The organism is Cohnella lupini, assembly GCF_003386205.1.
GTDB classification, from domain to species: Bacteria; Bacillota; Bacilli; order Paenibacillales; family Paenibacillaceae; genus Cohnella; species Cohnella lupini.
The window spans coordinates 115,343-173,013 of record NZ_QRDY01000010.1 but is presented as its reverse complement, the minus strand read 5'-3'; the positions used below and the strand labels follow the sequence as shown (position 1 = coordinate 173,013).

Annotated in this window: 44 protein-coding genes (2 of these 44 running past the window's edge); all 44 read left to right on the top strand. The window is 43.9% G+C overall.

Going from position 1 to position 57,671, the window contains the following annotated elements; genetic code table 11:
• Positions 1-168: the end of an NADH-quinone oxidoreductase subunit N gene (locus DFP95_RS17585; protein WP_115993955.1), read on the top strand. Its footprint begins 1,383 nt before the window's first position; only the last 168 of its 1,551 coding nucleotides appear in the window; its start codon lies off the left edge, out of view; its stop codon occupies positions 166-168.
• Positions 169-519: 351 nt separating this feature from the next.
• Entirely contained in the window at positions 520-2,607 is a 2,088-nt protein-coding gene (locus DFP95_RS17580; RefSeq protein ID WP_147304183.1) for a S8 family serine peptidase, read from the top strand.
• A gap of 37 nt (positions 2,608-2,644) precedes the next feature.
• Entirely contained in the window at positions 2,645-2,905 is a 261-nt protein-coding gene (locus DFP95_RS17575) for a DUF1146 family protein (protein ID WP_245987712.1), read from the top strand.
• A gap of 230 nt (positions 2,906-3,135) precedes the next feature.
• Positions 3,136-4,521: a UDP-N-acetylglucosamine 1-carboxyvinyltransferase gene (gene murA, locus DFP95_RS17570; RefSeq protein WP_115993953.1), complete on the top strand. Its 1,386-nt coding sequence runs from the start codon at positions 3,136-3,138 to the stop codon at positions 4,519-4,521.
• A 595-nt stretch (positions 4,522-5,116) separates the two neighbouring features.
• Positions 5,117-6,283: a stage II sporulation protein D gene (gene spoIID / locus DFP95_RS17565; RefSeq protein WP_181907489.1), complete on the top strand. Its 1,167-nt coding sequence runs from the start codon at positions 5,117-5,119 to the stop codon at positions 6,281-6,283.
• Between the two features lie 94 nt (positions 6,284-6,377).
• Positions 6,378-7,112 (top strand): M23 family metallopeptidase, encoded by a 735-nt coding sequence (locus DFP95_RS17560; RefSeq protein ID WP_115993951.1) that lies wholly within the window; start codon positions 6,378-6,380, stop codon positions 7,110-7,112.
• Between the two features lie 155 nt (positions 7,113-7,267).
• Positions 7,268-8,401, top strand: a complete 1,134-nt coding sequence (locus DFP95_RS17555) for an HD-GYP domain-containing protein (protein ID WP_115993950.1) — start codon at positions 7,268-7,270, stop codon at positions 8,399-8,401.
• 201 nt (positions 8,402-8,602) lie between these two features.
• A complete protein-coding gene (spoIIID, locus tag DFP95_RS17550; RefSeq protein ID WP_115993949.1) occupies positions 8,603-8,890 on the top strand; it encodes a sporulation transcriptional regulator SpoIIID in 288 nt (95 codons plus the stop codon).
• A 104-nt stretch (positions 8,891-8,994) separates the two neighbouring features.
• The gene (gene mreB, locus DFP95_RS17545; protein ID WP_115993948.1) at positions 8,995-9,993 is read left to right on the top strand and encodes a rod shape-determining protein MreB; all 999 of its coding nucleotides are present in this window, start codon (positions 8,995-8,997) and stop codon (positions 9,991-9,993) included.
• 36 nt (positions 9,994-10,029) lie between these two features.
• Positions 10,030-10,896 (top strand): flagellar hook-basal body protein, encoded by an 867-nt coding sequence (locus tag DFP95_RS17540; protein ID WP_115993947.1) that lies wholly within the window; start codon positions 10,030-10,032, stop codon positions 10,894-10,896.
• A gap of 121 nt (positions 10,897-11,017) precedes the next feature.
• Positions 11,018-11,860 carry a flagellar hook-basal body protein gene (locus tag DFP95_RS17535; protein WP_115993946.1) on the top strand — a complete coding sequence of 281 codons (843 nt, stop codon included), beginning with the start codon at positions 11,018-11,020 and terminating at the stop codon, positions 11,858-11,860.
• 65 nt (positions 11,861-11,925) lie between these two features.
• Complete coding sequence (locus DFP95_RS17530) at positions 11,926-12,162, top strand: DNA-directed RNA polymerase subunit beta (protein ID WP_181907487.1); 237 nt, start codon at positions 11,926-11,928, stop codon at positions 12,160-12,162.
• 123 nt (positions 12,163-12,285) lie between these two features.
• On the top strand, positions 12,286-12,795 hold the full coding sequence (locus DFP95_RS17525) for a CDP-alcohol phosphatidyltransferase family protein (RefSeq protein ID WP_115993945.1): 510 nt from the start codon (positions 12,286-12,288) through the stop codon (positions 12,793-12,795).
• A 207-nt stretch (positions 12,796-13,002) separates the two neighbouring features.
• A complete protein-coding gene (gene fabZ / locus DFP95_RS17520; protein ID WP_115993944.1) occupies positions 13,003-13,440 on the top strand; it encodes a 3-hydroxyacyl-ACP dehydratase FabZ in 438 nt (145 codons plus the stop codon).
• Positions 13,441-13,473: 33 nt separating this feature from the next.
• Entirely contained in the window at positions 13,474-15,177 is a 1,704-nt protein-coding gene (locus tag DFP95_RS17515) for a phospho-sugar mutase (protein ID WP_115993943.1), read from the top strand.
• Between the two features lie 22 nt (positions 15,178-15,199).
• Entirely contained in the window at positions 15,200-17,245 is a 2,046-nt protein-coding gene (locus tag DFP95_RS17510; RefSeq protein WP_115993942.1) for a DUF5693 family protein, read from the top strand.
• Positions 17,246-17,784: 539 nt separating this feature from the next.
• Positions 17,785-18,984, top strand: a complete 1,200-nt coding sequence (gene csaB / locus DFP95_RS17505; protein ID WP_115993991.1) for a polysaccharide pyruvyl transferase CsaB — start codon at positions 17,785-17,787, stop codon at positions 18,982-18,984.
• 181 nt (positions 18,985-19,165) lie between these two features.
• The gene (locus DFP95_RS17500) at positions 19,166-19,936 is read left to right on the top strand and encodes a WecB/TagA/CpsF family glycosyltransferase (RefSeq protein WP_245987711.1); all 771 of its coding nucleotides are present in this window, start codon (positions 19,166-19,168) and stop codon (positions 19,934-19,936) included.
• A 136-nt stretch (positions 19,937-20,072) separates the two neighbouring features.
• Positions 20,073-21,203: a glycosyltransferase family 4 protein gene (locus tag DFP95_RS17495; RefSeq protein ID WP_115993989.1), complete on the top strand. Its 1,131-nt coding sequence runs from the start codon at positions 20,073-20,075 to the stop codon at positions 21,201-21,203.
• A gap of 161 nt (positions 21,204-21,364) precedes the next feature.
• A complete protein-coding gene (locus DFP95_RS17490) occupies positions 21,365-25,576 on the top strand; it encodes an S-layer homology domain-containing protein (protein ID WP_115993941.1) in 4,212 nt (1,403 codons plus the stop codon).
• Between the two features lie 572 nt (positions 25,577-26,148).
• Positions 26,149-28,914, top strand: coding sequence for a hypothetical protein (locus DFP95_RS17485; RefSeq protein ID WP_115993940.1), 2,766 nt, complete (start codon positions 26,149-26,151; stop codon positions 28,912-28,914).
• 118 nt (positions 28,915-29,032) lie between these two features.
• Positions 29,033-31,093: a hypothetical protein gene (locus DFP95_RS17480; protein WP_115993939.1), complete on the top strand. Its 2,061-nt coding sequence runs from the start codon at positions 29,033-29,035 to the stop codon at positions 31,091-31,093.
• 140 nt (positions 31,094-31,233) lie between these two features.
• Positions 31,234-32,742: a sugar transferase gene (locus tag DFP95_RS17475; protein WP_181907486.1), complete on the top strand. Its 1,509-nt coding sequence runs from the start codon at positions 31,234-31,236 to the stop codon at positions 32,740-32,742.
• Positions 32,743-32,757: 15 nt separating this feature from the next.
• Entirely contained in the window at positions 32,758-35,181 is a 2,424-nt protein-coding gene (locus tag DFP95_RS17470) for an O-antigen ligase family protein (protein ID WP_115993937.1), read from the top strand.
• A gap of 117 nt (positions 35,182-35,298) precedes the next feature.
• A complete protein-coding gene (locus DFP95_RS17465; protein ID WP_115993936.1) occupies positions 35,299-36,603 on the top strand; it encodes a glycosyltransferase in 1,305 nt (434 codons plus the stop codon).
• The gene (locus DFP95_RS17460) at positions 36,593-37,669 is read left to right on the top strand and encodes a mannose-1-phosphate guanylyltransferase (protein WP_115993935.1); all 1,077 of its coding nucleotides are present in this window, start codon (positions 36,593-36,595) and stop codon (positions 37,667-37,669) included. The genes DFP95_RS17465 and DFP95_RS17460 overlap by 11 nt, the downstream gene beginning before the upstream one ends.
• Before the next feature lie 26 nt (positions 37,670-37,695).
• The gene (gmd, locus tag DFP95_RS17455; protein WP_115993934.1) at positions 37,696-38,679 is read left to right on the top strand and encodes a GDP-mannose 4,6-dehydratase; all 984 of its coding nucleotides are present in this window, start codon (positions 37,696-37,698) and stop codon (positions 38,677-38,679) included.
• A gap of 21 nt (positions 38,680-38,700) precedes the next feature.
• On the top strand, positions 38,701-39,456 hold the full coding sequence (locus tag DFP95_RS29820) for an ABC transporter permease (RefSeq protein ID WP_115993933.1): 756 nt from the start codon (positions 38,701-38,703) through the stop codon (positions 39,454-39,456).
• A 21-nt stretch (positions 39,457-39,477) separates the two neighbouring features.
• The gene (locus tag DFP95_RS17445) at positions 39,478-40,137 is read left to right on the top strand and encodes a hypothetical protein (protein WP_115993932.1); all 660 of its coding nucleotides are present in this window, start codon (positions 39,478-39,480) and stop codon (positions 40,135-40,137) included.
• A complete protein-coding gene (locus DFP95_RS17440) occupies positions 40,121-41,743 on the top strand; it encodes an ABC transporter ATP-binding protein (protein WP_115993931.1) in 1,623 nt (540 codons plus the stop codon). The genes DFP95_RS17445 and DFP95_RS17440 overlap by 17 nt, the downstream gene beginning before the upstream one ends.
• Positions 41,733-43,565, top strand: coding sequence for a methyltransferase domain-containing protein (locus DFP95_RS17435; RefSeq protein WP_115993930.1), 1,833 nt, complete (start codon positions 41,733-41,735; stop codon positions 43,563-43,565). Before DFP95_RS17440 ends, DFP95_RS17435 begins: the two co-directional genes overlap by 11 nt.
• A gap of 12 nt (positions 43,566-43,577) precedes the next feature.
• On the top strand, positions 43,578-44,621 hold the full coding sequence (locus DFP95_RS17430; RefSeq protein WP_115993929.1) for a glycosyltransferase family 4 protein: 1,044 nt from the start codon (positions 43,578-43,580) through the stop codon (positions 44,619-44,621).
• Positions 44,622-44,633: 12 nt separating this feature from the next.
• Complete coding sequence (locus DFP95_RS17425; RefSeq protein ID WP_115993928.1) at positions 44,634-46,034, top strand: glycosyltransferase family 4 protein; 1,401 nt, start codon at positions 44,634-44,636, stop codon at positions 46,032-46,034.
• A complete protein-coding gene (locus DFP95_RS17420; RefSeq protein ID WP_181907485.1) occupies positions 46,001-48,730 on the top strand; it encodes a YfhO family protein in 2,730 nt (909 codons plus the stop codon). The genes DFP95_RS17425 and DFP95_RS17420 overlap by 34 nt, the downstream gene beginning before the upstream one ends.
• A gap of 5 nt (positions 48,731-48,735) precedes the next feature.
• Complete coding sequence (gene rfbA, locus DFP95_RS17415; RefSeq protein ID WP_115993988.1) at positions 48,736-49,602, top strand: glucose-1-phosphate thymidylyltransferase RfbA; 867 nt, start codon at positions 48,736-48,738, stop codon at positions 49,600-49,602.
• A 13-nt stretch (positions 49,603-49,615) separates the two neighbouring features.
• Positions 49,616-50,026 carry a sugar 3,4-ketoisomerase gene (locus DFP95_RS17410; RefSeq protein WP_115993926.1) on the top strand — a complete coding sequence of 137 codons (411 nt, stop codon included), beginning with the start codon at positions 49,616-49,618 and terminating at the stop codon, positions 50,024-50,026.
• 1,370 nt (positions 50,027-51,396) lie between these two features.
• Positions 51,397-52,500, top strand: a complete 1,104-nt coding sequence (locus DFP95_RS17395; RefSeq protein WP_115993923.1) for a DegT/DnrJ/EryC1/StrS family aminotransferase — start codon at positions 51,397-51,399, stop codon at positions 52,498-52,500.
• Positions 52,478-53,410 carry a glycosyltransferase family 2 protein gene (locus tag DFP95_RS17390; RefSeq protein WP_115993922.1) on the top strand — a complete coding sequence of 311 codons (933 nt, stop codon included), beginning with the start codon at positions 52,478-52,480 and terminating at the stop codon, positions 53,408-53,410. Before DFP95_RS17395 ends, DFP95_RS17390 begins: the two co-directional genes overlap by 23 nt.
• 29 nt (positions 53,411-53,439) lie before the next feature.
• On the top strand, positions 53,440-53,997 hold the full coding sequence (locus DFP95_RS17385; protein WP_245987710.1) for an acyltransferase: 558 nt from the start codon (positions 53,440-53,442) through the stop codon (positions 53,995-53,997).
• A gap of 16 nt (positions 53,998-54,013) precedes the next feature.
• Positions 54,014-54,418, top strand: a complete 405-nt coding sequence (locus tag DFP95_RS17380) for a GtrA family protein (protein ID WP_115993920.1) — start codon at positions 54,014-54,016, stop codon at positions 54,416-54,418.
• A 57-nt stretch (positions 54,419-54,475) separates the two neighbouring features.
• Positions 54,476-55,489, top strand: a complete 1,014-nt coding sequence (gene rfbB, locus DFP95_RS17375; protein WP_115993919.1) for a dTDP-glucose 4,6-dehydratase — start codon at positions 54,476-54,478, stop codon at positions 55,487-55,489.
• A gap of 36 nt (positions 55,490-55,525) precedes the next feature.
• Positions 55,526-56,644 (top strand): glycosyltransferase family 4 protein, encoded by a 1,119-nt coding sequence (locus DFP95_RS17370; protein WP_115993987.1) that lies wholly within the window; start codon positions 55,526-55,528, stop codon positions 56,642-56,644.
• A 76-nt stretch (positions 56,645-56,720) separates the two neighbouring features.
• Positions 56,721-57,209 (top strand): hypothetical protein, encoded by a 489-nt coding sequence (locus DFP95_RS17365; protein WP_245987709.1) that lies wholly within the window; start codon positions 56,721-56,723, stop codon positions 57,207-57,209.
• A gap of 208 nt (positions 57,210-57,417) precedes the next feature.
• A protein-coding gene (rfbC, locus tag DFP95_RS17360) for a dTDP-4-dehydrorhamnose 3,5-epimerase (RefSeq protein WP_115993917.1) crosses the window boundary here: on the top strand, positions 57,418-57,671 show its 5' end (the start). Its footprint extends 304 nt past the window's final position; 254 of the gene's 558 nt are visible here — the first part of the coding sequence; the start codon lies at positions 57,418-57,420; its stop codon lies beyond the right edge, outside the window.

Sequence of the window (57,671 nt, the reverse complement as noted above, 5' to 3'; positions counted from 1 at the left end):
AGAAGCGGATCTACAGATTCAAGCTTGCGACTGACGTTACCGGCCGCGGTGACGATATGGGTATGCGCGATCGCAACGTTGGGGCTTGGCTTTTTCCCCGTCCCGATCTTGGAGGGAATTAAGGAAATTTTCGCGATTCCGACGGATTTGTTGTTCTTGCAAGGTTAAAGCCATTATTATTTAGAAAGGGCAGCCCTCAGATTAGCGGTTGAGGCTGCCCTTTCCGTATGTTTTGGAGTATGCCGAGTAAGAGTGACTAGTTTCGACGGATTGCGACCAAAGACCTGATTTTACCGATGAAAGAAGGGAAATGCTGTCGAAAACCGAAAGTATACATACATAAGTACCATGTAAAATAGCTTCGCCGTCCTTGTACGGAGGTAAATCGTATGTATAGAGCTATCAGATGAGTATAAAGAATTTAACTAGTCATACATCTGATATTGCGGAAAAAGGCGTGATTATGTGCTTAATTATTCAAAAGTAAGCCCAATCTCGCGCAAACCGGGTTTCCGAAGTTTGCGAGCATCTATTGTCATCCTAACGGCGTTTGCCTGTCTGACTACGGTGTCCGCACCTATAATCGCTCATCCGTCTAATCACTTCGGATCCTTTTATGCATCTAACGAAGTGAAGACCGCAGTGTATGCTCAAGCGATCGAGAGTCAGCCTACTGGCTTGGCACCCAGCTTAACGTCTCCCGTTCCTGCGTTCATGCGAATGATCGGAATACCGGATGCATGGGCATCCTTGGACGCCGATGTCACATCAACCATTGCAATCGTTGATACGGGGGTAGATATCAATCATCCCGAGTTAAAGCCTTATTTGCTCGAGGGAAAGAATTTGATCAACGAAAAGAAGCCGGCGCAGGACGACAACGGACATGGAACCGCGGTCGCGGGAATTATAGCCGCCGTCGCGAAGGCCGGAGAATCCTCGCCGGGGCTAGGGCGTTGGAAAGCGAAGCTGTTACCGGTGAAAGCGCTAGATCAATTCGGCTCCGGCAATGAGGAGAAGCTGACGCAAGGAATCCGATATGCCGTGGATCAGGGCGCGGATATCATCGTCTTATCGCTTGGTTTGAGGAGAGACGCTTCGGGGTTGCGGGAAGCCGTCGCATATGCCGAAGGCAAAGGAGTGCTCCTTATAGCCGCGAGCGGCAATGACGCGGCATTATTCGGAGAAAAGGCAGCCGTGCAATATCCGGCGGCTTATCCGACGGTCGTGGCGGTAGCGGGCTCCGACGGAGTTGATCCGATTTTCCAATCAACCACGGGACCGGAGAATGACGTCAGCGCTTCATGGAGTGTCCAGACGTTGGCTATTGGTGGCAGTGGAACGATCGAGATGGAGGGAACCTCCATGGGGGCTCCGCAGGTTGCGGCAATCGCAGCGATGCTCAAAGCCGTTCATCCCGACTGGAAGCCCGTGCGCCTTCGCGAAACTTTGAGACGTACCGCTCGGCTCGACGGAAATCAAAAGTGGAACGATCGAATGGGGTATGGGCTGGTATCGGCCGTGCAGGCGGTTGAAGCGGATTCGATTATCGATTGGCGCGAGCCCAATGATACGAGAACGAACGCGAGCGAATTTCCGTTGGGCAAGGAAGTGGCGGGAACCTGGCGGAGCGCATCCGATTCCGACTGGTTTACATTCGAAATACCCTATGACGGGGTATTTAGCGTTACGGGCGAAGAATCGAAGCTTTCCCTATATGGAGACTCCGGTATACTGAATCCGCTAGCGATTACCGAGCAGCCTTCTTCGGGAATGAATAAACAATGGCAGTTAAGCAAAGGTCGTTACTGGCTACAAGCGAATAAACCGACCAACTCCGGATCGACTTCGGACGGGTACAGGTTGGTTTCTCGGTTTACGATTAGTCCGGACGCTCGCGAGCCTAACAATAGTGCGGCTGCCGCTTATACGTTACCCGCTAGGGATCAGGAGTGGGTTGGAAATTTTCACGATCGGGGAGACTCGGATTGGACGGTGGTGACATTGCCTAAGCCGGGAATTCTGAGATTGTCGGTAACGACCGATACGACCAGAATCGATCCCGAAGTGCGAATTCAGCCTGCCGGAGGCGAGGAAATTATCGTGGACGAACGTGCCGACGGCGGCAACGAGCAGTGGAGCCTGAACAACGCCAAAGCCGGCAAATATTATTTTCGCATAGCCAATGCGGTATCGACCAATCCCGAACCGGTAATCGGGACGTATACCGCCTCTTTGGAATATATTACCCGGAAAGAAGATTTTTATGAGCCTAACGAAAACGCGCTAACGTCTACGCCGCTTTCGCCCGATAAAGTTTACAGTGGGTTAATGAATTCGAACAAAGATCAAGACTGGTACAGATTTACGATATCCGATAAACAACTCGTTAAATTGTCCGTAGGTCACATCCCGAATACGATGGCCATTCAAGTTGAATTGCGAAATAGGAAACTGCAAAGCCTAGGGAAATGGAGCAACGGCAACGGGCAGAGGACTTTGCTCGGGGAGAAATCATTGCCGCCAGGCACTTATTACCTGAAAATAACGTCGGACCGTTCCAATCAAAGCGAGACATACGGGCTGAGAGTTAAGTTTACCTCTTGAGCGAAAAGTTTCTTGAACGGGGAGGGGAGATAGGCAAGTGGGAGACGAGAACGAATTGTTCGCCATGGCTGGCTGGAATGGATTGTTCTCGCTATTCGTCACGTTGGGGTGCGTAGTCGTGGCATGGATCGTTCTGCAGGAATTGAATTTCGATAGGTTCGTGCGCAATCCGCGAAGTCCGCGGTCCAGAGTACTACAGTTGCTTGTGGCTGTTGCCCTGGGGTATTTAGTCGCCCGATTCGTGCTCGATTATTGGTCCTGGGTCGGGACGTTAAAATGGCTCTTCCGCACGGGATGATTTTTTTTCGAAAACGATGTGACGGAACGATCGGAATGGGTAATAATACTCCATACATCGATTGAGATCGTATAGAGGTCGAATAAAGTCGGAAAAAGGGGAATATCCCCAGAAAATGCCGCTTGTGCCAATCAAGAGCGAAGTGGTATGATAAAATTTGGGTTTTTCGGGGGGCGGGTAGTACACCTGCGACTCCGGAATGAATCTATAATGCGCGGAGGGAACCACCCATGAGCAAAATCATCGTCCGCGGCGGACGTACCCTATCGGGAACAGTCCGCGTGCACGGCGCTAAAAATTCCGTCCTTCCGATCCTGGCCGCCGCTTTATTAGCGGAAGAAGGATCCAGCGTCATTCATGACGTTCCCGCCCTGGACGATGTTAAGAACATCCTGCAAGTACTTGAGGCTTTGGGAGTAGACGCGCAGCAAGGCGACGGATTGGTCCGGTTACATGCCGAATCGCTGTCCTCATGCGAAGCGCCGTATGAGCTGGTAAGAAAAATGCGGGCTTCGTTCTTGGTTATGGGACCGTTATTGGCTCGTTTAGGCAAAGTCGTCATTTCGTTGCCTGGCGGTTGCGCCATTGGAACGCGTCCCATCGATCAGCATTTAAAAGGGTTCGAGGCAATGGGCGCGGAGATCGGATTCGGTCAAGGCTCCATTGAGGCCAGCGTAAACGGCAAATTGCGCGGCGCGAGAATTTATCTGGACATTGCCAGCGTAGGCGCTACCGAGAACATAATGATGGCGGCTACGACCGCAATCGGAACTACCGTTATCGAGAACGCGGCCAAAGAGCCTGAAATCGTCGATTTAGCTAATTTCTTGAACGCTATGGGTGCTAAAGTACGCGGTGCGGGTACTGGCGTTATTCGAATCGAAGGCGTAGAGAAGCTGCGCGGCACGGAACATCATGTCATTCCCGATCGTGTCGAAGCGGGTACTTATATGATTGCGGCTGCCATTACCGGCGGTGACGTATACGTCGAGGGAGCGATTCGAGACCATCTCGGTCCGATCGTCGCCAAGCTGGAGGAGATGGGCGTTGTCGTCGATTGCGACGAGAACGGCATTCGGGTCAAGGCTTTGAATCCGCTTCGCGCTGTAGACGTTAAGACATTGCCTTATCCGGGTTTCCCGACGGATATGCAAGCGCAGATGATGACCCTGCTGCTTGTCGCGGACGGAACCAGCATCGTGACGGAAACCGTATTCGAGAATCGGTTCATGCACGTGGATGAGTTGGTTAAGATGGGTGCGGAGATCAAGGTGGACGGTCGCACGGCGATCGTAACGGGCGGCACCAAGCTGTCGGGAGCCAGCGTATGCGCTACCGATCTAAGGGCTGGCGCGGCTCTTATATGCGCGGCTTTGATCGCGGACGGCAACACCGAGGTCGGCGGTATTCATCACATCGAACGCGGATACATGAATATCGTGGACAAATTGGCGGCGCTTGGCGCGGATATCTATCGCGCGCCGTCTCCGGAAGATATCCTCGAGGAGTCCGAGCAAGCTTCGCTTCAGCCGAAAGTCCTTCTTCAACAGATGGAACAGCGCGCGGCGGCAACCTCGGAAGTCATCATTCGCAATATTCAACCGACGCTTGCGTAATCGCGAAACAAGTTCTTATACTTAGACATTCATGAACGTTAACGTCCCTCGCCTTCGGGCTGGGGATTTTTTTTGCTGTCGGAAAGTAAAAAAATGAGGGGCTCCGTATACTTATCCGATAGAGTGAGACAAACATAAGAGAGGTATCCATTTCAATACGATGTATTTCAATCTATTTTTGAAACGAATTTAAGAATTAAGGTAGATAAAGATGTTTTTTATTCCTATAGGTCTCCGATTGTTCTATTTTTTTAATAAATACGATCAATAGCGATGTTCTTAATGCTACTTCGACTGCAAAAGCACTCAATAGCTCCAATAACGATGATTACCATTCTACTTGCCTTGAGTTCACCTTTGATAGCTAACTTTTGATCAAATCGTTCCGCAGAGCACACGCTTTATAACTCGAAGTGACGGGCGGCAAAGCCGTTTTTCTTGCATTTCTATTTTAAAGTCATTATAGCAAACATATGTTCTTATTGGAAGATGCGCGTTCTACCTTTTCCGACTCTCGCATATTTTGAAAGCATCGGTTTACCTCGCTCTATCGAGCATGATTCCGTGGCCGATATTCAACCGGAGGAGGTGGGCCGTGCGACGTCCATTTGGGATTCATATCGGGGCGGCTTTCGTCGTCGGCGTTCTATTATCGGCTGCGGCGTGGCTATCGTTACATCAAGCAGGCGCGGGAACTAGCATCGGTGAGGATTCCCTGAACTACGTATCTATTACTCAATCAGAGACGCGGGCAGAAGGCGAGCTGGATGGCCGACAGTCCGTGGAAGCCGATAAATCAAACGTTCATTCCGGAGAAAGAGAGAGTTCGGCGATAGGGAACAGATCAACGGGGAAATCGGAAACGAATGGCGAGCGATATAAGCAGCCCATGATAAAAGTGTTTTTAACGAAGAGCAATACCGTAGAGAGCGTACCTCTTGAAGCCTACGTCAAAGGGGTGATAGCCGCGGAAATGCCGCTAGATTTCGAAACGGAGGCTATGGAAGCCCAAGCGTTGGCCGCTCGTACCTATATCGTACGAAGGCTGTGGCTAAATGACCATTCCGGTATGACGGTTACAAACGCGGATGTAACGGATACGCAGGAGCATCAAGTATACCGATCGATTGCGGACATGCAAAAACTTCGACTAGAAGACGAAAGCGGCTGGAAGAAGATAGAGTCGGCCGTGAACGGGACGGTAGGAGAGATTATCGTCTACGGCGGAGAGCCGATCGAAGCTTTGTTTTTCTCCACGAGCAACGGCTATACCGAAAATTCCGAAAATGTGTTTCCGGCTAAAGTTCCCTACCTGCGCTCTGTGCCCAGTCCTTGGGACAAGGAATACTCTCCCAGGGCAAAGGAAACGATAGAAATGAGCTTAACCGATTTCTACGACAAGCTGGGAGTGGAGTTCCGGACTATCGGCAAGACTCTGACACCGAACAAGCAGTTGCGCGTCATAGAGTGGACGGACGGCCATCGGGTCGAGCGAATGATAGCCGGCGGTAAGACATTCACGGGTGAGCAGGTGCGAGATAAGCTGGGACTACGTTCCGCATCGTTCGATTGGAAGATTAGCGGCGATAAGATAAAGCTCGTCACCTATGGCAGCGGACACGGAGTAGGCATGAGCCAGTGGGGCGCGGAAGGAATGGCGAAGGCGGGCAAAACGGCCAGTCAAATCGTTGCATACTACTATTCGGGTACTCGCATCGAGGAAGTTTCAAAGCTTGCGGATCGCTCGGAAAATCGACTTTAAGTAGAGTGTCGCTATAAAAATTGTAATCTTTCAGACTAAACAGGTATAAAACCCCGTCACCTGGTAAGAATGGCTTACTGAGGTGATGATAATAATGAATGATGGAAACAACAAAACACCAAGAAAAATCGAAGAGTCTCACAAGACGGTTGCGGGAATGTCTCCCGCTGTCAGGCCTACCGGATGGAAAAAATTCCTTTCCAAGCGCTGGGTATTCCCTGCAGCTTACATGGCCGCGGCAGCAATTATCGTAACGATTCTCTGGCTTAATTCGGGGACGGATCCGAAAGATCCGCAAACAACCGTTACGACAGGAACAGAAAGCAAAGCCACGGAACAAGGGAATATGGACCCTGAAGCCGCGGCGGTTGGAGTTAACGGAGAAATCCTTCGTTGGCCGGTCGAGAAGATCGAAGACATGACGACGCTCGTTCCGTTCTATGACGCAACGGCGCCGGCTGAAGAACGCGAAGCTGCAATGGTCGAATTCAACGACACGTTCACGGCGCACATGGCAACGGACTTGGCGCGCAAAGACGCGGCATCGTTCGAAGTATTGGCGGCTCTAAGCGGTAAAGTAACGGTTGCGGGGCAAACTCCGACCAACGGTTACGAGGTTCAAATCGAGCATTCGAACGGTTTGGTCACCGTCTACCAAAGCTTGACGGATCTGAAGGTTCAAGTGGGAGACGAAGTAGAGCAAGGAGACTTGATCGCTTCGGCAGGCCAAAGCTCCGTAGAACCTCAAGAAGGCGTTCACGTGCACTTCGAAGTACGCAACAACGGGCTGTCCGTTAATCCGAGTACTTTGATTAAAACAGCTAAGTAAGAGACTTGAGAAAATATAGGGCGATTCTATTGCGGATACCGCGATAGAATCGCCCTATTTCTTTTGCCGCGCATTCTCGACAAGCACTATATTCATATGTCATAATTCTTACCATCGGTAGTAGCTCATCAGATTCCGTGGAAAGGTAGAGAACGATGAGGATTGTTGGAATATCGGAATTAGAGATCGGAGACGTGCTCGCCAGGCCGGTGCAAGGAAATAACGGCATCGTGATGCTAGAGGCAGGAACGAAACTAACAGAGCAATATATTCATAGATTGCGGGCGCTCAAGATCAAATTCGTCCATTTGACGGTTCCCTCTGCAACCGCAGGCTCAGAGCGAGTATTGAAGGGGCGGTCTTCGGAAGAGAACACTTGGATTCGCCCGGATATCGATAAATTGAAAAACGACGAGTATGCCCGTCGGGAAGCGGTTAAGCTCGTCGCCGAATTCGCGGACAGAAGCCTGATGCTGGAGAGAATCGCGCTTCCGTTCCCGGAAGGAAACTTTCGCGAACGGTTCCGCGATATTCTGCTGGAAATCACGTCGCAGCCGGCTTTGGCCGAAGAGCTCGGAGTTCTGATGCTCACGGATCGGATGTTGTTCGAACACGCGCTCAACGTTACCTTATGCTCGAGCGTAATCGGAACGGCGCAAAAGTTCGATAGCGCGAAGCTGTATGAGCTGTCGGTCGGGGCTATGTTCTGCGATATCGGAATGACCCGCTTGCCGACGGACTTCACCAAGGTTAACCGCGAGCTGAAAGAGAACGAGCTGACCGTCTTGCGCCAGCATACGAACGAAGGATATCGGGTACTGAAAGGGATGAAGGAGATCCCGCTCGCTTCCGCTCAATGCGCCTTGCTTCATCATGAGCGTTATAGCGGTTCGGGTTATCCGATGGGCGTGACGAACGCGAACATCCCGGAATTCGCGCAGATCGTCGGGCTTTCCGATGTGTACAACGCATTGGGATCCCCTCGCCACCATCGGAACGCGTACGGTCCGTCCGAAGCGATCGAATATTTATTCGCCTCGGGCAATTACGATTTCGAATGGGATCTTATCAAGTCTTTCTTGAATCTTGTCGTCATCTATCCGGTTTCGACGCTGGTTAAGTTAAGCAACGGACAGACGGCTTCCGTCATGGAAACGGCGAGCCGACCGCTTCAGCGCCCGATCGTGCAAGTACTGCGGGAAGCGGACGACAGCGTCGCGATCGTTCCGTATTTACTGGATTTGCAGCGGCATACGAATATCGTAATCGTCGGTAAAGCCGACAAATAGCAGGGCAGACATGTCCTAAAGACGGAAGGGAAATCCCCTTCCGTCTTTTTTATTAGGGCTAAAGATGCACCCGGAAGGCAGTTGGAACTATAAATTAGGTCATAAAAGGGACTTTCCTAGCTTGTCAGGCTTGGCAACCTAGAATAAGTGACCGCGCCCCTCATATACTGTACCAATCTATTTCAGCAGGGAGGCGGGAGCGTGCACGATTACATCAAGGAACGCACGATCAAGATTGGCCGAAGCATTGTGGAGACGCGCAATACGGTGCGTACGATAGCCAAAGAATTCGGCGTCTCCAAAAGTACGGTGCATAAAGACCTAACTGAACGGTTGCCGGAGATCAATCCGGATTTGGCCGACCAGGTAAAGCACATTCTTGAGTATCACAAGTCTATCCGGCACCTAAGAGGGGGGGAAGCGACCAAAATCAAGTATAAGAAGACGACAATCAAAAAACGGGAAGTTATGACAGTCGGAAAAGCATAATTTTGCGAATGATGTCGAAGGGAAAAGAAGGATTTCCCGCTTAAGCAGCGAATATTATACTATTACGATATCAGACATCATATTTGGTGAGGGATAATAGACGCATGTTTAGCAAAGACATCGGCATCGATTTGGGCACGGCTAACGTTTCCATTCACGTTAAAGGCAAGGGAGTCGTGCTCGACGAGCCCTCCGTTGTGGCTATTGAGAGCGATACCCGCAAGGTGCTTGCGGTCGGGGAAGAAGCCCATCGGATGGTGGGGCGGACGCCTGGCAATATTATTGCGATTCGTCCGCTCAGGGACGGCGTTATCGCCGACTTCGAAGTAACGGATATGATGCTTAAGGCATTCATTCAACGAGTAGGCGGCCGGAATTGGTACAGCCGTCCGCGCATTCTGATCTGCGCTCCGACGAACATAACGTCAGTGGAACAAAAAGCGATCCGCGAAGCGGCCGAGAGAAGCGGCGCCAAAGAAGTCTTCCTTGAGGAAGAAGCCAAGGCCGCGGCAATCGGCGCGGGAATGGATATATTCCAGCCGTACGGAAATATGGTAGTCGATATAGGCGGAGGTACGACGGATGTTGCCGTTCTATCCATGGGCGACGTCGTAACCGCCTCTTCTCTTAAAGTCGCGGGGGACAAGTTCGACGCCGCGATCATGAGATACATAAAGAATAAATATAAGCTGTTGATCGGCGAACGCACGAGCGAAGACATCAAGATCAAGATCGGAACCGTATACATGGGCGGCCGCCGCGAAGAGATGGATATTCGCGGACGCGACATGGTAACGGGATTGCCGCTCACGGTCACGATTCACTCCGACGAAGTTCGCGAAGCCCTATGGGAGCCGGTCATGTCAATCGTTGCATCCGCCAAATCGGTATTGGAACGCACGCCGCCGGAATTGTCCGCGGATATTATCGACCGCGGAGTTATTCTTACCGGCGGCGGCGCGTTGCTCGACGGGCTCGACGCGCTCTTGGCGGACGAGATCAAGGTACCCGTCCTCATCGCCGAAGATCCGATGCATTGCGTGGTTAAGGGAACGGGCATCATGCTCGACCATTTAGATAAAATGACTCGCAGATTAGGATAAATGTCACGGATTTAGCGTATATGAGGAGGCTGCACCATGTTAAGAGGTCTGTACACGGCCGCATCGGGGATGTTAGCTCAACAGCGACGTCACGATACGATTACGAATAATATCGCCAACCTCAATACACCGGGTTTTAAGAGCAGTAATGCGGTTACGCGTACTTTTCCCGAGATGCTGATCTCCGTCATGGGCGGAGCCAATCCGCCGCAAGGCAGCTTAGGCAAGCTAAGCTTAGGCGTATTCGCGGAAGAGAACCTGATGCAAATGAGCCAAGGCGATCTGCAGCAAACGTATCGCTCCCAAGATATGGCTCTTGTATCCGATATTCTGGTCGACGGAACTCCGTTCGACGCATCCGGCAAATATGTGAACGAGGACGGCGAAGTCAGCTACAAGCCTCAAGCCTTTTTCTCCGTATTGTCGGCCCAAGGAGAAGAAGAATACACGAGGGACGGAAGCTTCAAGACGGCGCCGGACGGGATGTTGCTCACTTCGGACGGGCTTCAGGTCGTCGGCACCGATGGACAACCTATCTTCGTGAACGTTTCGTGGGAACAAGTCGCCGTTTCGGGCGATGGCAGATTGTTGAGCGCAGTTGACGGATTACCGCTAGACGGTGCGCCTCAACTTCGTATCATGCGAGTGGACAATCCCAATCTCTTGATTCGTCAAGGCGACGGACGGTTCAGCTATGCGGGCGAACCTGCCGGGATCAGACAGATCGCAGCCGAAGAACGGGTTGATGTCCGGCAAGGATATCTGGAGCGTTCCAATGTGGATGCCGCCCAGGCATCGGTAGACTTGATGGCGGCGCTTCGCGCTTACGAGGCGAATCAGAAAGTGATTCAGGCTTACGACAGCAGTTTGCAGAAAACCGTTAACGATGTAGGTCGGGTATAATCGGACGAGAGAGCACCAGAAGGCCCGGCTGAATGCAAGATTCGATGTCGATTCAGCTTCCCGTATCACTCCGTGATCAAAAGTTGACTTATTGAACATCCTTATTAGGAGGAATGCCTAAGTGAATAACTCCATGATCACTGCGTCCGTCTCCATGGGCGCCCTTCAACAAAAGCTGGACATGCTTGCCGATAATGTCGCCAATTCCAATACCGTCGGTTATAAACGGAAAACCGCAGTGTTTGAAGATATCATGACTAGTCTTAACCCTCACGTGGAGGATTTTAATCAGCCCGGGAGACGGACTCCGCTCGGTTTCACGCAAGGATGGGGCGCGAGAATGACCTCCTTGCAAACGGACATGTCCCAAGGAGTTCTGCAACGGACGGACAATATGACGGACGTTGCGATTGAAGGCAACGCACTGTTCGAGGTACGCACCGACGGAGACATTAACGGAGCCAGGGCGTTTACCCGTCACGGCCCCTTTCAATTGATGCCCGACGCGAACGGAGACCGCATCTTGGTTACTAATTCGGGCCAGCAAGTCGTGGGAGATACGGGAGCGGGCGATGATTTCATCCGAGTTCCCGAAGGATATAACCTCACGATAGCTACGGATGGAACGATGACGGCCGTCGATAGCGCGGGAACCGACTCGATCAACCTGGGTAAACTGAAATTGGTGGAAGTAACCAATCCCGTGTTCTTACAAGCGTTGGCGGACAATTTGTTCGGAATTCCCGCGGACATTAACCCGGAGGACGTCGTTCGAGAGATTGCCCCTCTTCCTAACGGAGAGACCGGAATAGCCGTTCGGCAAGGTTACGTGGAGCAATCCAACGTGAATATGACCGACGAAATGACCGATTTGATGATCGTGCAACGCGCGTATCAACTAAGCTCAAGGGCTCTTTCCTCAAGCGAGCAAATGATGGGAATGGCGAATAACCTACGCGGTTGATAAGCGACGGCGGAGCGGTCAGTCCATGATTCTCCGCGCTGCGCGATGAAGGAGACGAATTCTTCATGACAGCTACCACCCGTTCGAACGAACCCGGCAAGCGTTCCTCCTCCGGAAGAATGATCGCGCGAGTCGTTTGGATGAGCATTAAATTGTTGATTATCCCTGTATTGTGCGTGGCGGCGCTAATCGTTGGTTTGGCGATCGGATATGTCGTACTCGGGGACAAGCCGCTGTCCGACGTGTTCGATTTCAACACATGGAAGCATATGTATGATCTCGTGTTCGCGGAGGGCGGCTGATGCCTGGCCTGCGCCTTGCAACCGGGACGGCAACTCCCCGGCTTCCGCGCTCGGGGAGTTTTCATTTGTAGGGGTGAGCGGTATAATAATGGGGAACTTTAGAGAAATGGGGGATGACCGGGAATGAACGTACCCAATATGTTGACCTCGTCCCGATTCGTGTTAATCCCCCTGTTTTTGGTTTTGTATTTAAACGATAAACCGATCGCCGCGTTGTGCACTTTGCTTGTTGCGGGAATTACGGATTTTCTGGACGGATTCATCGCCCGTCGGAGCGGACAGGTGACAGTCACCGGCAGTATGCTCGATCCCCTAGCGGACAAACTGATGATGTTATCCGTTATTTTGGCTTTGCTGATCAAGAGCGCCCTCCCGTTATTGGCATTCATCGTAATGGCTTTCAGGGAGACGGTCATGATTATAGCGTCGGCTATCTATCACTTCAGAGGTTTAAAAACCGTACCGGCCAACCTATTGGGAAAAGCGACTACGGTTATTTACTATGTTGCGATAACGTTGCTATTTCTCGATCAGCCGGGCGGAGTAACCGTGTTATGGATCGGGATTGCTTTATCTTTCGTTGCTTCGGTTATATATTTCATGAAATTCAAAAGTTTGAACCGGGCATCCTAAAGATATCGCGCAATTCAAGGCGTATCCACAAAAGAGCCCGCCGCCGGCTAGAGTCGGCGGGCGGCGGTTAGCTCTCTTATATCAACCTTAGCGACTGCAGCTCGCATCGGGGGTGATTGTATTATTTGCCGCCGGTTGAAGCCTTATGCACCTGCCGCGGTACCAAATCGCAACGACATGCGTTGCCTATCAATGGAGGAATTAATAATGTTGGACATCGTACAAATTCAGGAGCTGATTCCGCACCGCCCCCCTTTCTTGCTTATAGACCGAATACTTGAGCTTGAACCGGGAAAACGGGCGGTAGGGCTTAAGAACGTCACGATGAACGAACCCTTTTTCGTCGGACATTTTCCGGGATATCCCGTCATGCCCGGCGTACTGATCGTTGAAGCTCTCGCTCAAGTCGGAACGGTCGCCATGCTGGCACTGGAAGAAAACAGAGGCAAACTGGGCTTCTTCGCGGGCATCGACGAATTTAGGTTCCGCGGTCAAGTGAAGCCGGGAGATACGCTCATTCTGGAGCTCGAAGTGACGCGTTTGAAAGGGCCTATCGGCAAAGGGCGCGGAACGGCTCGAGTCGGCGACACGGTCGTTGCCGAAGGCGAGCTTATGTTTGCGTTGTCGGATCCGTCTAAAGCATAAAGCACAAAACATAGAGACAGGGAGAGATCAACCATGGCTATGAATCCGCAAAATCTATACGAGGCTTGGCTCAACGATCCCAGCATTGACGTACAAACGAAAGACGAATTACGGGGAATCGAGGGACAGCTAGGAGAAATCGAAGATCGATTCTATCGGGACCTGGAATTCGGAACAGGCGGTCTTCGCGGCGTCATGGGCGCGGGTACGAATCGAATGAACCGTTACGTCATCGGCAAGGCGACGCAAGGCTTCGCGAATTTCCTGCTCGGCGAGTCTTCTTCGCCTTCGGTCGTGATCGCTCATGATTCCCGTAGCAACTCCGACGTTTACTCTCTTGAAGCGGCATGCGTGCTTGCGGCGAACGGAATCCGTACTTACTTGTTCCGCTCGCTGCGTCCTACCCCGCAATTGTCTTTTGCCGTTCGGGATTTGAAGGCGACTGGCGGTATTGTCGTAACCGCAAGCCATAATCCTCCGGAATACAACGGTTATAAAGTCTATGGGGCGGACGGCGGACAATTGGTGCCTCATCAAGCCGAACAGGTCATCAATCAAATTCGTCTCGTAGAATCATTCGACCAGGTGAAAAGATTGACTCAAGCCGAAGCGGAAGCGCAAGGACTCCTTTGCTGGTTGAACGATGACGACGACGCTCGCTTCATCGATACTGTAGTTGCCCAGACCGTACAGCCCGAAATGCTGAAGAACGGAGCTGGCGCCGCTCTAGGCGTCGTATTCACGCCGCTTCACGGAGCAGGCAACATTCCGATTCAGCGGGTGCTCGAGCAAGCCGGATTCTCGAACGTGCGAGTCGTATGGGAGCAAGAGCAACCGAACGGAATGTTCCCGACTGTCAAATCGCCCAACCCGGAGGAGCAAGAAGCCTTCACTCTAGCCATTAAGCTGGCAAACGAAACCGATGCCGACATCATCGTCGGAACGGATCCGGATTGCGATCGGATGGGCGCTGTCGTGAAGAACGACAAAGGGGAATTCGTCGTCTTGACGGGCAATCAGTCCGGAGCGCTCATGGTCCATTATTTGCTATCGAATTTGCAAACTCAGGGTAAACTACCTTCTAACGGAGCCGTCATCAAGACGATCGTAACGAGCGAGATGGGGGCGGATATCGCTTCTTCGTTCGGTTGCGAGGTTTTCAGCACGCTGACGGGCTTCAAATATATCGGCGAGCTGATGACCAAATTCGAAGCCAGCGGCTCGCACGAGTTCTTGTTCGGATACGAGGAGAGCTACGGATATTTGACGGGTACATACGCCAGGGATAAGGACGCGGTCGTCGCTAGCCTCCTGATCTGCGAGGCGGCCGCCTACTACAAATCGCAAGGCAAAACTCTCTACGAAGTGCTGCTCGAATTGTATGCTAAACACGGTACTTATTTGGAAAAGCTGGAGTCTCGAACACTTAAAGGCAAGGACGGAGTCGAGCAAATCGGTTCGATCATGAACGATTGGCGGACAAACCCGCCTAAGGAAATCGCTAACGTCGCGGTATCCCGGTCGCTCGATTACGCGCAGGGGCTGGATGGATTGCCGGCGGAGAACGTCCTGAAGTTCATGCTTGCGGACGGTTCTTGGTTCTGCTTGCGGCCGTCGGGAACCGAGCCGAAGATCAAGGTTTATTTTGCGGTACGCGGCACGGGTTTGGATGAGGCAACGGCTTCCTTGAAGCAGCTCGTACAAGCCGTCATGGCACGTGTGGATTCGCTGGCATAGTAGAAATGAAGGAGTGACCGTTGTGCCCCAGTGGTTGAATACTTGGAACGCAAGACTGGCAAAATGGCTTTGGTGGGTCGTGCTTCTTGGCGTCGTGGCGGCTCTGCCCGTGATGTACGCAAGAGTGCAGACGGAATCCTCGGCGGACGAAGTCGCCATCGTGATGGATTACCGCGATTTGTTGCAGGTCGGGAATACGCAAGCGAATCCGGAGGCGTTCGTCCAGGAGAAGTTAAAGCAGCTTAAAGACGCGGGCGTTAACGGCATGGCCGTATTCGAGAGCACTCTCGAAGAATTGTCCTGGGCAGGCGAGATTAACGTTTACAACGCGTCTCAGGCTGCGCTGCTAGAAGGAAAAATATCCTCTCCGCAGGATAATGGCACGTACGTCATCTTCAATAAGCCGGAGCACGAGCAGACGCTTCGTCCGATTATTGAATGGGCTTTCCGCCATCATGGCGCCGAGGTAACGAATTGGTCGATTAATGACCGTTCAGGACTGAGGTTGAACATGGGTTATGACGATGCCTACATTCGTGCGATGCAACCGAATCCGATCGCGATGAAAGCGCTGAAGGATGCCGGGTTTATGATCGTTCCGCGCTTGTCGGACCGCTTCGAGCGGTTCGATCCCAAAGAAGTGGACAAGTGGCTGCAATCGTTCCAAGAGCTGGGCGTTACGCGCGTTCTCTTCGATGGAGAAGCCGTCACGGGCTTCGGCAAAGGGCTCAAGTTCGGCGGAGTGCGGACGTTCGCCAGCGAACTCGAGAAGTACGGGATCGGCGTCGGTATTTTCGAGAATTTGAAAATCCCCCAAAAAGGGATGGCCAGCTTAGCCAATATTCTCAAGTACGATGCCATTCGCGCGCATTCCGTAGGCGAAGCGGAAATGACCGTCATCAAGAAGCCGGTACTCGAGGATCGTCTCGTATTGGGCGTCAAAGACCGCAACATCCGCTTGCTCTATCTGAACGCGGCGGCGGTTAGGGATTCGACGAAAGGCCAAGTCACGTACCCGTTCGACAATATCATCGACGTGCTCCAAGGGGACGAAGATTCCGTAGGCGTCGTGAAGCAGCTGAAGGATTTCGGATTCGAGATCGGGGAACCGAAAGCGTTCGAGGTACACAAGGCTCCGCAGGAAATGTTATTGAGAGGGTTAGCGGCACTGGGGGCAATCGCGTTGATCGCGTTGACCTTCGGACTGTTCATCCCGTCGCTGCTGCTGCCAGCGCTTGTCATTGGAGGGATCGGCGGAGCGGGACTATACGTTCTTAGCTCTACTTTAATGGTACAAGCTTTGGTGCTGTTCGCGGCCGTCGCCGCTCCTACCGCGTCTGTCGTTCTGCTGATTAAACGAATCAGAGTACTGAGGGAAAGCTCGGAAGGACACCCGATCTCGGGTATACGGAGATTAGGTGGAGCAATCTTGCTCCTGGTCAGGACGACGATTTTGTCGCTTGCGGCTGTTCCTTTCATCGTGGCTCTTCTCAATCATGTTTCGTATAGCTTAGTGTTGCAACAATTCCGCGGCGTCAGCTTGCTTCACCTCTTGCCGATCGCTTTGGTGGCGCTCTACGTATTCTTATACGGATCCGGCGATACCGTGCTGGGCAACGCGCGCAGAATTCTATCCATGCCGCTGACGGTTCTCTGGATCGTAGGCATCGGAATTCTCGGTGCGGCCGGTATGTACTATTTAACGAGAACGGGAAATTCCGGCCAAGTGTCGGGAATTGAGATGCAATTCCGTTCGATTCTGGAAAATACGTTCGGCGTTCGTCCCCGCACGAAGGAATTTTTGTTGGGACATCCGCTGTTCTTCGCCGGAATTTTCTTGGCGCTTCGGTATCGTTGGGGGATGGTGCTCCTTATCGCGGGAACGATCGCGCAGCTCTCGATGGTCGACACGTTCGCTCACATCCATACGCCGCTTCTGTTGTCCATTATCCGTATTTTCCTCGGACTCGGCATCGGCGTCCTGATCGGACTCGTCATCATCGTCGCCTGGCAGATCGCCGAGAAAATCTGGACGAAATGGTTCCGGAGCTCGGGGCAGGCGGTCTAAAACAAACAAATCTATCCCCTTCGCTCAGGATTCCGGAAGCGGCGAGGGGGATTTGGTTTGGCGGTAGGCTTGGTTGAGGGAAGTTGCGGGCAGGTGTTGATGGGGACAGCAAGGTGGAATGAGTGACTGAGTGACTGAGTGAATAGTATCAATACTAAGTGATGGCGTAGCGTTATTTTATATAGTACGGAAATATTATTGCGAATAAGATGATGCGGTAACGTTAATACGATTGAATGGTTGTGCTCATGGAACTCGTATAGCGAATAGAGCGATGACGTAGCGTTATAGCGAAATATTTTGTGCGGAAACGTTAAATAAGATGTTGGGACAACTTTATTTTGATAGTGTTTGGGATTATTGCGCTTGTTATCGAATGATTTATAATGAAGCGAAACTTTTGCGAGATTGAATTTGAAGGTAATTTGTAGGAGACGCCGTGTTTGAGCATCCTACGATATACATATAGTCGATTGGGGCGGAGAGACATCGGACAGCGTGGAGAAGAATTAGCGACGAACGGGCGGAAAAGGTACCGATTGGTTCTATCGGGTTATTACGGCTTTCGCAATAGCGGTGATGAAGCGGTACTTAAAAGCATACTGACGGCATTGGCGGAAGCGGCGAACGATGCGGGAATCGTCGTCGAGCCGGTCGTGCTCTCCGGCGATCCGGAGTGGACGACAAAGCAATACGGCGTTGAAGCCGTAAATCGCACGAAGCTGGGAGAAGTACGCCGCGCGCTGAAAAATAGCGACGGATTGATCAGTGGCGGGGGGAGTTTGCTGCAGGATGCGACGGGACTGGGCTCCATTCCGTATTATCTAGGGATCATGGCAATCGCGCGCTGGTGCGGCAAACCGACCTTCGTATACGCCCAGGGAATCGGACCGGTTAACCGGAAGGTATTTCAGCCTTTCATCGCGCGCGCTTTTAAGCGATCCGCCTACGTGTCTGTGCGAGATGAGGAATCCGCAACGCTGTTGAGACGTTACGGGGTTCCGCCGGTCAAGATCGAAGTGGTTCCGGATCCCGTTATGGGGTTGCCGGCGGGATTGGATGTCGGTGAAGAGAGTGGGAAGCTTGAGGGAGTGCTTGGGGGAGCCCAATCAGGAGCGAGTATAAGCGAGACGAAGAGTGGGAGTGTAAATGAATCATCGGTAGAGAGTGTCGGCGATAGCGCCGCCGACGGGGAGGACACGCGCCCCTTGGTTGGCGTGTCCGTCAGGTTCTGGCGCAGCGACCGCGCGGATCTCGACCGCGCGGCTGCGGCGCTTGAAGCGCTGGCCGGACGCCATGCCGTCCGGCTGCGCTTCCTGCCGTTCCATCGCGGTGCGGACGAGGATGCGTCGCGCTACGTGATGGAACGGCTAGCGGGCTCCGGGGTCGCAGCGGAGCTGGCCCCGGCGCACGATGACCCGCAGCTGATGCTGCGGGAGGTCGGCCGATGCGCGCTGCTCATCGGGATGCGGTTGCATTCGCTGATCTATGCAGCGAATCGGAACGTGCCTCTGCTTGGGCTGTCGTACGACCCCAAGATCGATCAATTCGTGCAACGTCTCGGCCAGCGCGCCGTCGGCACGACGGAAGCCTTGGATCCCGATTTCGTCGCCGAGAGTGCCGCGGAAATTCTAAGGGATCCATCCGAGTGGCATCGGTCCTGCGACGAGGCGATTCGACGCCTGAAACAGGATGCCGCGCGTCCTTCGCAACAAATTATCGATTTCATACGTAATTAGTATTGGAAGCTGTCAACATTCGCCATAAACTCACTATTTTCACATTCGTACATTAAGAAAACCGCAGAAACGATGAAAAACGTCTCATTATAATAAACAGGCGGAGGCTATTGAGCTAAGCTATGAAGTAAGCCTTCCGCTGAATGTTCGCAATTAAACGACATCTGGAGAGTGACCGCGATTGAATCCCAAGCCGAAGCCGTATCCAACGGTTTCCCTTTACGGAATACCCTTTTCCAAAATGAATATGAAAGAAACCGTGAACTATCTCAAGCACGTCATTGAAACGCGCCGTCCGCATCGCGTCATTACCGGTAATCCCATCATGCTTATGGTCGGATTGGACAACCCTTCCTTCCATCATACGTTGTCGACGGCGGACCTCGTCGTTCCGGACGGAGCGGGCGTCGTATGGGCGGCGCGTCGGCTTAAGCAGCCGGTTCAGGAGCGGGTTGCGGGCTTCGATCTCATGCACGAGCTGCTGGAAGAGGGCGAACGGCATCAGTGGAGCGCGTATTTGCTTGGTGCGTCCGCGGATATCATACAAACAGCATATGAGAAATTGAGCAAACAATACCCTGGCGTGCGTTTCGTCGGGTACCGGGATGGTTATTTTACCGATAGGGACGATGGAGAGGTCGTTGCCGGCATCAGGGAGGCTAATCCGGATCTGTTGTTCGTGGCCCGTTCCACGATGAATCAGGAGCCTTGGATCGAGAAATACCAATCCGTGCTCGGAGTTCCGGTCGTCATGGGCGTCGGAGGCAGCTTCGACGTCATTTCCGGCAAGCTGAAGCGCGCCCCGGCATTGTTCCGGAAGATGGGGATGGAGTGGTTTTACCGATTGCTGCAAGAGCCTACCCGTTTCAAAAGAATGCTGGTATTGCCCCGATTTGCGCTCAAAGTGATTAAAGACGGAGATAAAGTCCTGAAACACAACAAACAAACGTGAAAACTTTCATGAAAATGATCTAAATCGTGAAAAACGGCGGAAAACGACTGAATGTTCACCTTGTTGAATTCCTTGTGACGGGAGTATAATTCATTCCGGTACAGAAAAAGGGGAGTTGTAAATGGTGTCGGGTTGGATGATCGGAATTTTAATCATATCCTTTATCGTGGCAACGGGTCTTGCGCTCGTACTTACGCCGCTAGTTAAGAAGCTCGCGATCCGCATCGGCGCGATCGACGTGCCTAACCAACGTAAAGTTCATACGAGAATTATGCCCCGTCTGGGCGGCGTAGCGATCTATGCGGCGTTCACTGCGGGATTATTGCTTATATTGCCTTTCGTGCCGGAAGGCACGCTTAGCGCGTACGACCGCAATCTTATCAGCGCGATGCTTGTAGGCGGTACTTTAATCGTATTGCTCGGAGCGCTTGACGATAAGTTCGATTTATCGGCGAAGCTGAAGTTGCTGGTACAGATCGGCGCGGCGTGTATCGTCGTTTTCGGCTTTGATATTAAGATCAACTTACTGAACATTCCATTCGGCTCCGCAATGCAACCGCTTGGCGAATGGCTAAGCATTCCGCTCACGATCTTCTGGATCGTCGGCGTGACCAACGCGATTAACTTAATCGATGGTTTGGATGGTTTAGCAGCCGGGGTTTCCGGTATCGCGGTCGCAACCATTCTCGTTATGGGTATTATTATGGGCAACACGACGGTTATTTTGCTATCGGCGGTATTGCTCGGCGGCATTATAGGATTCTTGTTCTTCAATTTCCATCCCGCGAAAATATTCATGGGGGACTCGGGCTCGCTATTCCTCGGTTTCGCCTTGGCTATGCTGTCCATGCTCGGGTTTAAGCAAATTACGATCGTTTCCTTCGTTACGCCGTTACTCATCATCGGCGTTCCACTGTCGGATACTTTCTTCGCCATCGTTCGCCGGTGGGTTCAGAAGAAACCGATCTTCGCTCCTGACAAAGGCCATCTGCATCACTGCTTGCAACAGCTGGGTTTCAGCCATCGCAAAACGGTGCTGATCATCTACGGAATCGCGACATTCTTCGGTACGTGCGCGATCGTTCAGTCTGCCGTATCTAGCTCCGGATTAGGGAATTGGATAACCTTTATCGTTATCTGCGCACTGGTGTTCTTGTTACAGATCGGCGCGGAATTGATCGGAATCGTCGACCAGACCCGTCGTCCGGTCCTCGACCTTCTGGCGAGAATTCGCATGAAGCCTCAGACTCAATCCCGGGGGAAATAACGGTACTTATTATTAATAAATTCTAATGACAATAATAAATCCCCGTTCTCATTTGAGAATCGGGGATTTTTTTATTGATTTCGCCTAAATAATCCTCCCTTCCCGTCCGATAACAGAGGTACACCCTTAATGCCGGGAAGACACGTAAGGAGGAAATTATTGTGTTTAGAAAACTCAGTGCCGTATTTCTCATGGTCGCGCTGTTGCTTCAACTGTTTCCAGCCCAACCACCAGTAGCGAACGCGGCCGTCGGTAATGGCAGCTTCATTTTCCCAAGCGAGAGCTCTGACCCCACCTCATACCGCATTACGACGGATGCGCGGGTGACTCTTCAAGGATCCATTAACAATGTCAATGCATCAACCATTTCTTACAGTATTCATCAGATCATCGATGATAAGGGAGATACCGATCCGACGAATGATATAATCGGAACGTCTAAGCTGGATCAAACCAGCAATGTCTATAATGAAGGCAATGCGATCACCATATTTAATATCGAGCTTTTCCCAGGTAAGAACAAGATTACGTTTAAAGGTCTCCAAGGGGGGGGCGAAGTCTCTGATTCCTTCTATATCGATTATAGGAACGGACCCGTGTTCTACAACTTGCTGGCTCAGATCGACGGACAGGCATTCCCTGTCAATGAAAGCAAAACGACTGTTGTTTACTCCAATGCCTCCAAGGGTCGGAGCACTTACGATATCAGCCTCACCGGTAACGCCCCGAATGCCCAGAACGTAACGATTATCGTAAATGGCAACAGTAAGACCTATAACGTTAATCCAAGTAACAATAACAGCTTCGTAGCATCCCCTGTGAACTTGAAGAAAGGGAAAAACCTCGTGACGATCCGAGTGAAGAATAATTCACAGACACTCGAAACCACGCGCGAGATTGCTTTCTATAATGGCAGCGTTACGTATTACGACGTTAACATTACAGAAGGCACGGCGGTCGGTTCTCCGTTGGAATATTACCCCAACTATAATTTCTCTACCATAGGTAATGTTAAGGTTACGGGAAGCGTTATTGTTCCGAATTCGGAGTACGCGGATGTAATCGCCGGACCGATCCTTCCCCATCCCGATCCCTCATGGCCCGCTGCGACACCCGACACGTTGGGCTCTAAGCGCGTTAAGGTAAATTATTCGATGGCTGGAACAAGCGTTTCAGGTTCCGTATATGCAACCGTTGATTCTACAACATCAAAGACGGATAAATTCTTTATCTATTCCTTTACTTTAGATAACACTGCTATAACTCCCACTGGAGGGTTTGAAGAGGATAAACTATACAATCTCCAATTGTTGTCGGACAATGAAGTGAATAAACACTTGAATGTTACGCCTGTTCAAGAAGGAACCAGCAGTCTTGGATTTACTTTGCAAAATGGAACAAAGCCTTTTATTTACGAGGTCAATTACCTCCAATCTTACAACGGCACGAACTATGAGAACATCACTGGCGGAGCCCTTGAAGGTTCCAATATTTTCTCTATGCCATTCGCGGTTGAAGTTTTGATTGGCAATCCGCTCGCTACGTATTCTAATACCGATAATCTCATATCCATCCCAAGCATTAAGGATATTGCAGGGAAAACATACTTGGAAGATGATACTTCTGTTCCATATGTGTACAAAAGAGTAAATAGTAAGCCAACTGATATAACTACCGTTACTAAGATGGTAAACGGAGTAACAAAATCCTTTTACCGCGTTGTATATGAACTTTCGAAGATGCCGGTAACGGGCACGCAGACTCTAAATTTTAAGATGAAGGCTGCTGCAGCTTCGAGCGCAATAAAACCTATAAAGGTAAACTTGTTGTATGGTCCATTCGTTAATTATGATAAAGCTGTAGATGGCATGGTCATCAATGTAGATACGACAATAGACCCGGGCCTTCAGGCAACAGAGGTTATGACGACAAAATTAGGCGATTTAGCGGGTTCATTCAAAAACATCGCAAATACGAGCAAAATTAGATATGCGCCTGTTCCAGCAGCCGGAGCTGTTCCTGCTCAGAATCAAACTGTGTTTATGTACATCAATAACTCGCTTGTTCCTTTAATTCAAGGAACGGCAGTCAGTGACTTTAAGTTAAATTTAAGTACAGGTGCAACAGGAACTCCTCCGGGAACTATGAGCTTGACGGATATTTACAACAAGTTCTATTCCGGAGAGAATCAGATCAGAATCGTATATCAGACGGAAACGGACTATTATGAGAAGGTAATCAAAGTAAGTTTGGTTCCTACGAATCTACCCGTCATTCCTGCGCCAGGTACATCCGGCGTTTTCCCTTACGGAACGCAATACAAGGATGTTCCTCTGGCGAATGATCCGAACTTCCCGATTCGAGGCAGCATCTACTCAACGACTCTTTCAGAGATGAACATTTTCGGGACTTTTGACTTCTTGGATCTCGGAACGGATATGGTAAATGTAACTCCCAAGGTAAATACCATGCGTGCAGGGACGGCGGCTAATTATATATTGAAAGTGACTACGCCTGGAGCCGCAGATCAGCGTTGGAGTCTAAATGATTCCTTTCAATTGATTAAAGAAGGAAAAGTTATTGCAACAATTCCTGCTTCATCCTCACCAACAACACCAGCCGCTACTAACTTAACGGTACAATATAACTTAGATTCGCAATCTTTCTCATTCATTATGCAAGGTGAGAAGCTAAATGCCGACGGTAGTTCCAAAATATATAATTTCTTCGTCTACAACAGCGGCGAGACAGGCCCTCGGGCAAGCTATAGGTTAGAAGTCGATCCGACGGCTATACCTTACAGCGTACTTCGCCCTATTCTGCCGGAGAAGAATACCGTAAATCAGAACTTTATCGAAGTCGTCATTGAAGCACCGGGCGCTGAGAAAGTCCTTATCAAAGGCGGGGACATCAAATCGACCGAAATGGAGAAAATCGATTTCGATAGCGATAATAATGGAACAATCGATTATCCGAATGCATACCGAACATTCGTCACCGGTCTTAAACCGGGTAAAGTCAATGAGATTGAATTAACAATCTCGAACGGTACAGATGTAACAAAAGACAGTATAGAGATTAAATATGTACCTGCGAATATTCCAGGCGCTGCTTTCTTGGAGACAATGAAATCTAGCCACAAGCAATTTGACAGCAGTTTAACTTTAACTTTCCCTAAAGGAACGACTTTATTAAGAACGGATTATAATGTACCGCAGAACCTGAAAAATCAGATTTTCGACGGGCATCAACTAATGTTCGCTATCGCGAATCCCGAAGATGGAGTCGTTGACCGTCATGAGTACGAAACTCTTCCGGCGAACTTCGATTTGATTTTACAGAGTTTCGGAACGAGATTTAACGTATCATATCCGACTCATTTCATTAAGTCTAGTCCGGTATTCTGGATTGATGCAGGACTTGCTGATGATCCGTCAACGACGGCCTATGATCCTTTGAAAATGGGAGTAGATCCATATCAATTCCCAGGCGCGAAGGGTCCGGATGGAACGGATATCCCTACCTATGACAATCGTCCGGACAACCGCGAACTTGTCGCATCAAAGATTGGTACTCTTGAATTGAAGTATGATCCCAATATGCGGGATACGGTCGGTACGATTATGACAGTGCTTCGTTACGACGTGAAGGGCAAGTACTGGGAGAACATAGGCGGAGTCGTAGATACGAAAAAGCACACAGTTAAAGTGCCTTTCTCGCAGTTCGGTTATTACGTCGTAAGTAAGATGGTGTACTCGTACTTCGATATCACGCAGCATCCATATGGGAAAAATTTTTTAGAAGCGATTTACGCAAAAGGAATAATGAATCCAGTAAGCTTTGATCAGTTCGGAGCAGATATCTTCACATCACGCGGTGAGTTTGCTCGAATGATGGTTAAAGCGATCAATCTTCCATTAAACTACGAATTGAGCAAATCGCATTTCGATGATGTTCCGTATACCATTAACCCGGATGGGTTATGGGATTTCCGGTATGTAGAGACTGCGGCTCGACAAGGGCTAATCAAGGGAACAACGCCTCGGTCGTTCGAACCGAATGCTTCTCTATCAAGAGAACAAGCGGCAGTCATCATCGCCCGTACATTAAACTTGAAGCTTGATACCGATGTCACCAAGATCGACAAGGATTTGCAAAAACAATTCAAAGATTACGCGCAAATCGATTATTATGCTCGGGCATCCGTGCTTGCGGTGGCTAAGAAAGGATTTATCTTAGGCTCGCCAGTAGATACTACGGATCCAAAGAAGGGTTCAGTTTTTGAACCTAAATCCAGCTTGCTTCGTTCCGATTCGGCTATTATCACGGCTAGGTTGCTTGCAGATCAGAAGCGCTTGCCCAAGATTAGCTAATTAAGTCCAAGAACAAGCATCTTCTCCCATATCTGCATGGGAAAGGTGCTTGTTCTATTTAATGCTTCAACTTGGTTCTATAGGAAATGTTTTACCAATGACGAACACTCAAGTCCAAGCTATACTAAAGTAGCGATATGCCCTTACATATGCCTTTACATCAAGGCAAAGGTTCAGTCGTGGAGTAAAAGGTTAAAAAAAGTTAGAGTAAAATGAGCAATAACCGCAACTTTTCATAACGCCGTGCGTTTAACATGTTGAGTCTTGCAAGAGGGACTCGGAAACAGAACTTCTAGTTTCTCTATCAAAATCTTCTTTACGCTATACAAGCGCCTCATGTATAATGGGGAAAGTGGCATATTTTACCCTGCCCAATTTGCGCTTGGATTCGATTCTATTCTACCGATTACAAGTTTCTGCGACATGATCTACCACAATAGACATGACGACAGACATCAATTATAGACAATGCTCTACTCAAGGAAGGGGGTGAAACACCGATGAGAGATTCGAGCTATAATTCTTACACACAAACAAAACAGATACATTCTCGAGGAGGAGAAAAAAAGGTTATGAAAAAAAGTTTATCCCTTTTACTCACATTTGCTCTAGTGTTCGGCCTGTTCGCCAACATGGCGGCTGCTGCTGAAACTCCAGCTAGCGCAGGCAAGTTGCTGCAAGACGCTGGTGTCATTAAAGGTAGCCCGTCCGGAGATCTTCTTCCAGACGCTACATGGAAACGTCAAGACCTTGCAGTTCTTCTTTCCCGCCTTCTTGGCGTAGAAAAAGAAGCTGCTGCTACTGTTAAGTCCCACACTTACAAAGACGTTCGCGGAACGTTCTACAACGGTTACCTTTCTTGGGCTTTGACTAACAAGTACCTTGAAGGTGCTTCCGCAACTAGCTTTGGTTTCGACCAATTGCTGAACAACCAATCGTTTGCTGCAGTAGTATTGCGCGCACTTGGCGTTGATACAACTGGCGCTAACTACGACAAAACTCCTGAACTTGCTGTAAAAGCTGGAATCCTTCCAGAAAGCACAGTATGGACAGCGCCTGCTAAACGCGGCGAAACTTATGTTGCTTTGGTAGCTGCTCTGAACGCAGAAGTTAGCCCTGGTGTAACACTGGGTAACAAACTTGGCCTTAAAGGCTGGGAAGTAACTGCTGCAACTGCAATTTCTTCCGTAACTGCAACTGGCGCTAAAAAATTGACAGTAGCTTTCAATGGTACTGTTGATACTGCAAAAGTAAAAATCTCGGTTTGGAATGGCGCTAACGAAGTTAACTCCAAATCCGTAACTTTCTCCGCTGACAAGAAATCCGCTGTAGTTGAGTTCGCAAACAACTTGCTTGCAGCTGAGTACACTGTCAAAGTTGAAGGCGTAGCTACTGCTGCTCTTGAAGCTAAAGTGAAAGTTGAAGCTTCCAAAGTAGTTAAAATCGAGTTCCCGTCCGACAAATTGGTTATTGACAGAAACAACCCGCTGAAAGGTTCTATCGCTTATAAAGTATTGAACCAATACGGTGAAGATGTATCTTCGAGTAATGCCGTTCAAGTTACCAGCAGCAAAACTACTGGTTCTGTAACTGAGAACGATGGCAAAATCGAAGTAACAAGCGCTAGCGCATTAGTTCTTGATGAAAAAGTACAAATAACTGCTCTTCATTCCGGAACTAGCACATTCGCTTCCGTTACTGCCGCTGTTGCTCTTCCAAGCCGTATCAGCAAAATCGATATCGTAAGCTTGGTAGGACCAGAAGGTAAAGTGCTTGAGCAAACTTCCTCTGTTACTGATTTCAAATTGCTTCTTGATCTGCAAGACCAATATGGTAACTCCGTAACTGATGTAACCTACTGGGCTACTGACGTTGCTACAAGCGTTCAAGGAACATCGGTAACTTTCGGTACTCCTGCTAAAGATTCTAATGACGGCAAAGTTTACTTGCCAATTACTGCAATCTCCAATGTAATTGCTGGTACAACTACTTTGAACATTCTTTCGATCACTTCCGGAAACAAAGACAGCTTTGATGTCGTTGTTAAAGAAGCGGTAAAAGTTGATTCCCTATCTTTGACTGCACCATCGGTTGCTCCTAAAGGCGAAACGGTTTCCATTCCGTTCACAGCTCTTGATCAATTCGGCAATGCGGTTAAACATCCATCCGGTCTTACATTGACTGCTAACGGCGCTGGCGCTGGCGGCGTTGGTGTACCAGTAACATGGGACAAAAACGTAGCAAAAGACACAACTGCTTTGAATGTTGCAATCAGCGAAACTGCTGGTAGCACGATCGTTATCACTGGCGTTACTTCTACTGGTAAATTCGTACAGCTTTCTTTCAACACTGTTGATAAAGCAGTACCAACAACTGTAGGTAGCGTTAAAGGAATTGATGCTCTTCTAGTTGGTGCTACTAAAAAAGTAACTGCTGCTGACAATGTAGTAGTTAAAGATCAATACGGTCGTGATGTTACTGACCTTACTGGTTACTCCATTAAAGTAGCTACATCCGGTAATGCTGTTACAACAACTGATGCTAGCTTGCCTGCTACTTTCACGGCTGGCACAAGCAAAGGCACTACTACTGTTACACTGTCCTTGGTTAAGCTGAACACGGCAGCAACAACAGACGATGTTGAAGTTGCTAATAGCGCACTTACTTTCAACTTGAAAGCTGTTGCTAAATCCGAGATCACTTCTTACGAAGCAACGATCGGCGGCACTCTTCTTGACAATGGCACTCCTGCTACCTACGGCAAAGAAGTGAAAGTTACAGGCGTTCTAGCTGATGGCACTAAAGTTACTATCCCTTATGCAGGCGGCGATAACTACAAAGTTAACCCATCTGTTAATACTGTAACTTATAATGTTGACGCTGATGGAGCTGTTAAAGCGTACGCTGTAGGATTCTTCCCTGCTGCTGACACGAACAAAGACGGCGATGCTGCGATTGTTGTCACTGCAATTGGTGATACCAATACTCAAATCATAACTGTCCCAGTTAAGGTTTCCAATAAAGCATCCGTACCAACAACTCTTGAAGTTGTTAATAACGGAATTGCTGAAAAAATCGATACTAACTATGTAGCAGTATCCGCAACGGCTATTCATGCTGCTGGCGGTCTTGCTAAACTAGTTGATGAAGCTGTTAAAGCTGTTGACCAATATGGTGTTGAGTTGAAAGATGGTACTGAGCCTGCGTATAGCAACTACGCGACTAACCTTCCTTCAAATCAAAACCTTGGCAACATCGAAATTGGAAAAACATTTACTGTAAGTGCAGTTACACCAAACGGTGTAGCAGTCAGCTTCAAAGTAATCGTTAAAGCTTAATAATTATCAGGCATTAATCGAAAGAAGCCGAACTTTGTTCGGCTTCTTTTGTTTTTATAGAAACTTTTATCCTCTAAAAAGCGTTATATATGTTATAGATCTTCAAGGAGGTAAAGGCATGTTGTTACTACGAAAGAGTAAGCTGCTGTTTATATGTTTAACGCTGGTCTTCATGTTAACTAGCATCATCTCAATAGGAAACAAAGTTGAGGCCGCGCCGGTTAACAAACCTACGATTGGTCAGGTGAAGATTGGAACGAAAAGCTCTATCGTCGTCAAGAACGTTCAATTGATTCCGAGCGATGATAAACAAACGTTAGCATTCACGATTCAGATCGTGAATAACGAAAATAAACCGATCATGTTCTACGATTATTGGACGAAGGTGAAGCTTTCCAACGGAGCCACTATCCCAGTTAAGCTAGCAACCAATAACGCAAATAAAAGCGAGATATCCCCTAAGACTTCTGCAGAGTATACGTATGTGGGTACAGTAAATAGGACGACTAAATACACGGATGTACTTATTCAACTAATTAAATGGGATTTTAGCGTAGCGAATTATACACGTGTTTTAGGTACTATTAAGATGCCGGCTACATATACGCCGTTAAATAACGCAAAAAATATATTCATCGAAGGAACGAAGTTATGGGTTGGTTATAAGAATTTTCAATCCTACCAGCTAGAAGACGAGAAGCGTACGGAATTCGATGTTGAATATACGAATTTAGGATATAGAACGGTAACAATTCCCAAGTATAAGTATTATTTCATCACTCCTGATAAATATGTGTATGAGGTTAATCCTGTTAAAACGGAAGACGTTAAAATTCAACCTAAAGCAAAGGTGAACATAAAGCTTAAGCTCGTAATTCCAACAAGCGTCAAAGTGACGACAGGCAGTGTAGCGATCGTGTATAATGATGAACAGTCCAAACTTGAGGTTCCTTTACTGGCATCGCAAGTCAAACTGGCTACGACGGTAACCACGGACAAAGCCGAGACGCTAGGAACCGAGAAGGGCTTTGTAATGGACAATAATAAGTATGCGATTCGATTAGATTCGGTACAACAATTGCCTCTCGAAGACGAGAATATTATAACTTCAAAAGTTACCGTACTAAACAAATCATCCGAGGTTCTAACGATACCTGATATTATTGGCGTTTATTATTTAGATGGAGTCGCGATTGCTGCGGACAAAGTGAAGAAAACCCAAATTACTTCAGGTGTGGGAATACCGGCTAATGGTTCCGTTGAATTAGCCATACACACGAAAGCAGCATATAATACAGTATATAATTCAATTAAATTAGAACTGAGCAATCAGTTAAAGACGGGTAGCGAAGAGGCATTCAAAGAAAAAATTACGACTTACGAAGTGCCAAAAACTTCGTTTGCGAATTTCTCGAATGTCGCCGTTAATGATAGTGCAGTATTTAATACTAACGGCAAATCTTCAGGGTACAAAATCAACAGCATTCAAACCTATGAAGGTATTAATTCATACCTTTACAATGTATTGCTGGAAGTAGAAAATAAGGATGGTAGAGCTGCGGACTTAAGTAAACTTGTCGCATATTTCAAAGGGCAAAATGAGAGCTATTATCCGATGAAAATATCCGAAGTTAAGGATAAAATCAATCCTAACGGGAAGATTCTTATATCGCTTTCCACAAAAATTCCGTCTTATTCAAATACCAATGCAATGAAATTGGTGCTTGGCGAGTTGATTGACGAGAATACTTACCTTTCAGCATCGGAGTTCGACTTGCCTTCCGAAATCCAACCTGATAATGATGGGAACTTGAAGAATCTTAGCGTCTACCCATACAAACTCAGCATTAATGCAATGACGGTGGATCTAGATAGGAATGCGACGCTCAACATTCAATATGACCTATCAAAATCAAATGAATACGATGTTGTTCCCGACGGGCATAGTATTGTAGTGGAGTTAGTCGATAAAGATGCAACCTACTCGAAAGAATATAAATTTGATTCGGATTTGATCTTAGGCACGCAAAAGCAAACGTTGGTAGCAGAAATGAATATTGATAATCCCAACACTAAGATGCTTGAAACGGATGGATTTAAGATTAACATCTATGATCAATACGAGGGGTATAAAAAACTATTAGGAACAAGAATGGTATATACAATTTACATCAAATAACGCCAAATGGGTTGGACAGAGTTATTTCTGTTCAACCCATTTCGACATTAAGTTATAAGATTATTCAGGATTAGACACGTGAGGCTTGAAATTATGTTAAACTATATCATATAGACAGTATAAAAATGGGGAAAACTGGTATGCATTATAGCGACTCATTAAAGCAACAAACCACATACAAAGAATCGGCATATCATGTGGGAACGATTGCGGAACACAGAGTAAAAGCGGACAGAATCAAACAGATGGTAAACAGAATAATCCTAGTAGGAAAATACTTAGGGTTTATTTTTACTTTCTATATATTGATGACAGTTAGAGTGCTCCCTACCTATGATCAAGTTACTCGATATAATCCAATCGCATGGTCAAAAGAAGTAACCGTCTTTAATGTGTATGTCGTTTTTTTGGTAATTCTACTCGCGATACACGGATTTACATTAATACAGAATCAATTATTTTCAGGAAAAGCCGATCGATCAATTTTGGAAGAGTATATGTTTGAATTCCGCGCAATCGTCTTTTCATTCCTCATTACCATTGGAATTACTTTTCTATTAAAAACGACATTCCTATATTCAAGGGTAACATTGGTGTTATTCGTTATTGCCATGTTGTCGGAAACTTTGATATGGCTAGGTGCAAAACGATTGATCATGAGCTCGTTATATCGCCGTGGATCCCTTCGGAGCAATATTCTTATTGTAGGCGCTGGGAGAGTCGGTATGGAAGTTCAGACTAAAATTAGCGAATTCAAGGGGAATAAAAATTGCATAGTAGGTTTTCTGGACGACAATAAAGTAGGAAACGAAGTTATCGGTAGAACAGAAGATTTAGAAAAAATACTTAAAAAAATAAGAGTAGATACGATTTATATTACAATTCCTTCTGAAAAACACGTGATCGAATCAATGATTCACACGATATATAAATACGATGTGGATATTAGAATCATTCCTGAAATGTTTGATAGGATGGCTACGGTATTTGCATTTCGTAACGATCTGGAGTATCCATGTTTGCAAATAGTCAAGACTCCACTAAGAGGGTTGAACGTGCTTCTCAAAAGAGTGGCAGATATCTGTGGAAGCAGTTTTCTATTGTTGCTTTTGTCGCCGCTCCTAATTGTAATTGCAATTGCAATAAAAATAGGCTCGAGAGGCCATGTATTCTTTAAGCAACAGCGTATCGGGAAAAATGGATTGCGATTTTACATGATTAAGTTCAGATCAATGCGTGAAGGATCTGAGTTTAATAAATCAGAGCTTATTAATGACAATGAAGCAACAGGGCCAGTATTTAAAATGCGTAATGATCCTAGAGTGACTCCTATTGGACGGATTCTAAGAAAATATTCTTTAGACGAGCTTCCGCAATTGTGGAATGTACTGAAAGGGGAAATGAGTCTTATTGGTCCAAGACCACCTTTACCTGAAGAAGTTCAAAGTTATACGGACTATCACTGGAGAAGAATGGATGTCTTGCCAGGTATGACAGGCCTTTGGCAAGTAAGCGGAAGAAGCGATCTGAATTTCGAGCAGTGGTTAGACCTTGATATTTATTACATTGAGCGCTGGAGCGTTTCATTAGAAATGAAAATATTGTTAAAAACAATACCCGCAGTGATTAAAGGTGACGGGGCATACTAATAAGGAGTGTCAAACTTGAAGAAAAAGACAGGAATTAGCGGGATGGATTGGTATGCGTGGACGTGGATGGGAATCCTTCTATTATTGGCGATAACAACTAATGGTATCTTTCAAGGGATTGGAGTGCATAAAGGTAGTCTGATCATCTATTATGAGAAGCCGGTTATGTATAGCGTAATGCTATCACTAATAGTCCTGGTATGGATAGTGGCTCACTTCTATCAGAAGAACTTTCAATTCGAACGACGAATGATTTATGCAGCGATTGCATCAGTCATATGCTTGGTATACATAGTGAGCAGTTTTAATGCAGAGTCTCCCTTTCTTTCCCATATAGGCGTTCTTATTAGTTTAGTTATTTATATTTTCTTCGTTGCAGGTACATTCTTGATCCAGTACGATAAAGTGATTAATCTATTCCCCAAAGTATACTTGATTTTTGGTTATATAATCGTTATTTATGGATTTCTTAATTTATTGGGGAACATCTATTTACTTGACTCACTAAGCTTCATTAACGGCGTAAGAATAACATCCATATTTCAGTATGCAAACTCATATGCAGTTTTATTATTAACATTATGGATTGGGATCTTAATCGAGCTGATCCGAACCACTAATAAATGGGCACGAATGCTTCACGGTATCATGTTGGTTCCTGTTTGTATTTCATTCCTGCTTACGCTGTCACGTGGCGCTTTGATTGTTTTACCTATTGTAGCTATTCTAATTCTATTGCTGTTCAAATTAAAACAGCAGGTTTTAATGCTGCTCTATTCCATACTGGCCTTGGGCTTGTCCCTAGTTCTCTATACACATTTAGAAAACGTAGGGACAGAGGTCTACCACAAGATTCAAGAGGCTAACGCCCAACAACTGCCTTTCGACACGAAGTCCGTTTTCTCTTCGCCGTCTATTGGATCCTGGGTACTGATAGCTGTTGTTTCTATAATAATGACCTTCATAGTAATAGTAATAACAAAATACGTAGATCCCTATCTGACAAAGAAAATAAACAAATTAACGATTTCTTGGTCAAATATCATTGTTCCGTGCATACTATTCGTAATTGTATTGATTGGCATAGTCGCAATAACAAGTGATTTTATGACCCAGTTACTACCAAGCGTTATAAGATCAAGGGTTGAAAACATTAATTTGCAGACACACTCGGTATATGAAAGATTAACGATGTACGGAGATGCGATAAGGATGTCGAAACAGAATCCGATAATAGGTGCTGGAGCAGGGGGCTGGGATGCCCTGTACGAACGGTACCAATCGTATTCCTATATTAGTGGTCAAACACACGGATACCTTACGCAATTGCTAGTAGAAGTAGGCATACTAGGTCTAATCGTGTACCTAAGCGTGATAGGTATCGTCCTCTACAGCTTTATTCATTTCTATCGCAAGTCGAACGAGTCGGAACGCATTAAGATGGTTTTTTACTTTATGGTACCCATTACAGTGTTAATTCATTCCTTGATTGATTTTGAAATGAGTTATATCTTATATTCCGTTCTCGTATTTCTATGTCTTGGAGTTCTTGCCGGAACACAGCGTCAAAGAATTGTGCTTAAATTAAACAAGGCGACGCATCTAAAGTTGAAATGGGCGGGTTTTGTTTTAACATCTATTTTGGTTATCGTAGTTGCCGTATCGTCCGGGAATCAGCTATACGCTGTGAATAAATTCGAAGAATCACAAAAGGCGATTATTAATAAGCAACCCTTCAATGAGATTGTTGAGCCGCTGGAGAATGGTTTGAACAAAGCACCTGGGCATCCAGCATTGCTATATCAATATTCATTTTTAAATTACAGCGCCTATGAGCAGACTCAGGATACTAACTATCTTCAAATTGCTCAAGATTATATGAAGCAACTTAACGATAAGGAACCTAATTATCGTCAATCCGTCGAACTGGGATATATGATTTCCGAGAGTTTGGGGAAAAAGAATGCCACAGAGATATTATTGGATGGTGTACGTAGATATCCATATGAACAAGCGCTTTATGACCAGGCTGCTGCAACACTGCTAAAAAAATGGGAGGATTTGCGTAAGGAAAATAATTCAGAGGCGGATATTGTTTCCGGGAGTATCGATAAATTATATAACGAAATGATCCGAAGAGAAAAGATAATTCAAGATCTGCCGGATACTATAGGATTGCTTAGAACCATTGTCTTAAGTAATACCGTTCGCTTAGCTGTCGGGAAAATAAGGTACGATGAACAAGATTATGAAAAGGTAGAACAATTGCTGAAAACTGGAATAAAGGATGATATTAGCAAAGAGGAAGATCGAATAGTGGCGAGGTATTATTTAGCCTCACTTCTGCAGCAAGGAAAAGACGATGAGGCATTGCATCAGAAGTTGAGTGCCACGGATCCAAATGAAGAAGGAGAAATCCAGACGCTACTTAGCAAGTAACACTCGAATGAAGCTAATATGTATATATTACTATTCGGTTAATTTACGATAATGGTGTGTTATAATTACAAGAATATTATAATATGTTTTTTCTGAACAGTTGGTGGTGTTAAGAAGATGAAAGCTTTGATATATAAAATGATATATAAAATGGCATTGCCAATGAAGAGGGTAATTGTTTTATTAATTCCACAATCCACTCGTCGAAAGCTAAAACATTCAATTGTAAATAAAGCATACAATGAGGATTTAACTAACTTGAATGTGAAAGCAGATGGTGGCATGGAAGTGAATCCAACGGGAATTAATCTAATCGGTTATTCCCGTGCGGAGATGGGAATTGGAGAATCTTGCAGAATTGCCGCCAAAAGTATAGCAACGACGATGATTCCGTTTAATATTATTAATTATTATGGAACAAATTCAGCTAGAATGTCTGATACGACTTGGAAGCATAAGGAAGTGAAGGAAGCCGAGTATAATGTGAATATATTTCATTTAAATGCAGAGCAAATGTTTGAAGCATATACTCAATTCGGTAATAAGTTGTTCGAAGAACGCTACAATATTGGGTTTTGGCATTGGGAACTTGAAGATTTTCCGGAGGAATGGTTGGAAGGGTTCAAGTTCGTGAACGAAGTGTGGGTCCCTTCGTCTTTTGTCGCAAATTCTGTCTCAATGAAAAGTCCGGTACCCGTTGTTAGGATACCGCACAGCATAGAAGTGAAGATCGACACTCCTAGAGAACGTTCATATTATAACCTGCCCGAGAGAAGCTTCTTGTTCTTAACAATGTACGATATGAACAGCTTTCAACAAAGAAAAAATCCAATTGCGTCGATAGATGCGTTTAAGTCGGCGTTTGATCCGAATGATCTCACGGTTGGTTTAGTTGTAAAAGTAAATAATGCCAACTCAAATAGGGAAGATATTAAAACTATTACCCAAATCGTCGAAGGCTATAACAATATCTATCTAATTAAGGAAATATTAAATAGGAACGACACTAACGCATTGATACAATGTACGGATAGTTATATTTCGTTACATCGCAGCGAAGGGTTCGGTTTAGGACTAGCGGAAGCTATGTACTTAAGCAAACCGGTAATCGGTACGAATTGGTCAGCCAATACGGATTTTATGAATATGCAGAATTCCTGTTTAGTGCATTATAACTTAATTAAGGTCGGTAACGATTACGGACCCTACCACGCATATCAAACTTGGGCTGATCCCGATTTGAATCATGCAAGTCAATATATGGTGAGACTAGTTAATGATAAAGTATATTATAAAGAAATAGCGTTAAATGGTGAACAAACAATAAAACGAGATTTTTCTCCAAGTGCAATAGGAAAGATGATCGAAAAGAGGTTGAGATACATACAAAAGCACTCCGGAGGTAGAGCGAATGATAACTAGTTTGATTATGGCTGGTGGAAAGGGTGAAAGATTCTGGCCAAAGAGTCGCACGAACTTACCCAAACAATTCTTGAACATATCCGGGAATAAATCGATGATCCAGCAGGCTGTTGCTCGGCTAGAGCGGTTAATGGATATACAGCAAATTTTTGTTGTTACTAATGAACTATATGCGGAATTAATTAGTGCACAGATCCCGCACCTTCCAAGTCACAATATCATCATCGAACCTATCGGGAGAAACACAGCTCCATGTATAGCACTTTCGTCTATATATATTCAAGAAAAATATCCGGATAGTACGATAATCGTCCTACCTTCGGATCATATTATTAAGGATGAAATCGAGTTCATAGAAATTCTGCGAACGGCTACGGAAGTCGCAAAGCAGGGAGAAAATATTGTTACTTTAGGAATATCTCCCACATATCCGGAGACGGGATACGGCTATATTGAAAGTACCGATCAGGTTGCAACTATTAATCAAATGGAGGTACATCGGGTACGATGCTTCATTGAAAAGCCAGATCAAGTTACGGCGGAAAATTACTTAGAAGCCGGAAACTATTATTGGAACAGCGGGATGTTTATCTGGAAGGCTTCGACTATCATGAATTGTTTTGCAAAGCACATGCCTGATTTATATGAAAATCTTTCAACGATGAAATTAGCATTGAATTCACCGGAGCGAGAACTAGTAATAAAGAATGAATTCATGAAAATGCCGGATCAATCAATTGATTATGGAATCATGGAAAAAGCGGAAAATATATTCGTCATTCCGTGTATGCTAGGATGGGATGACGTTGGCAGTTGGACGGCTCTTGATCGTATAGATGAGCGAGATGAGAACGGAAACGTAATTCGAGGGAATATTCTGAACATGGATACCAGAAGATGCATTATCGAAAGCAACAATGGTAAATTGATTGCGACATTAGGGATTGAAGATTTAATAGTAGTGGATACAGATGACGTGACATTAATTTGTTCCAAGGATAAAGCTCAAGAGGTAAAACAACTGTTAAAAGAATTACGTATGCAAAAGAGAGAACAGTATCTATAAACATAATAGAAATAAGGAGAATTAATATGACTAAGAATGCATTGATTACGGGGATTACAGGACAAGATGGGTCTTATTTAGCGGAGTTGCTACTTTCAAAAGGGTATAAAGTATATGGTTTACGTCGTCGTACTAGTACACCTATTATGGATAATATTCAACATATCCAGGACGAAATTGAATTCATCGAGGGTGATCTACTCGATCAAGGTTCGTTGCATCAGGCGGTTCAAGTATCAAATCCGGACGAAGTATATAATTTAGCCGCTCAATCTTTTGTCGGTACGTCTTGGGATCAACCTGCACTAACGGGTCAATTCACTGCCATTGGCGTTACACACATGTTAGAGGCTGTTCGGTATAATAAACCGGATGCTAAATTCTATCAGGCATCGAGCAGTGAAATGTTCGGCAAAGTACAGGAGACACCTCAGACGGAAACGACGCCATTCTATCCCAGAAGTCCTTATGGAGTCGCAAAAGTATATGGCCACTGGATTACAGTGAATTACCGTGAAAGCTATAACATGTTTGCATGTTCAGGTATCCTATTCAATCACGAATCTCCGCGTAGAGGTGTAGAATTCGTTACTAGGAAAGTTACCGATGCGGCAGCTAGAATTAAACTTGGATTGCAAAAAGAGCTGAGAATGGGCAATTTAGACGCTAGGAGAGATTGGGGGTTCGCAGGAGATTACGTTGAGGCCATGTGGCTTATGCTTCAGCAAGATCAACCGGAGGACTTTGTTATCTCAACTGGCGAAACTCATACGGTACAAGAACTTGTGGAAGTAGCTTTTGGTCGCTTAGGTTTGAGATGGCAAGACCATGTCGTAATCGATCCGAAATTCGTTCGTCCAGCTGAGGTTGACTTGTTGCTTGGAGATTGCACGCAAGCAAAGAGAAAACTGGGATGGGAACTAAAGGTTGGGTTTGAACAAATGATTAACATGATGGTCGATAGTGATTTCAATAGGCTGAAGAACACATTAAGGGAGCAATTGGTATAATAGAGGAGAATTAAAATTGCTATGTTGTACATGATGTGGGATATGGTTAAGAGGGATTTTCGCAACAAATATGCCGGCTCGGTATTAGGACTGTTGTGGAATTTACTACTGCCGATTGGTTATATCATTATTTACACTACGGTATTCTCCAAGCTAATGTCCGCCAAAATTCCCAATATGACTAACAGTTACGATTATAGCGTTTTCCTTAGCTCGGGAATTTTGGCATGGACCGTATTTAGCAACACGATTATACGATTTCAGAACATTTTCATTGAGAACTCCAACATAGTAAAGAAAATTTACTTTCCCAAGTCTATTCTTTTATATTCGCTTGCATTGTCATCGATAATCGAATTAATTATCAATTACATGCTTCTGGCAATAATTCTTGCCGTTGTCGGATATCCATTACATTTAAGCTATGCATTCGTGTTGGTATTGATCATTTTAATGCAGGTATTTTGTTTAGGAATCGGCAAAGTATTATCGATTCTAAATGTTCACTTTCGGGACCTAAGCCAATTTATATCAATTACTTTGCCCATATTATTCTGGTTGACTCCCATCGTTTACTTCGAGGACATTTTGCCCAAGTATATGATTAAGATTGTAGAGTATAATCCTATTGCTTACATGATAAAGGCTTTTCAGTCAATAATTCTCTATTCGAAGATAGAACATATCTACCTAATTGCAATAATAGCAATCGCGACTTATTTCTTGGGGTCCATTTTCTATAAAAAAATGATAAATGAAGTTTCCGATCTGATCTAATGGAATGAGGGTAAGAAGCGCATGGAACAGGTGAATTTCGATGAGGAAGTGCTGAAAAAACGGATTACAGAGAGAATACTCCGTAAAATGGAAAGGCAACCTCAAGGTGTGCAGTCCAAGCTTCCGCCTACTGATTTAAAACCGCTCATTGATGCGCACAATATTTTGAATGTAGATTTTTATTCTCATCGAAAAGGCTTCGGCAGGTTGATTGTGTTAATCAAGAAGCTCTTAAGAAAGCTATTAGCTCCGATCTTAATGAAGCAGATTCATTTTAATCAACGATCGATTGATTATTTGTCTTCTGTTGACCAAAGATTGGAAGCGCTAAGACAAAACGGACTGGGTTATAAGGTTGAGCAGCAAGAGCGATTGGATTCTATTGCGAATGATATATCGGATGTAATTATAGAGGAATTAAGACTTGTGAAGGATCAGCTTGAATCCGATGTACTATCAATTACAAAGCTGAACGAAAGCCGTTATAATGACGTTAAGGTCTCGTTATTGCGTGAACTGGCGGATATAGAGCACTTGAGCGGTAACGAACAAAGAAAATATTTATTGTTATTAATGGCACTGAGATCAAAACCGGACGATCTGGAGTTAGAACAAAAGGTAATCGATTCATTCGAAAGACTGAATAAAGTGGGATTGATAAGAGATGATGACAGGATATAAAGCACAGCTCCAGTTGCTTCAACAAGAACAACCCCATAAGTATTCTCAGGGGATAATGTGTTCAACCAAATTGTTAGTTACAAATATAGGGGATCTTGTTTGGTATGCGTACGATAACAATCAGCCTGTATTAGTAGGTTATCATTACAGGACGACGAGTGGCGAATTAAAGGAAGGTATTCGTACCAAGTTACCTTATAACATTTCGCCTGGCGAAAGCATAACGATTAATGCAGCATTTATTGTGCCATCCAAATCCAATTCTACGGAGTTGGTATGGGATTTGGTTCTGGAAGGAGTTTCTTGGTTTGCTGAAAGCGGATCAATGACCTTGTCTATGTCTCTCTCGGATCATGAGAGCGGAGAAACATCGGAGTTGGATAAAAGTATTTACGCCATATCCTGCAGTAGAATATCCAAAAAATTTAAAATATACTCCCACAACAGTTCTAAGTTAGCAGAGTATCTTTCTCTTGGCATGAAAAAAAACCATCAAGATTATTGGGCTCTTAAGAATATATCATTTGCGGTTAAAAAGGGCGAAACTTATGGGATTATAGGCTTTAATGGTTCCGGGAAGAGCACCTTGCTCAGCATATTGGCGCAAACCAAACATCCTACAAATGGCGAATTTCTCGTTCAAGGTAGAATCGCCGCCTTATTAGAGTTGGGGGCAGGATTTCATCCCGAGCTTACCGGAAGACAAAATGTTATCTATAACAGTTATCTGTATGGCATACCTGGTCATGAAATTGAAGAAAAGTTGGATAGTATCCAGGAGTTCTCGGGCATAGGAATGTTCTTCGACAAAGCCGTTAAAAGCTATTCAAGTGGAATGTATGTCAGGTTAGCCTTTTCGCTCGCTATACATGTGGATCCGGATGTGCTCATTATTGATGAAGCGCTAGCCGTTGGAGATGAAGTCTTTCAAAGAAAATGTTACGCAAAATTCGAAGAGTTTAAGGCAAAAGGCAAGACGATAATCCTTGTTACGCACGATTTAAATGCGGTTAGGGCATTATGCGACCGTGTGGGTATCATATACGATGGAACTCTAATCTTTGAAGGAACATCAAATGATGTCGTAAATTACTATCAAAAGATGTCGCTAACGGCTAACATGCAGGTAGCGGTTCAACATGAGACAAAAGAAGACGAGCTTCGTTACGGGAATGGAAAGGCTAAAATCATAGAATATAAACTCTTGGATCAAAATGACGATCCTTCGATCGTTTACAAGACCGGAGAAAAGATAAAAGTGACGATTAGAGCTGAAATTATCGAGCATCTAGAGAACCCTGTTATTGGAGTCATCTTCAAGACTATAAATGGAGTGGAAGTATTCGGGACGAATTCCAAGATACTCGGTTCAGAGTCAAGAGATCTTAAAGGCGGTCGCATACTTACTTGCGATATGACAATTCCCATTCACTTGAACGAGGGAACTTATTTTATGAGCTTTGGCGTCTCCAATCAAATAGGCGGGGAGACCATTACCGTAGACCGAATGGTTGACGTTACTTTCATCAGGGTTATCTCTGACATTCCATGCATCGGGCTTGTAAACCAAAACATCGGAGCAGGGGTAAAATTATATGCGGAATAACGTGAATATCGTCTCAAGAACGCAAATAGCGATTGTCTGTATGGGGTTCAAGAAGGATAAAGATATCGAGGCCGTCAAAAAAGAAGCCCGATCATATTATATCCGATATAAAAAGACGAGACCGGAAATGGATATCAAGTTCATATCGTTAGAGGAAGAACTATCCGATAATGAAGAAATTTACGATGAGGAATACGATGTATATTACTGGTCTCATCGGTTTTCTGAACGGATTTCAGACAAAGTGAATATGATTTTCCATTTTTTTGCCGATAGCATAGATGGTTACTATATTCTTGAGAAAAGTTATGAACCCCGATCGGTGATAACTTTATATACGGTTACCGGAATCAATGGCCTGCGTGAATACGACGAACAGTATCTTAAACACGTCAGACATGCTATTGATGTAGGTAATCTGTTTTTGTTTGTGGAGTCTAAATGGGTTCAAGAGCAATTCTCCGCTGCAGGGATCTATTCCAAAGTGATGCTACCCAGAGTAGCGATATTACGCAAACCCGTCAGCGATGTGAGTAGTACGAAATTCACTGTAGGATTCGCATCGGCGCCTCTGACCAGGGAGGTTTGGGAGGATCGCGGAATTTATATCCTGTTGTCCTTAATAAAACGACTGCCGGATATTAGTTTTAAGATTGCATGGAGGAATAATGGGTATTCGGAGCTTCTCGCTATATTGGAGAAAGAAGGAATAACGAATTGTGAGGTTCTTAACGGACATTTAGATATGTCGGAATACTACAAAGATATCAATGTCATGGTAGCACCGTTCGCGAGTAGGGCTAATAATCATTCCTGTCCATTGTCCATCGTAGAAGCTATTGTACTTGGAATTCCTGTGTTGGTTACGGAGTATGTGGGGATCCAAGATCTCGTCTTGGAGCATGGTCTTGGACTCGTGGCAAGCGACGTTGACGATATGACGGTGAAAATGAAGGAAATACGCGATAATTATCATAAGTATCGGGAAAATGCTTTGAACAAGGGCTTATCCTTATTCGGAACCGTTAATAACGATCAAATAACATATCTCCAGATTTATGGAATGATTAGCAATCAAATTCCGAGCCCTACGCTGGAACGCTGGAGTCTCGATTTACAAGATCGAGGAAAATTCCTTGTAATGAGCCGGGAAGGAATGGCAGCTTATTACAATGATGCGTTCGTTGCCGACAATTATGATGACAACAGGTTTACGGATTATCCGATGCGGACTTATGACCGTCTTGAGAGAAAAGCAATATCCTTGCTAATCGAACAGAATCTAAATAAAAATAAAATAATCGAATCCTTGGATATTGCTTCCGGCGACGGACGAATACTTCGTGAAATAGTAAACTTCGGTAGAGTAACTGCCGTCGAAAATTCGCGTTTCATGATCTCGGTTTCTACGAAGAAGCTTCAGGACCCAAGTAAAGTTACTTTTATAGAAACCGACTTTTTCGAATTTTCAACAGAGGAACGGTACGATATCATTACGGCTTTTCGATTTATACGTCATTTTGATTATCATGACCGAAGAATTCTCTATCGTAAGTTGTATAGTCTCGTTAAGGATGATGGAATTATTGTCGTTGATTTCCCCGATAAACGAGCGGAGACGCAGTTACGAGCACATATGGGCTGGGGATCTTTCCATGTCTATGATGTATTCTGGAATAACTATGAGATTATCGACGAATTAAATCAGAATGGATTCAAAATATTAGGACAAATTCCGGTAGGAGAATACTTAATGACGCCGGGAACAATGGTTAACGACTACTTGCCATTATCCAGAGTGGTTTGCTTCTCTAAAAAATAGGTGGTAATTGTGATGAAAAAAAAGATCGCTATCTGTCATGCACAAGTGCCCTTCGTTAAGGGCGGGGCTGAACTTCTGGTTCAATCTCTGTTAGAGGAATTGAACAAACGGAATTACCATGCGGAGCTTGTCGCGCTCCCTTTCAAATGGTATCCCAATCAACAGCTTGTTCAAAGCATGTTGAATTGGAGATTCACGGATCTGTCCGAAAGTAATGGCGAGGTTATAGACCTCGTGATCGCGACTAAATTTCCTTCCTACGGAGTCAAGCATAAGAACAAAGTAACTTGGCTAGTTCACCAATTCAGACAAGTATACGATCTACTTGGAACACCGTACAGTTCTTATGATTTTTCACCTGAAAGCCTTTCTATCAAAGAGTTGATTACAAGATTCGATTCAAATTCGTTATCGGAATCTAAGAAGATCTTCACGATCGCCCAGAATACAACGGATCGTCTTCAAAGGTTTAATGGAATCTCATCGGAGGCACTCTATCATCCCCCTAAACATGTCGGATCCTATTATTGCGACGAATCCGACAATTTCATTTTATCGGTAGGTAGATTAGATAAGTTAAAGAGAATCGATATTTTGATTAAAGCAATGAGGCATGCTGATAAAAATGTGAAATGCGTAATTGCGGGCACTGGTCCGGAAAGAGAAACCTTAGAGCGATTATCGGTAAGTCTGGGGTTGCAAGACAGAGTAGTGTTTCTAGGCTTTGTTGATGACAAGCAGTTGTTGGAATTATATGCTAAGTGTATGGCCGTTTACTTTGCCCCTTATGATGAGGATTACGGTTACGTTACTTTGGAGGCTTTCTTGTCAAAAAAGCCTGTTATAACCTTGAGCGACTCTGGCGGGGTTCTTGAGTTCGTTAAAGACGGTTATTCCGGGCTGGTCCTTCTTTCGGAAACGGAAGTCGCAGGTGCGATAAGTCGTCTGTATCATAATCGTCAATTAGCTCAAGAGTTAGGGCGAAATGGATATGAGGCAGTAAAGGATTTCTCGTGGGATCATGTCATCGACCGGTTAACGGATACGATAAGATAAGGAGCCAAGAACTTGAAAAGGATAGCTTACTTCTCCCCGCTTAACCCGATTCGATCAGGGATCTCCGACTATAGCGAGGACTTACTTCCCCTTCTTGGAGACGCTTATCATATAGACATATATATTCCCAATGCATTTATTGTCGAGAATAAAACAATTGCCGAGCGTTTCGACATAAAGTTCTATAGCGAATTCGTATTGAATTATAAGGATAAACGTTATGACTCGATTCTGTATCATATGGGGAATAACTATGAAGCGCATCACGGAATCTATGATTTCATGCTTCAGTACCCTGGTATTGTCATCCTTCATGATTACTCGCTGCATCATTTCTTCGCAGCTAAGACGTTAGTACTCGGCGATCAAGAAGGTTACCGGGAGGAGATGTTCTATAGTCATGGTGAACAGGGACTTCAAGCTGCTGACAAATTTATCAAAGGGAAAATTCCGCCTATATGGGAAAACGATTCCTTGAATTATCCTATGAACTTAAGAGTTCTGGATCGGTCGGCAGGGGTCATCGTTCATTCCGAGTTTGCTAAGAATTTGTTGCGGAAGCAAGCAAGTTATGTCCCTATCCGTGTAGTGCCAATACCAGCGCCCCATATAAGTGAATACGAACAGGTTCAGATAGAGAAGCAAAGAGCTAGAAGCGAGTTGAACATAGATCCGTCTGAATTTGTTATTTGTTCACTGGGCTTTGCGAATCCGACAAAGAGAATAGATAAAATCCTTGAAGCCTTAGCTAAAATTCAAGTCGATAAACTTATGAATGGGTTTAAGTTCTATATTGTTGGTGAAATATCCGAGAATTACCCAGTTCAAGAGATTGTAATAAGGCATAAGCTGAGTAAAGTGGTGAGGTGTATAGGATTTGTTGATTTAGATTATTTCGGTAAATACATCGCTGCTTCTGATATCTGCCTGAACTTGAGGTATCCAACGCAAGGCGAAAGCTCGGCGAGTTTACTTAAGATTATGGGATATGGTAAGCCTGTTATCGCTACCCGGATTGGTTCTTTTAGTGAGTTTCCTGATCACATTGTACATAAAGCTGGTTATGAATTGGATGAAGTGTCATCAATAATCAACCTCTTAGTGGAAATTTATAGTAAGCCGAATGATGAACGGACTAAGGAGTTGTTAGAGTTTACACAACGGTATCATAGCTTGAATGCTTGTGCTGACGGATATATTGATTTCATTGATAAAGTTATGAAAGGCGAACAAATTAATATAAACTTAGGAATTCAAGAAACATTTGATGATTTTGTTGAAAATATAAGTTCTATATTAATGCCTACGCAGCTCAGGGATGTTTCAGTTCGATATATTGATGAATGCTTGCATATTTTTGGAAGAAAGGAGATGGAAATGTGCGAAAGTTCAAGAACTACTTTGTACACATGAATTCAGGGCTAATATTAATATATTTCGTGCTACCTATTATTTTTTATTACAATTTAGTTGTCGCTGATGGTTTCTGGGCACCTGGAGATGGAGTTTCATCTTATGTGCCGTCAAGAGCAATATTAAAAGAAGCATTGTCTCACTTTTCTTTACCTACTTGGAGCAGTTATGTAAATTTAGGAGTACCTTATTACGCTGATGTTCAAAATTCTATTTTCTACTTACCCAACATTTTATTTTATGCTGTTTTCCCTTTGAAATTTGCATACAACTACATGTTTCTTTTCCATCTTAGTCTTGCTGGTACCTTTGTGTTTCTTTATTTAAAACAAATCGGAATTAATCGATATGCTGCATTCGTAGGTGGAATTGCTTTTATGTTCTGCGGTGCGCTAAATGTAAGATTGGGTCATGTGACTATATATAATGCGATTATCTGGCTTCCGCTAATTTTATTTTTTTATGAAAAATTGATCGCATCTCAAAAAAAAGTTTATATTGTTTTAATGAGCTTGGCATTTTCAATGCAGATTTTTGCTGGTTTCATTCAAGTGTCTGTATATACATCTATTGCTATGTTATTTTATTTTTTACTGTCAATAAAAAGATATCCTTCGATCAAGAACTGGATTATGGATAAGGTTAATTTTTCGGCAATAGTTATAGGAGTAACGGCTATTCAAACACTCCCGTTGTTGCAATTAGCAAGTATTTCGGAGAGGACAAAAATTTCGTATGAATATTTCTCTAGTTATTCGTTGCCCTTAAAATCGTTAGTAACGATTATTTTTCCTTATATATTTGGAGTACACATTCCTAATACACCCTATAATGTTTATACATATTCTTACTTTGGAGAAGGTAATCTAACTGAGTTTGGTTTTTATTCTGGCATTATTCCTGTAACTTTTGCAGTGATAGCAGCCATAACTCTCTTTAAGAAAAATAACATTGTGCGGGTATGGTCGTTGTTGGGGATTTTTTGCTTAATTTTTGCATTGGGATCCTCGATCCCCTTTATAAATAAAGTAATGTTTGAAATACCAATTATCAATAGTTTTCGTGTATCCGCAAGAATACTATTCATTGTAGATTTTGCAATCGTAGTTTTGTTTTCTAAACAATTGGACCTGTATTTTAAGGAGAATTGGAATGAATCAAATCATCGTCAAATTATAAGACAAATTAAATTGATACTCTATTGCTTAGTAGGAAGCACAGCAGCAATTCTTTTAGTCAATAAACTACTAAAAACACTTCTGAATAAAGCCTCTGGTCCGTTAAATACAATTACTGTTAAGGGTTATTCCGTCAGCGATTATGTTTCGATTTTCTCTCTTCATAATTCCGCCGTATTCATCCCATTGATACTTATGGGAATTAGTACTATTTTTCTTCTTATTTTTTATAAGTACAATAGAAGCACCATGATGTATCCATTAATTCTAATTATTTTGTTGGACTTACATAGTTTTTCTTTTTATCATGAAAAAGTAACTACAGATTACAATAATACTGATGAGATTACCCAATACATTGTACGAAATAACGCAAATAACGACCGCATTTGGCCTTTGGTAAGTAACAATAGCGACTTTGAGATGAACCTTTCGCCCAATAAAAACACGTTGTACAAAGAGGATATTATTAGTGGTTACGCGACATTTCTGCCTGAATCTTATAAAGCAATTACAGGGTTTGACGAGAGAGGAAGTAATCCGGAGTATCTTCAGATGTTATTAAATAATGAAATTATTTCTACTCTAAATACAAGATATATTATATTAAATAACGAAATTTCTAATGTTATAAATAAAATAAATACAATAGATCTACAAAAAACGACCATTATATCTGATTTCGGGAAATATACCTTACCAGCATCCGCTGATTCCAGTATGTCATTGGTTCAATCTCAGGTGAAGATCGAGCCTAACACATTTTATAAGTTTTCGGTAAAATTAGAAAAGGCCACTGAAAAAGAACTTTATATCGATCTATTTGGCGACCAATATGACAGCAATGCCCAACAAATGATTTTACAACCAACCGGACTCGAGCAATCTAAGTATTTTTATTCCGATTCAGTTGTGCCGGAAGATGTTTATTTTAGAATCTTTTCTCAATCCAATATGCCTAGCAATATAGAGTATTGCAAGCTTGAAAAAGTAAGTTCTGCCAATAATAGCGGGAAAGAAGAGGTTTATACTAAGATTATGAATAATGATCGGTATGCCTTGTATGAAAACAAAAGAGTATTGCAAAGAATGTATTCCGTTACTCAAACAATAAAATCAGATCGGAGTTATTCTCAGCTTTCCTCAATGAATCTTCATGAACAAGCTATTGTCGATGGCTACGAAGATTATCATTTTACAGAAGCGAAAGTAGATATTACGGATGAAAGAGACGGGTACATCCAAGCAAATATTTCTGCGGATAAATTAAGCTTCATCGTGTTTTCGGAAAGTTTTTACCCAGGATGGCATGCTTATGTGGATGGACGTCAGGTTCCGATATATAGAGTAAATGGTATGCTACAGGGTATTGAGGTAGATTCCGGCCAACATATAATAAAGTTCAAGTTCAACCCAGGCAGCTTGAAACTAGGATATATTATTTGGTTAGTTACCCTTTTATATATTTTTGTTTATGTATATAGGAAAAAACTTTTCGTCAGAAGAAAGATAGGGTGAATGGCTTGAAAGGAATTATATTAGCTGGGGGTAACGGTACTAGATTATATCCATTAACGAAAGCAATTACGAAGCAGTTGTTGCCGATTTACGACAAGCCCATGATTTATTATCCATTATCTGTACTTATGTTAGCGGGAATAAACCATATTTTAATTATATCCACTCCTGAGGATTCGGGAAGGTTTCAGCACCTTCTTGGAGATGGAAGCAATTACGGCATTAATATTGAGTATAAAGCCCAAGCCTCTCCGGATGGATTAGCACAAGCATTCATAATTGGTGAGGACTTCATACAGAAAGACAGTGTAGCGCTTATTCTAGGTGATAATATATTTTATGGACAAGGATTTACGGAGATGCTGATAAATGTCATGAAACGATCATCCGGGGCAACCGTATTCGGTTATAAAGTAAAGGATCCTCAAAGATTTGGGGTAGTTGAGTTCGATGAACATCTCAAGGCAGTTTCCATCGAAGAGAAACCCCAAAAGCCCAAATCCCACTTTGCAATTACGGGATTATATTTTTATGACAATAAAGTGGTTGAATATGCCAAACATATTAAACCATCTGCAAGAGGTGAATTGGAGATAACGGATATAAACCAAATCTACCTTAGTAATGGGGAATTAAATGTTGAGCTACTAGGGCGTGGATTTGCTTGGTTGGATACGGGGACTCACGAATCACTTATGCAGGCTTCACACTATATTGAAACAATAGAAAAGCGTCAAGGCTTTAAGGTGGCCTGTATAGAAGAGATTGCTTATCTAAAGGGATATATTTCAAAAGATCAACTAGTTAGACTGGGTAACGAACTTTCTAAAAATGAGTACGGACAGTATTTATTAGATTTAGCGAATAGCTAAGGATTGGAGCAAAATGATGCTATTAAAAGCTCGAAGTAAATTAATGATGATTAGCGAACATGGGGACGAGCGAGGATATTTAACCGTAATTGAAGGAAATAAAACTATTCCATTTGAAATAAAAAGAGTTTTTTATATCTATGGGACAAAAGAGGGGATCAGAAGAGGATTTCATGCTCATTATAAGACCAAGCAAGCATTAATTGCACTGTCAGGATCGTGTACTATTCACTTAGATAATTTGGAAAGGAAAGATGAAATAAAATTAGATTGCCCAACGAAGATTCTAATATTAGAACCAAATGACTGGCATGAGATGTATGATTTCAGTGTTGACTGTGTATTATTGGTATTGGCATCTCACCTATATGATGCTGAAGATTATATTAGAGACTATGAATTGTTTAAAAGTTTACATACATAAGTCGTAAAGTGAGAACTTGAAGAGGATGAGGTCGATGAGGTCGATATTTTCAAAAACAAACTATGTGCTATTTCTTTTAATATGTGCCTTCTCGATTGCTCAATTTACGTATTTCTTAGTACAGAATTATAATGTGAATTATTATGATGAAGAAGGATATTATTTCATAAGTAATCAAATTATTCAAAATGGTTTGTTTAATCTAACGGAAGAACTTCGAACTTATTTATATCCCTTAATTCTATCTCTTTTTTATGTTTTCACTGATGGTAGCCTTTCAAGTCATAAAATCTTGGTGAGTATATTTCAGTATGCAGTATTGATTTTTACTGTATTGTTAATTGCCAAGACCGCATTTAATTATTCGAAGTCCAAGGTTGTTTTTTTACCGTAATTATACTCGGTTTGTTAAATCCATATTTGGTCCAATCAACGACTTTATTTTTGACAGATTTATTGGCTTCATGCTTCTTGGTAATCTCATTGATTTATTTACTTTCCTCGGATTTGAACACATGGAGAAATGGTGCAGCTATTTCTTTTTTTCTATACAGCTCCGTTTTAATCCGACCTTCAAACGCGATATTTATGATTCTCTTTGCTCTAATTGCTATCTATCGATTTATTAAAGTTAAAGATTATAAACCATATAAATTTATTGCTATTGGACTGATATGTCTAATATTATTTCTGCCTCAAGTATATATGAATATAACAAAGTTTAATCATCTCACACCGCTTATTCACTCAAATTTATATGAGAGACAAATTGTAGGGGCAGCTCATTATTTGAAATACGGAACGGTAGTCATTTCAGAAGAAGACCCCAGGTTGTTCTCTTATGCGCCAATTCAGGCGGTCGGCGATACGAATATATATGATATGATTACTATCAATCCGTTAAATTTTGTGTTTTTAATAGGTGCCCACATATTTGGAATATTAGATTGGGGATATGTATCTACATACATTAAAGATTTCTCTGTTTCATATAGAGTTGCGCCTTCAATAATGCTTTATTTTGCATGGATTGTATCAATTGTCGGATTAGTATACTCAAGAATACGAAAAAATCTACGATTGATTTGGGTGGGAACTTTAACGGCAACTATAGGTTATAGTTTGCTTATGTCAACGACGGTCGTGGAGTCCAGATTTGGCTATCCCTTATATCTTATGATGCTGTTCTTCTCAGGTTATGGAGTAGAATACTTTATTCAGATATATAAAGATAGAAAGAATATAGTGATATGGTCTCTAACCCTTCTAATGTAATGATTGGATTTTTCTATTTCAGTTATCTAATCGATAAGCAAACGGGAATAATAGATTGGTTTAATTAGTGAATTAGCTAACCTAGGAGGTATATAATGATTCCCTTTTTAGACTTAAAGCAAATTAATCTAAGGCACGAGTCGGAAATTAAAAGTAGTATAGACCGATTTCTACAGTCAGGTTGGTATATCCTTGGAAAGGAAGTCGAGCAATTTGAGCAGGAATTCGCTGAATATTGCGGGACTCGATATTGCTTGGGTGTGGCGAATGGTTTGGACGCCTTAGTTCTTATTTTAAAAGGGCTAGGCATTAGTGAAGGTGATGAGGTTATCGTACCATCCAACACCTATATAGCGACTATATTATCAATTACTGCAAGTGGGGCGACACCTATTCTGGTTGAACCTGACTTGTTGACCTATAATATTGACCCTGCGCTGATCGAGAAGTATATCACAACCAAGACGAAAGCAATTATGGTTGTTCATCTCTATGGTCTTTCCTGCGATATGTCTCCCATTCAAGAAATAGCTCAGAAGTATAACCTTAAGGTTGTTGAAGATTGTGCTCAAGCACATGGAGCAATGTATAAAGGTAAACGGGTTGGTAATCTAAGCGATGCTGCCGCATTTAGTTTTTATCCAGGTAAAAATTTAGGTGCCCTCGGAGACGGCGGCGCTATAACGCTTAACGATGAAAGTATGTATTTAGAATTAAAGGCAATTCGCAATTACGGTTCGCACAAAAAATATGAAAATCTATATAAGGGCATTAATAGCCGACTTGATGAATTACAGGCAGCTGTATTGCGGTTTAAACTCAAGCATTTAGATGAAGATAATCAACTTAGGAGAAATATTGCAGAGTTGTACAATGAGAAAATAAAAAATGAAAGCTTAGTCAAGCCTGTATTCAAGGGGTTAGATCCAGAAACTCATGTATGGCATCTATATGTTATTCGTACAAGAAATAGGAACCATCTCCAACGTTATCTGAATGATAATAACATTCAAACGTTGATTCATTATCCCATTCCACCACACAAACAGGAAGCATACAAGGAATGGAACGATAGGGGATATCCAATCTCTGAAAGCATTCACGCGGAGATTTTGAGTCTTCCGATTAGCCCTGTTATGAGTATCGAAGATGCCGTTAAAGTAACGGAGGTTCTCAATGAATACAAAGAAATTATTTAGCATCGTTATTCCTATTTACTATAACGAACTTAACATCCCCCATACCTTACCTAGGTTAAAGAACTTACAATCTATTTTGCCGGAATATGAGATGGAATTTATTTTTGTAGATGATGGGTCTGGTGATCGGTCATTTGAATTGCTTATATCAGCCAGAGAAGATGATCCAAGGATTAAGGTTGTTAAGCTAAGTAAGAATTTCGGCTCAATGTCTGCTATTCAAGCAGGTTTAAAGTATGCATCTGGAGATTGCGTTGGCATTATTTCTGCAGATTTACAAGACCCGCCCGAGTTATTTGAGCAGATGATCGGACATTGGGAGTCTGGAAAAAAAGTCGTTATGGCTACTCGGGAAGAACGGGAAGAGACTCTTGGTCAGAAGATTTTCTCGAATTCATATTATTTGTTAATGAGACGGTTCGCTATTAAAGACTATCCAACAGGTGGATTTGATTTTGTGTTAGTTGATCGCCAAGTCGTGCAGGAACTAAATCAAATTCGCGAGAAAAATACTAATATAATGAGTCTTATTTATTGGCTGGGATATCCACAATCAACAATTTCTTATGTAAGACTGGAGAGGAAACTTGGTAAATCAAGATGGACATTCAGCAAGAAGATTAAATTATTCGTGGATTCGTTTGTCAGCTTCTCTTATGCTCCAATTCGGCTGATGTCCACAATTGGAATGATTACTGCTATTATTAGTTTTATATATGGTTTATTTGTTGTGTTTAACGCTATTTTTGGTAATGCTCCACTTCAAGGTTGGACAACAATTATTGCACTGATTTCCTTTTTATTGGGCGTAATTATGGTTATGCTTGGTATTATCGGAGAATATCTATGGAGAATTCTTGATGAAAGCAGGAAACGCCCAGCGTATATTGTGGACGAGGTTCATAATTAGTTAGGAAGTATAAAACATGAGGTGATATTGTGAGCTACTTTAAACATGAAAATGCTATCGTGGAAACGGAAGATATAGGTGACCAAACGAGGATTTGGGCTTTTGCTCATATTCTAAGCGGGGCGAAAGTTGGAGAAAATTGCAATATTAATGATCATACCTTTATTGAAAACGATGTAATCATTGGAAATAATGTAACAGTAAAATCAGGTGTTTATATATGGGATGGAGTTCGCATACATGACAATGCTTTTATTGGTCCTAATGTGACATTTACAAATGATTTGAATCCACGTTCCAAACAATATCCCGCTGAATTTATTAAAACAACCGTTGGAGTGTTTGCTTCGATCGGTGCAAATAGTACGATCGTAGCGGGAAATACAATCGGAAAATATGCAATGATCGGAGCTGGTAGCGTAGTTACTAAGAATATACCAGATCATACATTATGGTACGGAAACCCGGCAAAATTTAAAGGATATGTTTGTAATTGCGGTTCAAAATTAACAAATGATTTTGTTTGTGAAAAATGCGAACTTCAGTTTGAAATACTTCAAGACGGGTTGAAGGAGAAGCTTAAATGAGCGGGCGGCAACTTCAATGATAATTCAAACTTATAAGGTTAAAGAAGTTGTAAAGTTTTTATTAATAGGACTAGCAAACACAGGCATAACCTATGTCGTCTATTTAGGATTATTATTGATTTGTCCCTATAGTATTTCTTATGTTCTTTCTTTTATATTAGGCATTTTTATTTCCTTTGTTTTGAATTCGCTTCTGGTTTTTAACTCTAACATGAGCATTAAGAAGTTGATTCAGTTTCCACTGGTTTACATTATTCAACTCCTGATTGGTTGGGTTTTGATGTATATGTTTGTGGAGAAGATCGGACTAAATAAAGAAATTTCGCCTTTGGTTATCTCCGCGGTTACTATTCCGATTACTTTTATAATAAGCAAGTATATACTAACCGGTCGTTTAGAAGGCAAACGGGAGAAGGAATGACTTGTTAACGTATAGTGGATAGAGAATGTCATTTTAGTGATGAGGGATGAAGTTATTATGAAGTTGCTTGTGACCGGTGGGGCTGGCTTTATTGGAAGTAATTTTATTCAATATATGTTACGTGAACATAATGACGTCGATATAATTAATATTGACCGTCTTACGTATGCTGGAAACTTGGAGAATTTGAGCACTGTAGAAAAGAATGATAGATATAGATTGATTAAAACTGATATTAACGATCGAGTCGCTTTAGAGCCCATATTTAGCGAAGGTATTGATATCGTTGTAAATTTCGCGGCAGAATCCCATGTGGATCGAAGCATACTTGATCCCGATGTGTTCGTACGTTCAAATATATTAGGAACACAAACGATATTAGAATTGGCAAAAAAATATAACGTCCAAAAGTTTGTTCAAGTCTCTACGGATGAAGTATACGGAACATTAGGGGAATCGGGTTTATTTGTAGAAGATTCGCCGCTTGCGCCGAATAGTCCTTATTCAGCGAGTAAGGCAGGTGCCGACTTATTAGTAAGGGCATACCATGAGACTTTCGGGATGCCGATTAACATTACACGTTGTTCGAATAACTATGGCCCGTTTCAATTTCCTGAAAAGCTGATCCCACTTATGATTCAAAATGCACTACAAGACAAGAACTTACCGGTTTACGGAGATGGGCTAAACATACGTGATTGGTTATATGTAGAAGACCACTGCAGTGCAATCGATTTGGTCATTCGGCAAGGACGTAATGGAGATATTTATAATATAGGCGGCAATAATGAACGTACGAACATTCAAGTAGTACGTACGATACTTCAGGAATTAAATAAACCCGAAACTTTAATCGAGTTTGTTCAAGATCGCTTAGGACATGATCGAAGGTACGCAATCGATGCTAGTAAGATCAGGAAAGAACTCGGATGGAATCCTAAATATGATTATGAATCGGGTATCAGGGAAACAATCCGTTGGTATCTAAATAACAGGGAATGGATGAAACGTGTTCACTCTGGTGCTTATCAGCAATATTACTCGAAGAACTATGCGGGAGCCTCAAGCTAATCATTAAGAGGATTCCCAACCTTGAAAGGGATCATTATGAAAATCGCAGTAATTCACGATAGATTAGTAGTATACGCTGGTGCGGAGAAGGTACTCGAGCAAATACTGAAAGTGTACCCCGAAGCCGACTTATTCTCATTAGTCGACTTCTTACCTGATAATCAAAGAGATTTTCTTCAACAGAAGAAATCAAAGACATCTTTTATTCAGAGACTTCCTTTTTCCCGTAAGAAACATCTTAGTTATTTGCCGTTTATGCCGATTGCAATCGAACAATTCGATTTAAGTAAGTATGACTTAGTCATTTCGAGTTCCTATATAGCTGCTAAAGGTGTGATCACAGGTCCAACGCAGTTGCATATTTCCTATGTATATACTCCAATCCGCTATGCATGGGAAATGCAGCATCAATATCTCAAGGACTTTGGTAAGTCCAGAGGGTTATCATCTATTTTCATACGGATGGTTCTTCATTATATTCGGAATTGGGACGTACGTTCTACTAATGGAGTAGATGTTATTGTTACGAGCTCCAAATTTATTAGGAATCGAATTACTAAAACATATCGCAGAGACTCAGAGATCATATATCCGCCTGTGGATGTAGAAGGATTTAAATATAACGAAATTAAAGAAGAGTACTATTTTACCGCTTCCAGGTTGGTGCCATATAAGAGAATTGATCTTATAGTCGAAGCTTTCAGACAATTGCCGGACAAGAAACTAATCATCATCGGAGAGGGGCCAGAAGCCGGTAAACTGAAATCCAAGCTGACGTCAAATATCGAGTTCCTAGGCTATCAGTCAACAGAAGTGTTGCAGCAATATATGCAGAAAGCAAAAGCGTTCGTTTTTGCTGCAGAAGAGGATTTCGGAATCGTCCCGGTTGAAGCTCAAGCTTGCGGCACCCCCGTAATCGCTTTCGGGAAGGGCGGAGCATTAGAGACTGTCATACCGTTAGGTGAGGATCTACCGACAGGCATATTCTTCTATGAACAAACAGCGAATTCGTTGTTGGCTGCTATCAAGCAATTTGAAAATAACTACAAGAGCTTTAACGCGGCGAACTGCCGGAACAATGCCTTGAGGTTTTCAGAAGAAAGATTTAGAAATGAGTTTAAAGCTTTGGTGGACAGAAATCTCAAATTTCGATAATCTTCGCAACTTTCGGACTCTAGCGCTCGTATCAACTCTATAAAGGTAAAATATTACTTGCAGAAGGATGATTACTTTGCAGAAAAAGAGATGGGCTACATCAGTTGCAATCATTCTGATCCTTACGTTAGTTATCGGAGGCCCGGGCTGGTATCAATCCGCGTTCGCTGATGTGAGTTCCAATCCAGGTTCCGTTGATGATCCGCTGGTGACGAAAGGTTATGTGGATTCTACGGTTAGTAAGCTCGTTCAAGAAGAGCTGGAGAAGTTAGGTCCGAGTAGCAGTGGCTCTACGAAACTTGAGACTGTCACGGTACCATTGGGAACTAAGTTGATCGTTGAAGACGGCGGAGAGATTATTATTCGCACGGGGAAAGCGATAGCTTACAGTTCTGATGCAAACGGACTTTCTGACATGACGGATGGCTTGGATATTAAGCCGGGGAAAGCGATAGGAAATAATCACCTCATTCTTAACCCAAGGGGCGAAAGAGGAGTAGAAGCTGATCCAAAGCAGACTAAGGGACTTATCGTACTTGTTCGTGGTGCATATAAATTAAAATAGCAGAAACTGCCGACATTAGCTCGGCAGTTTTTTTATTTTTAAACAAATATGTAAAGCTCGAGCTGTATTGAAATGATTGATATCGGAATAGTCTAGAAATGTAATAGACATCTGAAGAGTCAATATAAAATGAATTTCATATACATGGTCATATATATGATGCTGTAGCCGTCCAGAGGCAATAATCTTATGGCGAGGAGCAAATTGAATGAGGGTTGCAGTGACAAAGCTAACTGACGTGAAATTATTAGATCCGAACGTTCAAGAAGATCCCCGGGGATATTTCATGGAATCTTATAGTTTACTTACGTTTAGCGCAGTAGGAATCAAGTGTGTATTCGTTCAAGATAATATTTCATTATCAGAACAAGCGGGAGTACTAAGAGGACTTCATTACCAGTTGAATCCAAAGGCTCAATCAAAGCTTGTACGCGTAACGTCCGGAGCTATTTATGACGTGGT

What these genes read in the sequence shown, in the direction of transcription:
- DFP95_RS17460 (WP_115993935.1), top strand. Translation starts at nt 36,593, where the DNA reads ATGATAACTAGTTTGATTATGGCTGGTGGAAAGGGTGAAAGATTCTGG.
- mreB (WP_115993948.1), top strand. Translation starts at nt 8,995, where the DNA reads ATGTTTAGCAAAGACATCGGCATCGATTTGGGCACGGCTAACGTTTCC.
- DFP95_RS17370 (WP_115993987.1), top strand. Translation starts at nt 55,526, where the DNA reads ATGAAAATCGCAGTAATTCACGATAGATTAGTAGTATACGCTGGTGCG.
- gmd (WP_115993934.1), top strand. Translation starts at nt 37,696, where the DNA reads ATGACTAAGAATGCATTGATTACGGGGATTACAGGACAAGATGGGTCT.
- DFP95_RS17435 (WP_115993930.1), top strand. Translation starts at nt 41,733, where the DNA reads ATGCGGAATAACGTGAATATCGTCTCAAGAACGCAAATAGCGATTGTC.
- DFP95_RS17540 (WP_115993947.1), top strand. Translation starts at nt 10,030, where the DNA reads ATGTTAAGAGGTCTGTACACGGCCGCATCGGGGATGTTAGCTCAACAG.
- DFP95_RS17475 (WP_181907486.1), top strand. Translation starts at nt 31,234, where the DNA reads ATGCATTATAGCGACTCATTAAAGCAACAAACCACATACAAAGAATCG.
- DFP95_RS17515 (WP_115993943.1), top strand. Translation starts at nt 13,474, where the DNA reads ATGGCTATGAATCCGCAAAATCTATACGAGGCTTGGCTCAACGATCCC.
- DFP95_RS17440 (WP_115993931.1), top strand. Translation starts at nt 40,121, where the DNA reads ATGATGACAGGATATAAAGCACAGCTCCAGTTGCTTCAACAAGAACAA.
- DFP95_RS29820 (WP_115993933.1), top strand. Translation starts at nt 38,701, where the DNA reads ATGTTGTACATGATGTGGGATATGGTTAAGAGGGATTTTCGCAACAAA.
- DFP95_RS17480 (WP_115993939.1), top strand. Translation starts at nt 29,033, where the DNA reads ATGTTGTTACTACGAAAGAGTAAGCTGCTGTTTATATGTTTAACGCTG.
- DFP95_RS17495 (WP_115993989.1), top strand. Translation starts at nt 20,073, where the DNA reads ATGATCGGAATTTTAATCATATCCTTTATCGTGGCAACGGGTCTTGCG.
- rfbB (WP_115993919.1), top strand. Translation starts at nt 54,476, where the DNA reads ATGAAGTTGCTTGTGACCGGTGGGGCTGGCTTTATTGGAAGTAATTTT.
- DFP95_RS17410 (WP_115993926.1), top strand. Translation starts at nt 49,616, where the DNA reads ATGATGCTATTAAAAGCTCGAAGTAAATTAATGATGATTAGCGAACAT.
- DFP95_RS17560 (WP_115993951.1), top strand. Translation starts at nt 6,378, where the DNA reads ATGAATGATGGAAACAACAAAACACCAAGAAAAATCGAAGAGTCTCAC.
- DFP95_RS17430 (WP_115993929.1), top strand. Translation starts at nt 43,578, where the DNA reads ATGAAAAAAAAGATCGCTATCTGTCATGCACAAGTGCCCTTCGTTAAG.
- DFP95_RS17530 (WP_181907487.1), top strand. Translation starts at nt 11,926, where the DNA reads ATGACAGCTACCACCCGTTCGAACGAACCCGGCAAGCGTTCCTCCTCC.
- DFP95_RS17390 (WP_115993922.1), top strand. Translation starts at nt 52,478, where the DNA reads ATGAATACAAAGAAATTATTTAGCATCGTTATTCCTATTTACTATAAC.
- DFP95_RS17445 (WP_115993932.1), top strand. Translation starts at nt 39,478, where the DNA reads ATGGAACAGGTGAATTTCGATGAGGAAGTGCTGAAAAAACGGATTACA.
- DFP95_RS17555 (WP_115993950.1), top strand. Translation starts at nt 7,268, where the DNA reads ATGAGGATTGTTGGAATATCGGAATTAGAGATCGGAGACGTGCTCGCC.
- DFP95_RS17395 (WP_115993923.1), top strand. Translation starts at nt 51,397, where the DNA reads ATGATTCCCTTTTTAGACTTAAAGCAAATTAATCTAAGGCACGAGTCG.
- murA (WP_115993953.1), top strand. Translation starts at nt 3,136, where the DNA reads ATGAGCAAAATCATCGTCCGCGGCGGACGTACCCTATCGGGAACAGTC.
- fabZ (WP_115993944.1), top strand. Translation starts at nt 13,003, where the DNA reads ATGTTGGACATCGTACAAATTCAGGAGCTGATTCCGCACCGCCCCCCT.
- DFP95_RS17465 (WP_115993936.1), top strand. Translation starts at nt 35,299, where the DNA reads ATGAAAGCTTTGATATATAAAATGATATATAAAATGGCATTGCCAATG.
- DFP95_RS17485 (WP_115993940.1), top strand. Translation starts at nt 26,149, where the DNA reads ATGAAAAAAAGTTTATCCCTTTTACTCACATTTGCTCTAGTGTTCGGC.
- DFP95_RS17380 (WP_115993920.1), top strand. Translation starts at nt 54,014, where the DNA reads ATGATAATTCAAACTTATAAGGTTAAAGAAGTTGTAAAGTTTTTATTA.
- DFP95_RS17525 (WP_115993945.1), top strand. Translation starts at nt 12,286, where the DNA reads ATGAACGTACCCAATATGTTGACCTCGTCCCGATTCGTGTTAATCCCC.